Source organism: Nonomuraea sp. NPDC005650, assembly GCF_040605375.1.
Taxonomy (GTDB): Bacteria; Actinomycetota; Actinomycetes; order Streptosporangiales; family Streptosporangiaceae; genus Nonomuraea.
This window is the reverse complement of sequence record NZ_JBEXCR010000032.1, coordinates 54889-111314: the sequence shown is the minus strand read 5'-3', so window position 1 is coordinate 111314 and position 56426 is coordinate 54889. Positions and strand designations below refer to the sequence as shown.

General features: G+C 70.7%; 49 protein-coding genes and 1 pseudogene (1 of these 50 running past the window's edge). 26 read left to right on the top strand and 24 right to left on the bottom strand.

Translation table 11 applies throughout. The annotated features are described in order from the left end of the window. From ABZS69_RS43785 to ABZS69_RS43775, 3 genes are all read right to left on the bottom strand, one after another. Positions 1–342, bottom strand: the 5' portion of a protein-coding gene (locus tag ABZS69_RS43785) for a response regulator transcription factor (RefSeq protein ID WP_355383285.1). Its footprint begins 336 nt before the window's first position; the window shows 342 of its 678 coding nt (coding positions 1–342); it begins with the start codon at positions 340–342; its stop codon lies off the left edge, out of view. Beyond that, a complete protein-coding gene (locus tag ABZS69_RS43780) occupies positions 335–1468 on the bottom strand; it encodes a sensor histidine kinase (protein WP_355383283.1) in 1134 nt (377 codons plus the stop codon). Before ABZS69_RS43780 ends, ABZS69_RS43785 begins: the two co-directional genes overlap by 8 nt. A gap of 75 nt (positions 1469–1543) precedes the next feature. After that, a complete protein-coding gene (locus tag ABZS69_RS43775; protein WP_355383280.1) occupies positions 1544–1921 on the bottom strand; it encodes a Dabb family protein in 378 nt (125 codons plus the stop codon). Positions 1922–2232: 311 nt separating this feature from the next. Between ABZS69_RS43775 and ABZS69_RS43770 the strand changes: the two genes are divergently transcribed. Further along, entirely contained in the window at positions 2233–2931 is a 699-nt protein-coding gene (locus ABZS69_RS43770; protein ID WP_355383277.1) for a DUF2306 domain-containing protein, read from the top strand. Here the strand turns inward: ABZS69_RS43770 and ABZS69_RS43765 are convergent. Continuing rightward, positions 2917–3558 carry a TetR/AcrR family transcriptional regulator gene (locus ABZS69_RS43765; protein ID WP_355383274.1) on the bottom strand — a complete coding sequence of 214 codons (642 nt, stop codon included), beginning with the start codon at positions 3556–3558 and terminating at the stop codon, positions 2917–2919. The genes ABZS69_RS43770 and ABZS69_RS43765 overlap by 15 nt on opposite strands. Positions 3559–3650: 92 nt before the next feature. Between ABZS69_RS43765 and ABZS69_RS43760 the strand changes: the two genes are divergently transcribed. Beyond that, positions 3651–4568: an AraC family transcriptional regulator gene (locus ABZS69_RS43760; RefSeq protein ID WP_355383271.1), complete on the top strand. Its 918-nt coding sequence runs from the start codon at positions 3651–3653 to the stop codon at positions 4566–4568. A 32-nt stretch (positions 4569–4600) separates the two neighbouring features. Further along, entirely contained in the window at positions 4601–5635 is a 1035-nt protein-coding gene (locus tag ABZS69_RS43755; protein WP_355383268.1) for a medium chain dehydrogenase/reductase family protein, read from the top strand. Positions 5636–5650: 15 nt separating this feature from the next. On the opposite strand, the gene ABZS69_RS43750 is transcribed toward ABZS69_RS43755, so the two are convergent. The 4 genes from ABZS69_RS43750 to ABZS69_RS43735 form a co-directional block, all read right to left on the bottom strand. Beyond that, positions 5651–8362, bottom strand: coding sequence for an AAA family ATPase (locus tag ABZS69_RS43750; RefSeq protein ID WP_355383265.1), 2712 nt, complete (start codon positions 8360–8362; stop codon positions 5651–5653). Positions 8363–8436: 74 nt separating this feature from the next. Continuing rightward, a complete protein-coding gene (locus tag ABZS69_RS43745; protein ID WP_355383262.1) occupies positions 8437–9666 on the bottom strand; it encodes a DUF6596 domain-containing protein in 1230 nt (409 codons plus the stop codon). Next, positions 9663–9986, bottom strand: coding sequence for a YciI family protein (locus ABZS69_RS43740; protein WP_355383259.1), 324 nt, complete (start codon positions 9984–9986; stop codon positions 9663–9665). Before ABZS69_RS43740 ends, ABZS69_RS43745 begins: the two co-directional genes overlap by 4 nt. 53 nt (positions 9987–10039) lie before the next feature. Beyond that, positions 10040–10618, bottom strand: coding sequence for a dihydrofolate reductase family protein (locus ABZS69_RS43735; RefSeq protein WP_355383256.1), 579 nt, complete (start codon positions 10616–10618; stop codon positions 10040–10042). A 129-nt stretch (positions 10619–10747) separates the two neighbouring features. Between ABZS69_RS43735 and ABZS69_RS43730 the strand changes: the two genes are divergently transcribed. Both ABZS69_RS43730 and rph read left to right on the top strand, forming a co-directional pair. Further along, the gene (locus ABZS69_RS43730) at positions 10748–11701 is read left to right on the top strand and encodes an endonuclease/exonuclease/phosphatase family protein (RefSeq protein ID WP_355383253.1); all 954 of its coding nucleotides are present in this window, start codon (positions 10748–10750) and stop codon (positions 11699–11701) included. A 304-nt stretch (positions 11702–12005) separates the two neighbouring features. Beyond that, on the top strand, positions 12006–14606 hold the full coding sequence (gene rph / locus ABZS69_RS43725; protein WP_355383250.1) for a rifamycin-inactivating phosphotransferase: 2601 nt from the start codon (positions 12006–12008) through the stop codon (positions 14604–14606). Here rph and ABZS69_RS43720 read toward each other — a convergent pair whose 3' ends face one another. The 7 genes from ABZS69_RS43720 to ABZS69_RS43690 all read right to left on the bottom strand — a co-directional run bounded on the left by ABZS69_RS43720 (position 14607) and on the right by ABZS69_RS43690 (position 21004). Then, complete coding sequence (locus tag ABZS69_RS43720; RefSeq protein ID WP_355383247.1) at positions 14607–15488, bottom strand: ABC transporter substrate-binding protein; 882 nt, start codon at positions 15486–15488, stop codon at positions 14607–14609. It lies immediately after the preceding gene. Beyond that, positions 15485–16588, bottom strand: a complete 1104-nt coding sequence (locus tag ABZS69_RS43715; RefSeq protein WP_355383244.1) for an LLM class flavin-dependent oxidoreductase — start codon at positions 16586–16588, stop codon at positions 15485–15487. The genes ABZS69_RS43720 and ABZS69_RS43715 overlap by 4 nt, the downstream gene beginning before the upstream one ends. Then, entirely contained in the window at positions 16578–17357 is a 780-nt protein-coding gene (locus tag ABZS69_RS43710) for an LLM class flavin-dependent oxidoreductase (protein WP_355383241.1), read from the bottom strand. The genes ABZS69_RS43715 and ABZS69_RS43710 overlap by 11 nt, the downstream gene beginning before the upstream one ends. 153 nt (positions 17358–17510) lie before the next feature. Further along, positions 17511–18221: an ABC transporter ATP-binding protein gene (locus ABZS69_RS43705; RefSeq protein ID WP_355383238.1), complete on the bottom strand. Its 711-nt coding sequence runs from the start codon at positions 18219–18221 to the stop codon at positions 17511–17513. After that, positions 18218–19036, bottom strand: a complete 819-nt coding sequence (locus ABZS69_RS43700; RefSeq protein WP_355383235.1) for an ABC transporter permease subunit — start codon at positions 19034–19036, stop codon at positions 18218–18220. The genes ABZS69_RS43705 and ABZS69_RS43700 overlap by 4 nt, the downstream gene beginning before the upstream one ends. After that, entirely contained in the window at positions 19033–20037 is a 1005-nt protein-coding gene (locus tag ABZS69_RS43695) for an ABC transporter substrate-binding protein (RefSeq protein WP_355383232.1), read from the bottom strand. Before ABZS69_RS43695 ends, ABZS69_RS43700 begins: the two co-directional genes overlap by 4 nt. Further along, entirely contained in the window at positions 20030–21004 is a 975-nt protein-coding gene (locus tag ABZS69_RS43690; RefSeq protein WP_355383229.1) for an ABC transporter substrate-binding protein, read from the bottom strand. Before ABZS69_RS43690 ends, ABZS69_RS43695 begins: the two co-directional genes overlap by 8 nt. Positions 21005–21130: 126 nt before the next feature. Between ABZS69_RS43690 and ABZS69_RS43685 the strand changes: the two genes are divergently transcribed. The 4 genes from ABZS69_RS43685 (at position 21131) to ABZS69_RS43670 (ending at position 25445) form a co-directional block, all read left to right on the top strand. Continuing rightward, a complete protein-coding gene (locus ABZS69_RS43685) occupies positions 21131–21904 on the top strand; it encodes an IclR family transcriptional regulator (protein WP_355383226.1) in 774 nt (257 codons plus the stop codon). 93 nt (positions 21905–21997) lie between these two features. After that, positions 21998–23101, top strand: coding sequence for an LLM class flavin-dependent oxidoreductase (locus tag ABZS69_RS43680; protein ID WP_355383223.1), 1104 nt, complete (start codon positions 21998–22000; stop codon positions 23099–23101). Next, complete coding sequence (locus ABZS69_RS43675) at positions 23098–23823, top strand: GNAT family N-acetyltransferase (protein WP_355383220.1); 726 nt, start codon at positions 23098–23100, stop codon at positions 23821–23823. The genes ABZS69_RS43680 and ABZS69_RS43675 overlap by 4 nt, the downstream gene beginning before the upstream one ends. A gap of 332 nt (positions 23824–24155) precedes the next feature. Then, a complete protein-coding gene (locus ABZS69_RS43670; RefSeq protein ID WP_355383217.1) occupies positions 24156–25445 on the top strand; it encodes a dicarboxylate/amino acid:cation symporter in 1290 nt (429 codons plus the stop codon). Positions 25446–25518: 73 nt separating this feature from the next. Here ABZS69_RS43670 and ABZS69_RS43665 read toward each other — a convergent pair whose 3' ends face one another. Further along, positions 25519–26427 carry an oligopeptide/dipeptide ABC transporter ATP-binding protein gene (locus ABZS69_RS43665; protein ID WP_355383404.1) on the bottom strand — a complete coding sequence of 303 codons (909 nt, stop codon included), beginning with the start codon at positions 26425–26427 and terminating at the stop codon, positions 25519–25521. Positions 26428–26506: 79 nt separating this feature from the next. Beyond that, positions 26507–27508 carry an ABC transporter ATP-binding protein gene (locus ABZS69_RS43660; RefSeq protein WP_355383214.1) on the bottom strand — a complete coding sequence of 334 codons (1002 nt, stop codon included), beginning with the start codon at positions 27506–27508 and terminating at the stop codon, positions 26507–26509. 129 nt (positions 27509–27637) lie between these two features. Here ABZS69_RS43660 and ABZS69_RS43655 point away from each other — a divergent pair, with 129 nt between their 5' ends. Genes ABZS69_RS43655 through ABZS69_RS43625 form a run of 7 tightly spaced genes read left to right on the top strand, consistent with a single transcriptional unit; the run spans position 27638 to position 35303 of the window. Then, on the top strand, positions 27638–28846 hold the full coding sequence (locus ABZS69_RS43655; protein ID WP_355383211.1) for a membrane dipeptidase: 1209 nt from the start codon (positions 27638–27640) through the stop codon (positions 28844–28846). Next, on the top strand, positions 28846–30420 hold the full coding sequence (locus tag ABZS69_RS43650; RefSeq protein ID WP_355383208.1) for an ABC transporter substrate-binding protein: 1575 nt from the start codon (positions 28846–28848) through the stop codon (positions 30418–30420). The genes ABZS69_RS43655 and ABZS69_RS43650 overlap by 1 nt, the downstream gene beginning before the upstream one ends. 5 nt (positions 30421–30425) lie before the next feature. Then, complete coding sequence (locus ABZS69_RS43645; RefSeq protein ID WP_355383205.1) at positions 30426–31376, top strand: ABC transporter permease; 951 nt, start codon at positions 30426–30428, stop codon at positions 31374–31376. Positions 31377–31419: 43 nt separating this feature from the next. Next, positions 31420–32274, top strand: coding sequence for an ABC transporter permease (locus tag ABZS69_RS43640; RefSeq protein ID WP_355383202.1), 855 nt, complete (start codon positions 31420–31422; stop codon positions 32272–32274). Beyond that, positions 32271–33440 carry a Xaa-Pro peptidase family protein gene (locus ABZS69_RS43635; protein ID WP_355383199.1) on the top strand — a complete coding sequence of 390 codons (1170 nt, stop codon included), beginning with the start codon at positions 32271–32273 and terminating at the stop codon, positions 33438–33440. Before ABZS69_RS43640 ends, ABZS69_RS43635 begins: the two co-directional genes overlap by 4 nt. Positions 33441–33451: 11 nt before the next feature. Then, complete coding sequence (locus ABZS69_RS43630; protein WP_355383196.1) at positions 33452–34291, top strand: alpha/beta hydrolase; 840 nt, start codon at positions 33452–33454, stop codon at positions 34289–34291. A 19-nt stretch (positions 34292–34310) separates the two neighbouring features. After that, positions 34311–35303, top strand: coding sequence for an Lrp/AsnC family transcriptional regulator (locus ABZS69_RS43625; RefSeq protein WP_355383193.1), 993 nt, complete (start codon positions 34311–34313; stop codon positions 35301–35303). A gap of 89 nt (positions 35304–35392) precedes the next feature. On the opposite strand, the gene ABZS69_RS43620 is transcribed toward ABZS69_RS43625, so the two are convergent. Beyond that, positions 35393–35650 carry a phosphopantetheine-binding protein gene (locus ABZS69_RS43620; protein ID WP_355383190.1) on the bottom strand — a complete coding sequence of 86 codons (258 nt, stop codon included), beginning with the start codon at positions 35648–35650 and terminating at the stop codon, positions 35393–35395. Positions 35651–35706: 56 nt separating this feature from the next. Here ABZS69_RS43620 and ABZS69_RS43615 point away from each other — a divergent pair, with 56 nt between their 5' ends. The 4 genes from ABZS69_RS43615 to ABZS69_RS43600 all read left to right on the top strand — a co-directional run bounded on the left by ABZS69_RS43615 (position 35707) and on the right by ABZS69_RS43600 (position 40282). Next, positions 35707–37176, top strand: coding sequence for an amino acid adenylation domain-containing protein (locus tag ABZS69_RS43615; protein WP_355383187.1), 1470 nt, complete (start codon positions 35707–35709; stop codon positions 37174–37176). A gap of 53 nt (positions 37177–37229) precedes the next feature. Next, entirely contained in the window at positions 37230–37604 is a 375-nt protein-coding gene (locus ABZS69_RS43610) for a YciI family protein (RefSeq protein WP_355383184.1), read from the top strand. Further along, positions 37601–38878, top strand: a complete 1278-nt coding sequence (locus ABZS69_RS43605; RefSeq protein ID WP_355383181.1) for a DUF6596 domain-containing protein — start codon at positions 37601–37603, stop codon at positions 38876–38878. Before ABZS69_RS43610 ends, ABZS69_RS43605 begins: the two co-directional genes overlap by 4 nt. Before the next feature lie 99 nt (positions 38879–38977). Beyond that, entirely contained in the window at positions 38978–40282 is a 1305-nt protein-coding gene (locus ABZS69_RS43600; protein ID WP_355383178.1) for a family 43 glycosylhydrolase, read from the top strand. A gap of 162 nt (positions 40283–40444) precedes the next feature. On the opposite strand, the gene ABZS69_RS43595 is transcribed toward ABZS69_RS43600, so the two are convergent. Beyond that, entirely contained in the window at positions 40445–41410 is a 966-nt protein-coding gene (locus ABZS69_RS43595) for a GntR family transcriptional regulator (protein WP_355383175.1), read from the bottom strand. 232 nt (positions 41411–41642) lie between these two features. On the opposite strand from ABZS69_RS43595, the gene ABZS69_RS43590 reads away from it, so the two are divergent. From ABZS69_RS43590 to ABZS69_RS43580, 3 genes are all read left to right on the top strand, one after another. Continuing rightward, positions 41643–42788: a hypothetical protein gene (locus tag ABZS69_RS43590; RefSeq protein WP_355383172.1), complete on the top strand. Its 1146-nt coding sequence runs from the start codon at positions 41643–41645 to the stop codon at positions 42786–42788. Between the two features lie 430 nt (positions 42789–43218). After that, positions 43219–44412 carry an Nramp family divalent metal transporter gene (locus ABZS69_RS43585; RefSeq protein WP_355383401.1) on the top strand — a complete coding sequence of 398 codons (1194 nt, stop codon included), beginning with the start codon at positions 43219–43221 and terminating at the stop codon, positions 44410–44412. 20 nt (positions 44413–44432) lie between these two features. After that, a complete protein-coding gene (locus ABZS69_RS43580) occupies positions 44433–44678 on the top strand; it encodes a hypothetical protein (RefSeq protein ID WP_355383169.1) in 246 nt (81 codons plus the stop codon). Positions 44679–44696: 18 nt separating this feature from the next. Here ABZS69_RS43580 and ABZS69_RS43575 read toward each other — a convergent pair whose 3' ends face one another. From ABZS69_RS43575 to ABZS69_RS43565, 3 genes and pseudogenes are all read right to left on the bottom strand, one after another. Continuing rightward, the gene (locus ABZS69_RS43575) at positions 44697–45950 is read right to left on the bottom strand and encodes a cupin domain-containing protein (RefSeq protein WP_355383166.1); all 1254 of its coding nucleotides are present in this window, start codon (positions 45948–45950) and stop codon (positions 44697–44699) included. Between the two features lie 63 nt (positions 45951–46013). Next, complete coding sequence (locus tag ABZS69_RS43570; protein ID WP_355383163.1) at positions 46014–47654, bottom strand: 2Fe-2S iron-sulfur cluster-binding protein; 1641 nt, start codon at positions 47652–47654, stop codon at positions 46014–46016. 481 nt (positions 47655–48135) lie between these two features. Next, a pseudogene (locus tag ABZS69_RS43565) lies at positions 48136–48252 on the bottom strand (NAD(P)-binding protein); the annotation flags it as partial. 210 nt (positions 48253–48462) lie between these two features. Here ABZS69_RS43565 and ABZS69_RS43560 point away from each other — a divergent pair. The 3 genes from ABZS69_RS43560 (at position 48463) to ABZS69_RS43550 (ending at position 55435) form a co-directional block, all read left to right on the top strand. Continuing rightward, positions 48463–49176 carry an alpha/beta hydrolase gene (locus tag ABZS69_RS43560; RefSeq protein ID WP_355383160.1) on the top strand — a complete coding sequence of 238 codons (714 nt, stop codon included), beginning with the start codon at positions 48463–48465 and terminating at the stop codon, positions 49174–49176. 43 nt (positions 49177–49219) lie between these two features. Further along, a complete protein-coding gene (locus ABZS69_RS43555; protein WP_355383157.1) occupies positions 49220–51973 on the top strand; it encodes an AAA family ATPase in 2754 nt (917 codons plus the stop codon). A gap of 210 nt (positions 51974–52183) precedes the next feature. Then, entirely contained in the window at positions 52184–55435 is a 3252-nt protein-coding gene (locus ABZS69_RS43550) for an AAA family ATPase (protein ID WP_355383153.1), read from the top strand. A gap of 7 nt (positions 55436–55442) precedes the next feature. On the opposite strand, the gene ABZS69_RS43545 is transcribed toward ABZS69_RS43550, so the two are convergent. After that, on the bottom strand, positions 55443–56090 hold the full coding sequence (locus tag ABZS69_RS43545; protein ID WP_355383151.1) for a methyltransferase domain-containing protein: 648 nt from the start codon (positions 56088–56090) through the stop codon (positions 55443–55445). 3 nt (positions 56091–56093) lie between these two features. Beyond that, positions 56094–56300, bottom strand: coding sequence for a 2TM domain-containing protein (locus ABZS69_RS43540; protein ID WP_355383148.1), 207 nt, complete (start codon positions 56298–56300; stop codon positions 56094–56096). Between the last annotated feature and the right edge of the window lie 126 nt (positions 56301–56426).

Genomic DNA, 56426 nt, shown 5'->3' with positions numbered 1-56426 from the left:
CACGGCGTTCTTCAGCAGGAACCCCGAGGCGCCCGCGCGCAGCGCCTCGTAGACGTACTCGTCGAGGTCGAACGTCGTCAAGATGATGACTTTGGTCGCCGGTTGCCGTTCGCAGATGGCGCGGGTCGCCACCAGGCCGTCCATGACCGGCATGCGAACGTCCATGAGAACGATGTCGGGCAGCAGCCGTCCGGCCCACTCGACCGCCTCCCGCCCGTCGGACACGGCACCGGCGGCGGCCAACCCCGGGTCGCTGTCGACGAGTTCGCGCAGCGACGTCCGAAGCAGGTCGTCGTCTTCGGCGATCAGCACTTTGATACGCCCGGCCAAGCTCTCACCCATCGGCCACCACCTCTCGCGCAGGGACGGTCGCGCGCAGCTCGAATCCGCCGCCGGACCTCGGCCCCGCGGAGAAGTGGCCGCCGAGCAGCTCCACCCGCTCCCGCAGGCCGGTCAGGCCATACCCGGTTTCACCCGACGGCGTCCGCACGCCACTGCCTTCATCCGCGATGGAGACCAGGACCTGGCCGGCCCGGCCACGCACGGTCACGGCACAGCGCGCCCCGGGAGCGTGCCGGACCACGTTCGTCAGCCCTTCCTGTACGACGCGGTACACGGCCAGGCCGATGCCCGGAGACAGAGCGTCGACACCCGTGACAGCCATGCTCACCGCGACGCCCCCGGCCCTCGCGCGCTCGGCCAGGGCGGGCAGATCCCCGACGCCGCGCTGAGGGCGACGCTCGGCGCCCTCCTCGCCTGCGCGAACCGCTGCCAACGTGGTGCGCAGTTCGTCGAGCGCCTGGCGACTGGTCGCCTCGATCCGCTCCAGCCTGTCCCTCAGCCGGCCGGGGTCGTCCGCACGCACGCGTACCGCGATCCCGGCCGTCATCGCGATGGTGCCCAGCGAGTGCGAGACGATGTCATGGAGCTCCCGTACCACGCGCAGCCGCTCGGCCACCACCGACGCCTGCCGCTCCGCTCGCGACGCGTGCTCCGCCTCCAGAACCGCCCGGCGCGTCGTCCCGCCCAGTACCCACGCCCCTGCCAGCGCGAGCAGGCTCAGTACGGCGTGCCGCAACGCCCTGCCTTCGCCGTCCGCGCTGCCCAGCAGCGCGATCGCCACGACGACCAGGCCGATCGACACCTTCACGACGGACAACGATCTGGGCGTGGCGCGGGCGACCGCCACGGGGTAGAGCGTCCACGCGACGGCGACGAACGGATCGCCGGTCAATCTCAGGGCGAGGCCCACGACTGTGACCGCGGTGGCGATGCCGAACGCCACGAGCGGCCACCGCGAGGTCAGCAGCAGGCCGCCGACCAACAGCGTGACCAGCCCCCAGGACACGTGAGCCCCGAACGGACTGTCCAACGGCAGCCAGAACGCCAGCACACACACCACGGCGGCGGTGGCGTCCAGTCCGACAGAGCCCAACCCCCGGCGGGATCCGGACCGGCGCTCGATCATCCACCCACCCTAAGACTCGGAAGGGTGTAGCTCGTCCTCAGTGGTGCGACCGGGGCGTGGACCGCCTCGTGAGCACTACGGCAGCGTGCCCAGCAGCGCGGCCAGTTCGGGGTCGCTTTCGTACCGACGCCGGTGCAGGTCGGCGATCTTCGCCCCCAGCTGCGGGTCGACATCGTCGGTGATGTCGTACGACTCATACTTCTCGACCAGCGGCATACCGATCCGGTCGGTGCGCGCGTGCGCCGGATGGGTCAGGTACTCCCAGTAGCCGTCGAGGTCCTCGATGACGAACACGCCGCCCCAGTCGAAATCGCCTCCGTAGTCGCGGCCGACGACGAACGACTTCACCGCCGCGATGACCCGGCCCTGGTTGCGCATGCTCTCCAGCGCCTCCTCGACCTGCTCCTGCGTCACGCCCGTCCTGGCCTTCATGCGGATGCTGTGGTAGATCATCGTGCTCCTCTTCGTCGATGGTGAACGTATGCCGCCGGCGGTCGTGAGCTGACTATGAACTGACTGGTTTCCCGTCGCATCGGCAGGAGTTGCCTATTCGACGGCAACGGCGCGTAGGCAAAGAGCAGGCCACTCGGCCGACCGCAATTCAAGCTCGCTGTTCCGCAATCTCCCGCATCGACTTCATGGTCCGCCTGCGCCTACGGTTGCCGCTTGATCGGCATCGCTTGTGGCGAGGCGAAGGCCCGCTGCCGCCGACTTCGCGCATTGCGCCCTTTCCTTCTCGTTCCCGCGCAAGTATTGGAGTTCGCGTGTCCGCAACGACCATGTCACGGGCCGTTCGCCGCCGCTGGTGGTGGACCCTGTGGAGTCTTCTCACCACGCTGGCGATCGGCATCGCGGCGTACTTCGTTCCGCCGTACCTGGTCGGAAGCACGAACATTCCGAATCTCGACATGAGCATCCCCGGCTACTACACGAGCCTCCTGATCCATGGGGTGCCGGCCGGCCTGGCGCTCGTCATCGGGCCGTGGCAGTTCGTGCCGCGGTTGCGGGCCCGTTTCCCCCGGGCGCATCGCATAGCGGGGCGGGTGTACCTGATCTCGGTCCTGGCCGCCGCGCTGGCGGCGCTCTACTCCGCCGCGGTGACGCCGAGCGGCTTCACGCTGCAGGTCGCGTTCTTCGGGCTGGTCGTGGTGTGGTTGTACACGGCCGCCAAGGCGTATCTGGCGATCCGGCGCCGCGAGGTGCAGTTGCACCGGATCTGGATGGTCCGCAACTACGCGTTCACGTTCGCCGCTGTGACTCTGCGGCTCTACCAGCTGGCCATGCTGCCGCTGCTGGATGTCATACCGTCACTGGAGTACAGCTCTGTCTACGAGTCGGCCGCGTGGCTGTCCCTGCTGGGCAACGTGCTGGTCGCGGAGTACTTCATCGTTCAGCGCACGCTGGCACCGCTGGCGCGGCGGCAGGTATCGGAACAACCGGCCGAGGCTCTAGTGCACCAGTGAATCGACTTCGTCGGCGTACAGCAGCGCGACGTCGATGCCCATGCCGGTGAAGTGGCCGGCGAGTTCGAGGGACAGCACGCCGTGCAGCCGGGTCCAGAACGTCATGGCCTGGCGCAGGACGGCCGCCGGCGCCGTGGGATCGGGCGACCAGTGCCGGTGGCTGTCGAGGTGAGCGGCAAAGGGGGTTTCCGGCGACGGGATCTCCGTCTTGCGGTGAGCGGCGATCAGCACGGACATGATCTCCTGCGACATCGCGACGGTGTCGGCGGGCGCCTGATACCCGGGCACGGGGGTGCCGTAGATCAGCAGGTACCGGTGGGGATCGCTCAGGGCCCACGCGCGTATGACGTGAGCCAGCGCGGCGACGTCGGCGCCGGAGTCGTACGCCTCGCGAACGGCGTCGGCGAGACTGCGGTAGGCGTCCCTGATGAGCGCCGTGATCAGATCGTCGCGACTGGCGAAGTACCGGTAGAGGGCCGGACCGCTCATGCCCAGGTGCTTGGCGATCGCCTTGAGGGACAACGCCGACACGCCCGTGGTGGCGATCTGCTGCCAGGCGTGCTGCTTGATCTCGGCCTGCACCTGCGCCCGATAGCGCTCGCGCGGGCTCATCGCATCGCTGTCCATGGGGCAGCCTCTCCGGTTCTCGTACGCCACCTCGAGTTAGAGGCTATCACCATCGCAATTGACGAAAACAACGGGATAGTTATAGGGTGTAATTGAAGTTAGTCAGCGTAACGCCATGGTTGTGCGTACGCCGCCCGTCACCAGTACCGGAGAAGCTGATGCAGAGGGAATCGCGCTTCGACATGGGCGGTTACGCCGACCTGGACCTGGACAGGTCCGTCCGCCGATCGTTGTGCAGCTGGGAACGGCCCGGATGGCGCTCGCTGCTCGTCCAGAAGTTCGAGTACCTGGAGGCCGCCGGTGAAATGGTCATGCCGGCCGCGGCTGCCACGCACCTGTGGCTCATCACCGCCGGCGTCGGACAACTGCACGTCGACACCGGCGAAGGCTGGCGGACCACGCCCATCACGCCGGGCGAGGTCGGCATGGCCACACCGGGCGTACCGACCCGCCTGCGGTACGAGACCACGGCGTCGATGCAGTCGATCCACGTCCATCTCCCCGCCGGTGTGGCCGGCCGGGCGGCTACCGAGCTCGGTGGGCCGGCACTGCAGGCCCGGAATCCAGAGCTGATCGGCGCGGTGCTCAGGTCGCTGGCCGCTGCCACCGCGGCGGGTGCGGATGAGCTCTATGCCGATGCGGCCGCGCGGTTTCTGGTGGCACATCTGGCGATCCGCTCGCCGGACCGGACGAGGCGTGAGGACGTCCGAGTGCGGAAGGCCATCGCGTACATGCGTGATCGGTTGAGTGAGCCGGTGCGTCTGGCGGAACTGGCCGAGGAGGTGCGGCTGAGCCCGTATCACTTCCTGCGGGTGTTCAAGCAGGCGACGGGAGAGACCCCCGGCCGGTACCTCACCCGGCTGCGGATCGCGCACGCGACGCACCTTCTGGAGAGGGGAATGACGCTGAGCCAGGTGGCTCCGCGTTGTGGTTTCAGCAGTCCGGGGCACCTGTCGTCGGCGTTCCTGCGGGTAACCGGTGAACGGCCTTCGGCGGTGCTGGCCAAGTAGCACGTGACAGCGAATTCACTGAGGAGCTTTCGATGACCGGCACAGCCCTTGAGATCGTCATGCCCGGCAAGGTCGACCCGGACGGGTTGCAGATCCGCACCCGGCCGCTGCCGGCGCCGGCCTCCGGCAACATCCTGCTGCGGATGGAGGCGACCGGCGTCTCGTTCGCCGAGCAGCAGATGCGCCGTGGCAGGTATTACGACCAGCCGCGGTTCCCCTTCGTGCCCGGCTACGACGTGGTCGGCACGGCGGTCGCGGCCGGCCCCGGCGTGGACCCCACGATGATCGGCAGGCGGTACGCCGCCGTGACCAAGATCGGTGCCTGGGCCAGCCACGTCCAGGTGGACGCCGCCGACCTGGTACCCGTGCCGGACGGCCTGGACGCGGCCGAGGTGGAGACCGTCGTCGTCAACGGGATCACCGCCTGGCAGATGCTGCACCGGATGGCCAAGGTTCGGCGCGGCGGGACGATCGTGGTCCTCGGTGCCAACGGCGGCGTCGGCACGACGCTGGTGCAGCTGGCCCGGCACGCCGGGATCACGGTGATCGGCACCGCGTCGGCACCTCATCACGAGACGGTGCAGAGGCTGGGCGCCACCCCGGTCGACTACCGCGACCCCGGCATGTACGACCGGATCCGGCGGCTCGCCCCGGACGGCGTGGACGCGGTGTTCGACCACGTCGGCGGCACCGGGCTGCGGCAGTCGTGGCAGTTGCTGCGCCGCGGCGGAACCCTGGTGTCGTACGGGACCGCGGCCACCAAGAACGACGAGGGCAATGCCCGGCTCCCAATCCTCAAGTCGTACTTCCGGCTGATGCTCTGGAACTACCTCCCCACCGGCCGCAACGCCTGCTTCTACGACTTCTGGGCCGGGCGGCGGCACGCGGAGACCTTCCGCGCCCGCCTGCGCGACGACCTCACCGAGGTGCTGCGGCTGCTGGCCGACGGCACTCTCGCCCCGCAGATCGCCGCGACGCTCCCGCTCTCCGCCGCCGCGGCGGCGCTGGCCCTCGCCGAGTCACGAACCGTGACCGGCAAGGTCGTCCTCGTGCCCGACGCCCGATAACGGTTCACAGCAGTCTCACCGGTCGTCGGGTCTGTCCTGGACGACGAGGTCGGGGTGATCCTTGAGCTGCCTGCGTGAGTTGATGCCGAGCTTGCGGAAGATGTTGCGCAGGTGGGCGTCCACGGTGCGTTTGCTGATGTAGAGCTGGACGGCGACCTCGTTCGAGGTGGCGCCGGAGGCCACGAGGCGGGCGACGGCGACCTCGTGCATGGTCAGCTTCCCGTACGTTTGCTCTGACCAGGTCTGGACCTTCTCGCCGGTGGCGCGCAGCTCGTCGGCGGCCCGCCGGGCGAAGCCCTCCGCTCCGGCCCTGGACAGCAGCTCGTGGGCGGTGCGCAGGTGCTCGCGGCAGTCACGCCGCCGGCCTTCGCGCCGCAGCCATTCCCCGTACAGGAGCTGCGCCCGGCCCAGGTAGGGGAGCAGCGGGCCCTCGGCGAGCAGGTCGACGGCCTCCCGATAGTGATCCTCGACGCCGGTCACCAGCCCTCGTGAGTAGGCCGCGACTCCCCGGCCGGCGATGGTTCCGGCCGCCTGCGTGCGCTCGGTGAGGGAGTCCAGTGCCTGCGCCGCGGTGATGTGGTCGTCGCAGCGGACCGCGGCTTCGATCAGTTCCGGCAGAGCCGCCCCGGTGAGGAACAGATCACCGTGCTCGGTGGCCTTGCGGGCCGCGGCCAGCGCGGCCGGGTAGTCGGCCAGCCCGTTGTGGAGCATGGCGGTCGTCCAGTGCAGGTTCGTGACCTGTCCCGGCCCTCCGGTGGTCGGCGCCGCGGTGGCCGCCTCGAACAGCTCGAGAGCCTCGTCGCGGCGGCCGCGCAGCGCGGCGAGATGCAGCCGGTGGTGGAGCAGCGGCGCCGCGCCGGTCGCGTCGGCGATCGCCGCCTCCTCCGCGGTGGTGGCGATCGCCTGCCCGATGTCGCCGATCAGGATGGCCTCGACCGCCTTCTGCGCGAGGCCGAGCCTGAGCAGCAGCGGCGAGCCTGACGCGCGGCCCGCCTTCACCAGCCATGCGGCGATGGCGGCCAAGGTGTCCGGGTCCCACAGCTCGACGGCGATCATCGTGGCGAGCGCGGGACGGCGCGTCCAGAACGGCTCGCCGATGCCGTAGAGGGCGTGGCGAAGCAGCGGAACCGCGGCCTCGTACCCGTCGGCGGCCAGCACGATCAAGGCGTCAAGGGCGTCCGGCGAGCTCGGTGCCGGCGCCCCGGACCGGGCCGCGGTGAGGACCCGGTCGATGACGACACCGCCGCGGCCGACGGACAGGCTCATCTCGACGGCGTCGAGGAAACAGTCACGTGCCCGATCCGGATCCAGACTCGCCAGCCGTTGGGCGGCGCGCACCATCAGCATCGGCCCGGAGCCGTCGTCGTGCTGGGTGAAGGCGATCCGGCCCCGCAGCAAGTCGACGTCAGCATGCTGGAACTCGTCCAGCGTGACGGTCCCGAGCAGCGCGAGCAGGTCCGCCGCCCTGCCGGACGCCCCCGCGTCGAAGCCGGCCTGGGCGGCGCGCAGAGTTCGTACGATCCGGCGTTCCGGATCCAGCGACAGCGCCACGGAGCGCTCGAGAAAGGCTGCCGCGGCTGCCACGCCCCCGCGTGCCTGGGCACGCGTCGCGCACCGCTCCAGCTCGTCGGCGACGTCGTCGTCGGGGCCGGGACTGGCTTGGGCACGGTGCCAGGCCTGGCGGTCCGGCGCCATGGTCGGGTCGGTGACCGCCGCCAGCGCCTCGTGCACCGTGCGGCGTTCGCCGGCGTCGGCGGCGCGGTAGACCGCCGAACGTGCCAGCGGGTGGCAGAAGCGGACGCGGGTACCGAACTCGACCAGTCCCGTCGCGTCCGCCTCCGCGCCGGCCGAGGTCACATCGAGGTTCAGCCGGCGCGCGGCCGGCCAGAGCAGACCGGGATCGCCGGTCGGGTCGGCACTCGCCGCGATCAGCAGCAGCCGGGCCTCGGCGGACAGACCGGCCAGCCGGGCCTGGTAGCCGTACTCGATCCGGGTCGGCACCGAGGACCCGTCAGGCGGGACGAAGCCACCGGCGCGGGGCAGCTCCAGCAGCGCCAACGGGTTCCCTTGGGCCTCGGCGACGAGCCGGTCCCGGACCTGATCATCGAGGGGGAACGGGCTTCGCGTCGTCAGCAGAACCTTGGCGTCCTCGTCGCTCAGACCGCGGACGGCCAGCTGCGGCAGCTCGCCGAATCCGTTCGCCGCGTACGTCGGCCGCACCGCGAAGATCATCGCTGCGGGGTCGGCGGCGACCCGGCGGGCGAGGAAGACCATCGCCCTCGCCGACGCGGTATCGACCCACTGCGCGTCATCGATCAGGCACAACAGGGGCCGCTCCCGGGCCGCCGCCGTCACCAGTCCCAGGGCCGCCAGACCGATCTGGAACGGGTCGGGTGTGCCCTCGGCCAGCCCGAAGGCCACCCGCAGGGCGTCGCGATGCCGGTTCGGCAGCTCGACGAGGTGCTTCAGCATCGGCACACACAGTTGGTGCAGCGCGGAGTACGGCAGTTCCTGCTCGAACTCCGACCCGGACGTCCGGACCACCCGGAACCCGGGCGCCGCATTCCGGGCGTATTCCAGCAGGGCACTCTTGCCGATGCCCGCCTCGCCCTCCAGCACCAGCGCGCCGCCCTGTCCCGTACGAGCGGCGCCGGTCAGTTCGTCGACGCGTTGCTGTAACTCGTGCCTGCCGACGAGCACCTCGGTTGTGAGCGCAGGAGTCCGCATAACAGGAACCGTAGGTGATCGCCGCTTACCGGGTACGGGCTTCCCCAGGAGTGCGATCAACGTTCCAGTGGGCGTTATCGCAGTTGGTCGCGGCGGCGGGTCAGGGCGGCGGTCTCGGCGGTGTTGCCCGCCAGGTCGATGGCTTTGTCGTAGGCCGCGCGCGACTCCCGGCCGCGGCCCAGACGGCGCAGCAGGTCGGCGCGGGTGGCGTGGTAGGCGTGATAGCCGGCCAGCCTGGGCTCAAGGCGGTCGACGGCCGCCAGTGCCACCTCCGGGCCGTCGAGTTCGGCGACCGCGATGGCCCGGTTGAGGGCGATGATCGGCGAGGGGTCGAGGCGGACGAGCTGGTCGTACAGGGCGAGGATCTGCGACCAGTCGGTGTCGCGCATGTCGCGGGCGGAGGTGTGCACGGCGTTGATCGCCGCGAGGATCTGGTAGCGACCCGGAGCCACCCCGGCGGCGAGGCGCTCGCGCACCAGCCGGTGACCCTCGGCGATCAGCGCCGCGTCCCAGGCCCCGCGGTCCTGCTCGTCGAGTGCGACCAGTTCGCCGCCGGCCGAGACCCGGGCGGGGCGGCGGGCCTCGATGAGCAGCATCAGCGCCAGCAGCCCGGCCGCCTCGCCGTCGTCCGGCAGGAGGACCCGGATCAGGCGGGTGAGCCGGATCGCCTCGGCGGTCAGGCCGGGACGTACGGGATCGGTGTCGGGGCCGGTGGCCAGGTAGCCCTCGTTGAAGACGAGGAACAGGACGGCCAGGACGCCGGAGACGCGTGCCGGGAGATCCTCCGCCGAAGGCACCCGATAGGGGATGCGCGCCGCCTTGATCTTGGCCTTCGCGCGGGTGATCCGCTGCCCCATGGCGCTCTCGGCCACCAGGAAGGCGCGGGCGATCTCGGGCATGGTCAGGCCGGCGACCATGCGCAGCGTCAGCGCCACCCGGGTCTCCATCGCCAGCGCCGGGTGACAGCAGGTGAAGATCAGCCGGAGCCGGTCGTCGTCGATGGCGCCGAGAGGCTCGGGCGGGTCGTCGTAGGACATCTGAGCCTTCCTGTGCTTGTCGTCGCGCTTGTTCTCGCGCCGGATCCGGTCGATGGCCTGGCGGTTGGCGGTGGTGGTCAGCCAGGCACCCGGGTTGGGGGGCACGCCGTCGGCCGGCCACCGCTGGACGGCGGTCGCGAACGCCTCGGCCGCCGCCTCCTCGGCGATGTCGAGGTCACCGAAGCGCCTGGTCAGGGAGGCGACCACCCGGGCCCACTCCTCATGGTGGGCCTGGGTGATCGCCTCACGGACGTCGATCCCGTTCACAGGAACGGCCGCACCTCGATCTTCCGGTTGCAGGCCCTCGACCCTTCGGTGGCGAGCCTGAGCGCCACGTCGAGGTCGGCTGCCTCGATGATCCAGAAGCCGGCGAGGTACTCCTTGGACTCCAGAAAGGGCCCGTCGGTGACCATCGCCTCCCCACCCCGGTTGTCGATGACGGTGGCCGTGTCGGGCGAGGCGAGGCCGCCGGCGAAGACCCAGTGGCCATCGGCCTGGAGCCGGTCGTTGAACACGTCGATCGCCGCGTCCTCGTCGGGGGTGGCGAGGCCGGGCTGGTCGTGGATCACGGAAATCAGATACTGCATCTGAGGATCATCTCCTGTGGTGTCAAGACAGTGTGGCGTGCCGGTCGGGGACTTCAGGTCGTCGCGTACTGCGGGCGCCCGGCCGGCCGGTAGACCTGGATCGACACGCCCTTGGCGTCGACGCGCGACTCGACCAGGTCGAGCGCGAGATCCGGGCCGGCGTCCGGGAACAACCGCGCGCCCTGGCCGAGGATCACCGGGATCACGATCAAGGTCAGCTCGTCGACCAGATCGTTCTCCAGCAGCCACCGGGTCAGGGTGCCACTGCCGTGCACCTGCAGCTCACCCCCTGGCTTGGCCTTCAGGTCCGCGATGGCCCTCGCAAGGTCGTCGGACAGGACGGTGGTGCCCGGCCACGCCGGATCGGCGAGTGTGGTCGATGCCACGTACTTGGGCCGGGTGTTCAGCGCCCGCAGGACGGGCTCCCAGTCAGGGACATCCTGGACCGTCCAGGACCCCCACGAGCCGGCGAACAGCTCGTAGGTACGCCGGCCGAGCAGGAACGCGTCGGCGCGGTGGTAGGTCTGCTTGATGAACGTCATGGTCTCGTCGTCGCCCTTCCCCAGGGCCCATCCGCCGCGCTCGAATCCGTTCCTGCGGTCCTCATCCGACGCGCCGCCGTTTCCCTGCATCACTCCATGAACTTTCCGGGACGCCCAACAACCCGACCCCAGCGCGGACGAGCTCTTGGAGCAGGTCGATCACGAAGATCCCTTGGATGACAGATGCCGCGACAGGAGAGATGGTGCACATTTGCTCACATGAAGATTGTTTTGTGGCGAGGCGCCTCGCGACGGCTTTGGGCGGTCATGGCGACGGCCGTCACCATCGCCGTGACGACGATGACGCCGTCCCACGCCCAGCTGAGCACGGCCACGACGTACCAGATCTGGCACTGGAACATGGCCGGCCACAGCCAGCATCTCGGCTCTACGACCAACGGCATCATCCAGGCGATCGGCGGCTCGATCAGCGGTCGCAACCCCGACTTCGTGTCGGTCAACGAGATGTGCCACAACCAGTACGGCGCGTTGATCGACTACCTGCAGGGGATCGGCTGGCCGCAGAATCCGCTGAACTTCGCCCGTTACGAGCGGATGACCCCGGCCGACGACGCAAGATACTGCGCCGGTACCGGCTACGGTGTCGCGATCTTCAGCCGCTTCGCCCTCGGCCCCACCGAGCGGTTCACACTTCCGCAGGCCGCCGAGGACAAGCAGCGCAAGCTGCTGTGCGCGCCCGTCGCGGCCCGGCCGCACCTGCGGTTCTGCACCACCCACCTCACCTACGTCGAGGACTCCCAGGCGGCGCAGCTCGGCTATGTGCACGACGTCATCGAGCGATACCGCGCCCAGGGCGACACGGTGCTGATCGCCGGGGACTTCAACCTCCAGCCGCACAGCCCCCTGCTCGACAGCTGGTACTCGTCCACGGCCAACACGGTGAACAACGCCGGTAACCACGGCCGGTATCGCGAGCTAGACGATGAGGACCCGATCTGCCCCGGCTGGGGAGAGCAGACCACGGAGAGCAACACCCCGGGCGCGTGCGGTCAGCCGGGCAAGGTGGACCTCGTGTTCGCCGAGGCCGGCAAGCTCACCGGCTACCGGGAGGACTCCCAGCCGATCGGGCACATCTGCGGCGCCAACCGCGACAAAGCCTGCTCCGACCACCGAATCGTCAACGCTTTCGCCTCGGTGACGGTGACGGAATAGCTCGCAAGCGGAGGAACCGGAGCGCGTTTCGCGCGGAGACCCAAGGAAAGGCGAGAAGATCCCTCTCCTCTCCTAACCTATAGCGCACCGGGGGGCTTGCGGCAAGACCCGGGTCGTAGCGCAGAATCGTCCGCCGAAGCCACAACCTGCGGGGGTGGGCACCGCGTGACTGGCCGGAGGGGCCGGGCGACGCGTCAGGGGGAAGGCGACGAGGGATGAGGACGTGCTCGACAAGTGTCTCGACAGAGCTGGAGGCGCCGGTGATTCGACCGGCCAGTGCCGTACGACGGAGCAAGGTGTCGCGATGATCGAGCAGTATGTGCTGGGCCTCCAAGAGGTCGACGAGACGCAGGTCGCGGCCGTTGGGGGCAAGGGCGCGCACCTGGGCGGGCTGTCGCGGATCGAAGGCGTCCGCGTGCCGGCCGGCTTCTGTGTGACGACGGACGCCTTCCGGCGGATCCTGGCGGAAGCGTCGTCGATCGGCGATCGGCTCGATCAGCTGTCGCGCCTGAACCCGGATGACCGGGAGGCGATCCGCACGCTCAGCGCGGAGATCCGGCGGACCATCGAGGAGATCGCCATCCCGGATGAGCTGGCGGCGGCGATCACCGGCGCGCTCGCCCAGCTCGGCGAGCAGGCCGCCTACGCCGTGCGATCCAGCGCGACGGCAGAGGACCTGCCGACGGCCTCCTTCGCCGGCCAGCAGGACACGTACCTGAACGTCGTGGGGCCGGCGGCGATCCTCCAGCACGTCAGCCGGTGCTGGGCCTCGCTGTTCACCGAGCGGGCCGTGACCTATCGCCGGCGCAACGGCTTCGACCACCGGAAGGTCCACATGGCCGTGGTCGTGCAGCAGATGGTCTTCCCGGATGCGGCCGGCATCGTGTTCACCGCCGACCCCGTCACGGGCAACCGGAAGGTCGCCACCGTGGACGCCGGCTTCGGCCTCGGCGAGGCCCTGGTCTCCGGCCTGGTGAACCCGGACGTCTACAAGGTGCGAGACGGCGAGGTCGTCAGCAAGGCGGTCGCCGCCAAGAAGCGGGCCGTCCACGCCGAGCCGGGAGGCGGGACGCGGGTACTGCCGATCGACCCGCGGCGGCAGGAGCTGCCGGCGCTGACGGATACGCAGGTCGTGCGGCTCGTGCGGCTCGGGCGGCGGATCGAGGCGCACTACGGCCGCCCGCAGGACATCGAATGGTGCCTGGTGGATGATGGCTTCCAGATCGTGCAGAGCCGGCCGATCACCACGCTGTTCCCCATCCCCGCGGCCCGCGACCGGGACAACCACGTCTACCTCTCCGTCGGCCATCAGCAGATGATGACCGACGCCATGAAGCCGCTGGGGCTCTCCACGTGGCAGCTGACGGCCATGGCACCGATGCACGAGGCCGGCGGGAGGCTGTTCGTGGACGCCACCCGGCGCCTGACCTCGCCCGCGAGCCGCGCCGCCTTCCTGGAGCTGGCGGGGAGGTCCGACCCGCTGATGAGGGACGCGCTGGAGACGCTCCTCGACCGCGGCGACTTCGTCCCGTCGCTCCCGGACGAGGGTCCCGCAGGGCCGCCGGTCGGCGGCGCGTCCGCCCCGATCGAGACCGATCCGGCCATCGTCACCGGGCTGATCGAGCGCAGCCAGGACTCCCTCGCCGCCCTGCGGCGCGACATCCGGGCGAAGACCGGGCCGGCGCTGTTCGACTTCCTGCTGGAGGCCTTCCAGGAGCACAAGCGGGTCCTCAGCGATCCGCTGAGCATTCAGGCGATCATGGCGGGGATGGAGGCCACCTGGTGGCTCAACGACCGGCTGCGCGAGTGGCTGGGCGAGAAGAACGCGGCCGACACCCTCACGTTGTCCGCCCCCGGGAACGTCACGTCGGAGATGGGACTGGCGCTGCTCGACGTCGCCGACGTGATCCGCCCGCATCCGGAGGTGGTGGCGTTCCTGCAGGGCGTCGAGGACGACGGCTTCCTGGACGAGCTGCCGAAGCTCGCGGGCGGGGCCGAAGCGCGCGACGCCATCGAGGTCTACCTCGACCGGTACGGCATGCGCTGCGTCGGCGAGATCGACATCACCAGGCCGCGCTGGCGCGAACGCCCCACCACGCTGGTGCCCGTGATCCTCGACAACGTCAGGAACTTCGAGCCGGGCGCCGCCAGGCGGCGCTTCGAGCAAGGACGGCAGGAGGCGGAGAAGAAGGCGCAGGAGGTGCTCGAACGCCTGCGGGCCCTGCCGGACGGGGAGCACAAGGCCGGCGAGACCAAGCGGATGATCGACCGGGTCCGGACCTTCATCGGCTACCGGGAATATCCGAAATATGGCATCATCAGCCGCTATTTCGTCTACAAGCAGGCCCTGCTGGAGGAGGCCGAGCGCCTCGTGCGGGTCGGCGTGCTTCCTGAGAAGGAGGACAGCTTCTACCTCACGTTCCAGGAGCTCCACGACGCCGCGCGCACCAACCGGGTGGATGACCGGCTCATCCGGCAGCGCAAGGACGCGTTCCGGTCGTACCAGGCGCTCACGCCACCGCGGGTGCTCACGTCGGACGGCGAGGCCATCACCGGGGCGTACCGGCGCGACGACGTGCCGGCCGGTGCCCTCGTCGGCCTGCCGGTCTCCGCCGGGACCGTCGAGGGGAGGGCCCGCGTCATCCTCGACATGGCGGAGGCCGACCTGGAGGCGGGCGACATCCTGGTCACGGCCTACACCGACCCCAGCTGGTCGCCCCTGTTCGTCGCGATCGCGGGCCTGGTGACGGAGGTGGGCGGCCTGATGACCCACGGCGCGGTGATCGCCCGGGAGTACGGCTTGCCGGCCGTCGTGGGCGTGGAGCGGGCCACCCGGCTGATCCGGGACGGGCAGCGGATCCGCGTGCACGGAACCGACGGGTACGTCGAGATCCTCAGCGGCTGATCAATCGGTCCGCAGGACGATTTCCCCGATCTCGGGAAGTACGGCGTCCGCCACGGTGATCTTCCGCTGGATCAGCCCGTTGGCGTGGAACAGGTCGGCGGCGTGCTGTTGCTCGGCGACGAACTCCTCGCTCACCGGGTGCAGCCCCCACGGCCGGGTGCGCAGGGCGTGCTCCCACGCGTCGAGGTCGCCGTCGAACAGGGCGGCCGCCTCGCGCGGGTGCTCCTCGGTCCACCGGTCGGCCCGCCGCAGCGCGGCGACGATCCTGGCCAGTTCCTCGGGTTGCTCCCGCGCGAAGTCGCGGCGGGTGAACCACAGCGAGCGGTGGCTGAACAGCCCGTCCGTCTCCACGAGGGTCCTGGTGCGCGACTCGACCGGCGTCAGGTGCGGATAGGAGCCCACCCAGGCGTCCACGTCGCCGTTGACCAGCAGTTCGGCCGCGTTGCCGTAGGCGTCGACGGGGACGATGTCACCCCAGCCGAGCCCGGCCCGCTCCAGCGCCAGCAACAGCAAGGTGGTCTGCCACGAGCCGTGGCCGAGCGCGACCCTCTTGCCCTTCAGCTCCTCCACCGAGCCGATCGGCGAGTCTTCCAGGACCACCAGGCGGCCGTTCTCCACGCGGGGCCCGGAGATCGCCACGTACACGATGTCGTGCCCCTTGGCCTGGGCGGTGACCGGGGGAGTGGAGCCGGTGCCGATGAAGTCGTACCCGCCGTCGAACAGGTGGTCGCCGTGCGCGGACGGCAGGGCCCTGGTGGGATCGACCCGTTCGCCCCGGCCCAGGGAGTTCAGGTCCACCCATTCCACGCCGGGCAGCAGGTCGCGGTGGCGGGCCACCCACAGCGTGTTGTTCTGAGGGAAGAAGCCGACTCGGGTGGTCATGAGGTACGTCCTTTCAGCAGCGGCAATACGTGGCGGCCCACGCGGCGGGCCTCTTCGAGATGGGGGACCCCGGCCAGGATGAAGGCGTCCACGCCGAGGTCGAGGAGCTGGTCGAGGCGTTCGGCGACCTGGTGGTAGTCGCCGACCAGGCCGAAGGCGGGCCCGTCGCGCAACTGGTCGAACCCGCCCCACACGTTGGGTGCGACCTCCAGGGCGCGGTGGTCGTCGCCGGCCCCGGCGAGGAAGGAGCGGCTGCGCCGCACGCCGACCGAGTCGCCCCGCCCGCTGCCGCCGTCCCCGGCGGCGCGGGCCTGCCAGCCCTGCCGGATCTCCTCCCACGCCTCCTCCTCGCTCTCGCGGGCGAGCAGGTCCACGCGTACGGCGAACCGGGGCGGGGTGTCGCTGTGCGCGCGCACGGCGCCGAACTTCTCCGCCAGCGCCTCGAACGGCTCCAGCCACGACAGGTAGTAGTCGGCGTGCCGCCCGGCGGCGGCGATGGCGGCGGGGGAGGAGCCGGAGAAGAAGATCTCCGGGAACGGCTGCCCGGCCAGCTCCTCCGGCAGTCCCGCGTCCTCCACCTGGTAGAAGCGGCCGTGATGGGTGTGCCCGCCCTGCCAGACGCCCTTGAGCACGTCGAGGAACTCCGAGGTTCGCGCGTAGCGGTCGTCGTGGTCCACCTTGTCGCCCCACCAGAGCTGCGCGGGACCGCCGCCGCCGGAGATGACGTTGTAGACGATCCGGCCGCCGGTCGCCCGCTGGAGCGTGGCCGTCATCCGGGCCGCCTGCACCGGGTGCAGGAAGCCGGGCTGGAAGGCCACCATGAAGCGGTACGACGTGGTCTCGCGGGCCAGCGTCGCGGCGGCGGCCCACGGGTCGTCGGTGTGCGGGAAGTTCGGCAGCAGCCCGCCGACGAAGCCGGACTCCTCGGCCGCCCGCGCGACCTCGGCCATGTAGTCGGCGTGCGTGTAGCCGTCGTCCCGGCCGTCCCTGGTGCCGGGGGCGGTGCCGCCGGGCGCGAAACCGCCCCGGCTGCGAACCCTGCGACGCAGCGAGGGCTGGTCGCCCTCCATGTGGATGCGCCAGTAGATGTCAACCGGCATGAGCCCGCTCCTTCACGTGCTCGCCGAGGCGGTAGACGTCCTCGGTCTGGAGGAAGAACTCGGTGACGCCCCGCGCGGCGTACTCGTCCACCTGATGGAGTGAGGTCAGGTGGACGCCGTAGCGCACGCCGGGCAGTTCGGGGACGAGGGCGTCCAGGTCGTCGCCCGCGGCGAAGACGTGCACGTCCGCGTGCCGCCGCGACAGGGCGAGGGCCTCGGGGGAGGTGCCGGACAGGTGCACCTCGGGGAAGGGCGGCGCCGACAGCGGCGGGCCGAAGCCGCCCCCGGCGACCTCGTAGAAGTCGCCGCGGAAGTCGAACGAGCCACCCCAGACGCCCTTGGCGACGGTCAGGAACTCCTCTGCGCGGGCGTGGCGGCCGGCGCCGGTCAGGAAGTCGCCCTGCGCCCTGGCCACGGCCGGGTCCAGGTCGATCGCGAGCCGCCAGCTCAGCCGGCCGGCGGCGAAGCGCTGCAGTGAGGCCGAGAGCTTGGCCGCGTAGACAGGCGTGGCGACGGCGGCGTGGAACTCGGCGACCACGCGCAGGTGGCGGGTGCGGCGCAGGACGCCGGCGGCGACGGTCAGGGATTCCTGCCCGCCGGGGTCGAACGGCACCAGCGCCCCCGCCAGCCCGGCCAGGTCCGCCGCCACGGCGGCCCGCCCGGCCTGGTCGGCCAGGGCGGGCCGCACGTCGGTGACGAACGCGGGCAGCTCCGGCGCCGCGGTGCTCCTGGTGGGGAGGACGACGTGGAACCGGGCCTGGGTCACCATGCCACCGCCGAAGGACTGCCGGAGCTGAACAGTACGGTCATGTCAGATCTTTCCTAGGAGTGTCGACCAGCGTGACGGCAGCCGAGGCCAGGTAACGGGCGGCGGCCAGGAGCCCGGTCAGCGCGGGGGCGTTGTCGTCGATCCACCCGGTCGTCATGGCGTGACCCCGGCGTGCGTGTCCACGCCCAGGTCGGCGAGGAGCCTGCGGCGCAGCTCGACGAAGTCCCGGTCGGTGCGGTCGCGCGGGCGGTCCAGGCGTACGGCCAGGTCGGTGACGAACCGGCCTTCGCGTAGCACCGCGATCCGGTCGGCGAGCAGGATCGCCTCCTCGACGTCATGCGTGACCAGCACCACGGCAGGGCGGTGCCGGGCGCACAGCTCGGCGATCAGGTCCTGCATGTGCAGCCGGGTCAGCGCGTCGAGGGCGGCGAACGGCTCGTCGAGCAGGAGCAGCTCCGGCTCGCGTACCAGGGCCCTGGCCAGCGCCACCCGCTGGGCCTCACCCCCTGACAGCGTCGCGGGCCAGGCGTCGGCGTGTCCGCTCAGCCCCACCTCGGCGAGCGCCGCCAGCCCTTTGGCCCGGGCGGCGCGGCCCTGCCCGATGATCACGTTGGCGAGGGCACGCTTGGAGGGGACGAGCCGCGGCTCCTGGAACACCACCGTGCGCACCGGCGGCACCAGCACGCTTCCGCCGGTGGCGGCGTCCAGACCGGCGAGAATGCGCAACAGCGTGGTCTTGCCGGTGCCGCTCGCGCCGAGCAGCGCCAGGAACTCCCCGCGCCGCACCTCCAGGTCCACCCCGTCCAGCACGGCGCGGTCGCCGAAGACCTTGCGCAGCCCTGTCGTCCGTACGGCCAGGCTCATCGCAGCGTCACCGCCTTGCGCCAGGGCATCGTCACCCGTTCGGCCAGCCGCAGCGCCAGGTCGGCCAGCAGCCCGATCACGGCGTACAACAGCACGCACAGCGCCAGGATGTCGGTGCGCAGGTAGTCGGTGGCCCTGGCCATGAGGTAGCCGAGCCCGGCCGTCACGTTGATCTCCTCGGCGGCGATCAGCGCGATCACGCTCAGCGTGGTGGACAGGCGCAGCCCGGCGAAGATCGACGGCAGCGCGCCGGGCAGCACCACCTCGCGGGCGATCGCCAGGCGGCCGAGTCCGAACGAGCGGGCCGCCTCGACGACCTTGCGGTCCACGTTGCGCACGCCGCTGGAGACGTTGACGTACATGGGGAACGTGCAGGCCACCCCGATCAGCAGGATCTTGGACGCCTCCTCGATCCCGAACCAGACGACGAACAGCGAGGTCAGCGCCAGGAACGGGATGGCGCGCAGAGCCTGCATCGAGGAGTCCACCAGCTCCTCGCCCAGCCTGGTGAACCCGGAGACGACACCGAGCAGCAGCCCGGTGGACGCGCCCAGCACCAGGCCGAGGCCCGCCCTGGTGACCGACACGCGCAACGCCTCCTGGAGCTGGCCGTCCGCCCACAGCTCGCCGAAGGTCACGACGACGTCCCGAGGGCCGGCGAGCACGTCCTTGGTGAGCGCGCCCGACGCGGTGGCCGCGTACCAGGCCGCGAGCAACACCACGGGACCGATGGCCCGCAGCGCGAACGTCAGCGCGGGCGGGCGCCCGGCGGTGCGGGGCGGGTTCGGGGCGACCAGCCCTTCGATCGCGGTCATGGCTTGGCGTCCCCGAGTGGCTTGGCGTCCCCGAGCTTGGTCACGTCCACGACGTGCTGGGAGACGTCCAGCGGCGCGGTGAGCACCTTCTGGTCGAGAAAGAACTTCGCCACGTCCTGATATTTCGCGATCTCGGTGGCGGTGACCGCCTGAGCGGGCTTGCCCTTCTTCTGGATGTCCACCACCAGGTCCTTCTGCGCGCCCTGTACGGCCTGCGGGCCCGCCTGGGTGAAGACGTTCAGGTACGGGGCCGGATCGGCGATCTCCTTGGCGCTTCCCTCGCGGATGAACGCGAACAGGGCTTTGACGACCTCCGGGTGTTCGTCGAGGAGCTTGTTCGCGGCCACGTAGATCACGTAGTTGTCGGACTTGATCGCCTCGCCGTCGGCCAGGATCCGGGCGTCCAGATCAGTGACGGCGGGGATGAGGAACGTCGAGAACGTCGACCACGCGTCCACCTGGCCCGAGCCGAACACCGGCGCGGTCTGCGGCGGCGCGAGGTAGACGCGCTTGACCTCGTCCACCGGGACGTCGAAGGTCTGCAGCGCCTTGAGCAGCAGGTACTCGCTGGTGCCGCCGTGGCCGACGGCCACGCTCCGCCCGGCCAGGTCGGCGACCGACTTGATCGGCGAGCCCGTCTTGACCACGATCCCCTCGCCGGCCAGGTCGGGCGGCACCGTGGCGAAGATCTTGAAGCTGGGTTTGACGGCCAGCGCGGTGACCCCGGCGGTGATCGAGCCGGTGGCGACGTCGAGCGAGCCGGCGTTGATCGCCTGGGCGGCAGGGGCGAACACGGAGAAGTCCCCGGCCCACTTGACCTTCGCCTTGACCTTGGCCAGGGCGGCGTCCAGGCTGCCGTCCTTCTTCGCGACGGCCAGGAAGCCGCTGTTGCCGGGGTCCGCCATCCTGACGACGACCGGCTCCGGCGCGCCGGTGGCGGTCGTGCCGCCGCAGGCCGCTGCCAGCAGGACCAGGGGGAGGGCGAGCAGCAGCTTACGCATCGGTGACTCCTTGCAAAGGGGTGTGGTCGGCCCAGGCCGCGACGTCCACGGGTGATTCGAGGAAGCCGTGGCCGCGCAGGAAGCGCTCCTGCTCGGCCAGCAGGTCGAGCCGTTCGGGGGAGAGGTCGAGGTGGAGCGAGGCGCCGGGGACGTAGGCGGCGGCCACACCGGCCGCGCCCGCGCCCGTCTCGGCGCCGAGGATCCTGGCCACCTCGGCCGGATGTTCCGTGGCCCAGTCGGCGGCGCGCAGCAGGACGCCCAGGAAACGGGCGACCACGTCGGGGTGCTCGTCCAGGAGCCGCTGGTGCACGGTGATCGGACGGGGGGTGCCGTTGTTGATCCTCGCCCGGCGGTCCGGTACGGCGTCCAGGTCGATTCCCACCTCCGCGCCATGGCGCAGGGCGGCCTCGACGGCGAGCGCGCCCTTGACGTAGACCGCGTCCACGTCGCCGGCGGCCAGCGCGGCCAGTTCGGACTCCCACTGGCCGTCGCCCGGCTCGGCCTCGACGTCGGTCGGCTTCGCGTCGCCCAGGCCGAGCCCGGCCAGTGACAGCGCGCCGTGGAAGCCGTGCAGCGCCATGGCCCGCCAGAAGTCGATCGCGATGCGGTGCCGGGGCACGGCCAGACGCAGACCCTTGAGCTGCTCGGGGCGCTCCAGACCCGTGCCGGCGCGTACCAGGATGGCCTGCCGTTCCTCGATCCAGGTGAGCCCGATGAGCCGGGTGGCCTCGCCGCGGGAGCGCGCCCACAGCGCGGGCACGTTGCCGCCCTCGCGGAACAGGCCGGTCAGCGCGTGGGTGTAGTGCGTCTCACGGGGGACGCCGGGCGCGTCGTCCTGCAGGGACCTGACCTCGATCCCGTCGGCGGCGAACTCCCCGGCCAGCCAGCCCTGGTCGGCCGCGATGCCGGTCGCGGTCGGCACGGGACAGCGGGTGAACCAGAGGGTGTCGAGTCCGGTTGTGGTCATGCGAGAGAGTTTGCTAGTAATTTGGTAGGAAATGCAAAGAATATCCCGCGATGCGGGAAGATCTTTTTGCCGAAACGGCTCTCACCTGGGTTCGGCTCTCCCTACTCGGAACTCGGAGATTCCCGCATGGCAGCAGAAGGCGGCGTTCAGGCCGTAGAGAGGGCGATCGGCATGCTCGATTGCTTCGGCGGCGGGGATCCCTCGCTGAGTCTGTCGGACCTGTCGCGCAGGATGGGGCTGCCCACCTCCACCGCGCACCGCCTGGCCAGGACCCTGACCGGCGCGGGCTTCCTCGAACAGGAGGCGCGGACCGGCCGCTACCGCCTCGGGCCGTCGATCACCGAGCTGGGGCAGCTCTCCTTCCACCGCCGCGGCCTGCACAGGATCGCGCCCGAACTCGCCGAGCTGACCCGTGTCACCTCCGCGACCGTGGACCTCGCCGTACGCAACGACCGGCATGCGGTCATCCTGAGCGGCGGCTCGCTCGACCCCGACAGCGGCGCCGGCCTGCGCCGTCCCCTGCACTCCACGGCGCTGGGCAAGGTGCTGCTGGCTTGGGCGCCGGAAGGCAGGGCGGACCTGGAGGCGCTCGGGCCGCTGCGGGCGCTGACCGGTCGCACGATCGTGGACCACGCCGAGCTGCGCGCCGAGCTGCGCAAGGTTCGCGAAGCCGGCTACGCGCTCAACGACGGGGAGTCCTACGACGGGATCCGGACGGTCGCGGTGCCGGTGCTCGACCGGCTCGATCACGTCCGCTACGCGCTCGCGGTGCGCTCCACCCCGCGCGTGATGAGCGACGCGCGGATCGGCTGGTTCGTCGCGCACGCGCGGGCCTGCGCCAGGGCGCTGGAGGTGCTGCTGCTCCCGCCCGCCGAACGCAGGCCGAACGCGTCCGAGTGAACAGGAACCCTACTAAACAAGTAGGGCTTGACGGTTTTAGGGTGGGCGTGTTGAGCTGAGGTTCGCTGGCGACCATCAGAAAGGCCTCGGCTCATGCCTGTGGAGTTCCTCGGGATCGGCGGGTCCAACGACGGCTCGGAGACCTCTCCGCGCTCCGGCCCCTCCTTTGACAAGCAGTACACGCTGCGGCTGGCGCGCGCCCACCAGGAGTACGGCTGGGATCGGGTGCTGTTCGCCTACGGCTCGGGCTCGCCCGACCCGGCGCAGGTGGCGGCCTACGTGGCGACCAGGGTCGAGGACCTGCAGATCCTTCTGGCGCACCGGCCGAACGTCTCCTATCCGACGTACGCGCTCAAGACCTTCGCCACCCTCGACCAGATCAGCGACGGGCGGCTGACGGTGCACTTCATCACCGGCGGCAACGACCAGGAGCAGGGCAGAGAGGGCGACGTCCTGACCAAGGACGAGCGCTACTCCAGGACCCGGGAGTACATCCAGATCGTCAAAAGGGGCTGGACGTCGAGGGAGCCGTTCGACCACGAGGGCGAGCACTACTCGTTCAATGACTTCGTCTCGGACGTGTTCCCGGTGCAGCAGCCGCGGCCCAGCGTGTCCTTCGGCGGCTCGTCGGAGGCCGCCTACGCGGCGGGCGGGGCGGAGGCCGACATCTACTGCCTGTGGGGGGAGCCGCTGGCCGAGACGGCACAGCAGATCGACTCGGTCAAGCAGGCGGCGGTGCGGGCGGGGCGCGGTGACGTGCCCAAGTTCCAGGTGGCGTTCCGGCCGATCATCGCGCCGACCGAGGAACTGGCGTGGGAGAAGGCGCGGCGCATCCTGGGCGATCTGCGCCGGGTGGGGGCGAACCGGCGCCGGTTGTCCGGCCCGCCGCAGAACGCCGGCTCGCAGCGGCTGCTCGACGTCGCCGCCAAGGGCGAACGGCACGACCGCGCGTTGTGGACGCCGACCGCCGCGGCGACGGGAGGGGCGGGCAACTCGACGGCCCTCGTCGGCACCCCCGAGACCGTCGCCGAGGCCCTGCTGGACTACTACGACCTGGGCGTCGAGATCCTCTCGGCCCGGGGCTACGACCTCCTGGACGACGCCATCGACTTCGGGCGGTATGTGATCCCGCTGGTCCGCGAGGGGGTCGCCGAACGGGACCGGGAGCGGGCGGAGCGGATCCCGGTCGCGCCATGACCACGATCCTGTCCGTCCTGGACGACCCGGTACGCGCCTCGCTGCTCGGCTCGCACGCCCATCTCGCCGAGCGGCGCGGCCGCGTGCTGCGTTATCCCCCGGATGTCGCGCCGTTCCTGTCGATGCCGCCGGATCCCGGCCCGGCCGACTGGGACGATGTCGCCGCGCTGGCGGGGCCGGGCGGGCACGTGTCCCTGCCCGGCGCGGTGTCGCCGCCCCTGGCCGGCTGGGCGGAGACGGCGAACGTTCCGGGGGTCCAGCTCGCCGGTGAGCAGGTCGCCGGTCTGTACGACGCCGACGTGGTCCGGCTGGACTCGGCGGACGTGCCGGAGATGCTGGAGCTCGTCGGGCGGACGAAGCCGGGCCCGTTCCTGCCGCGTACCGTCGAACTCGGCGTCTACCTCGGCATCCGGTCCGGCGGTGTGCTGGTGGCGATGGCCGGCGAGCGCCTGCACCCGCCGGGCTGGACCGAGATCAGCGCCGTCTGCACCGACCCCGCCCATCGAGGCCGCGGACTGGCGACCCGGCTGGTGCTCGCCGTCGCCGCGGGCATCCGCGATCGGGGCGAGACGCCGTTCCTGCACGCGTCCGCCGCCAATGCCGGCGCGATCCGCCTGTACGAGCGGCTCGGCTTCCGCCTGCGCCGCACCACGAACTTCCGCACCGTACGCGTCCCGGAGAGGGCCCCTGGGACGGCGCTGCCGACCATGGGAGCCGCGTGACGCGGAGAAGAGGGCTGGTGGACGCGGCCCTGGGCCGCCGTTGCCGTCATCCTCGCCGCCGGAGCGCGACATGCGTCACGATCGCCGACTTCGCCCGTTCTCGGCGATCTGGCGGCCGAGGTTCGGGCCCCAGATTCCGACCGGGAAAGTCTTGATTTGCGGTGGAGATCAATCTTAGAGTCGGGGTAACGGCCCATTCGTACGACTTACTCCCCTTTCCTGCCTGTGTGGTGTGTTGAGCGGCTGCACGCCCACCTCTGACACAGCGGTCGATCCCCACCCCCTCCTCGCATGCCCTCCCAGGTATGCCTCCTTTCGGAGCCTTCCTCATCGTGAAGAGATTCTCTTTCTCCCTGCAGTTGCTGCTGGGCCTGGTCCTGGGAGTCGCCCTCGGCTTCGCGGCCCGCGTCTGGGACCTCGCCTGGCTGGCCACGACCCTCACCGAAGTCGGAGCGATCTTCGTCCAGCTGCTCAAGCTGGCAGTGCCGCCGCTGGTGTTCACCGCGGTGGTGGTCAGCGTCGCCAACCTCCGCAACGTCAACGGCGCGGCCAGACTGGCGGGCAAGACGCTGTTCTGGTTCCTGGCCACCGCGCTGATCGCCGTCATCGTCGGCATCGGCCTCGGCCTGATCATCAATCCCGGCCAGGGCGTCACCCTGAGCACGGCGGGCGCGAAGGCGCCCGAGCACGTCGGATCCTGGGTCGACTTCCTCACCGGCATCGTCCCGACGAACATCGTCACGGCGTTCACCGAACTCAACGTCCTCCAGATCGTCTTCCTGGGGATCGTCCTCGGCGCGGCGGCCATCGCGATCGGTGAGAAGGCCGAGCCGTTCCTCAACTTCAGCCGCTCGATCCTCGAACTGGTCCAGAAGGCGCTGTGGTGGGTCATCCGCCTGGCCCCCATCGGGACCGCCGGCCTGATCGGCAAGTCGGTCGCCACGTACGGGTGGGACCTGCTCGCGCCGCTGGCCAAGCTCAGCCTCGGCGTCTACATCGGCTGCTTCATCGTCCTGCTGGCCGTCTACCCGGCGCTGCTCGCGCTGGTCGGCAAGGTCAACCCGATCACGTTCTTCCGTAATGCGTGGCCCGCGATCGAGCTGGCCTTCGTCTCCCGCTCCTCGGTCGGCACGCTGCCGCTGACGCAGAAGGTCACGATCGAGCGTCTGGGAGTCGACCGCGACTACGCCTCCTTCGCCGTGCCGTTCGGCGCGACCACCAAGATGGACGGCTGCGCCTCGATCTACCCGGCGCTGGCGGCGATCTTCGTGGCGCAGGTGTTCAACGTCCCTCTGGGCGTCGGCGAGTACCTGCTCATCGCGTTCGTCTCCGTGGTCGGCTCGGCCGCGACGGCCGGTCTGACCGGCGCGATCGTCATGCTCACGCTGACTCTGAGCACGCTGGGCCTGCCGCTCGAGGGCGTCGGCCTCCTGCTCGCCATCGACCCGATCCTCGACATGATCCGCACCGCCACCAACGTCGCGGGACAAATCGTGGTGCCGGTCCTCGTCGCCCGCGGCGAGGGACGTATCGACGAGGCGGTGCTCAACGCTCCTCCGCAGCCGCTCGACGAGGCTCCGGCGAGCGCGCCGCGCCCCTCCGGCGAACCGGCGATCGCATAACCTGCCTGCTGCCGGAAACCGGCGCCCGGTCGTCGCGCAGCGCGTGGATCCGTCCGGGCGCGGGTTCAGCCAGTCAGCGTTCGGCGTGGTGGCAGGCGGCATAGTGGTCGCCGACCGCCTCCAGCACGGGCTCGACCTCGGCGCACCGCTCGGTCGCCTTCCAGCAGCGCGTGTGGAAGCGGCATCCGGGCGGCGGCGCGACGGGGCTCGGCGGGTCGCCGGCCAGCATGATCCGCGATCGGCCGCGCGAGCGCGGATTCGGCACGGGCGCGGCCGACAGCAACGCCATTGTGTACGGATGGGCCGGCGTCCCGTACACCCCGGCCGCGGACCCGACCTCGGCCAGCCGCCCGAGGTACATCACCCCGACCCGGTGTGACACGTGCCGCACCACGGCCAGGTCGTGGGCGATGAACACCAGCGCCACCCCGAGCGTGCGCTGCAGCTCGGCGAAGAGGTTGACCACCTGGGCCTGCACCGACATGTCCAGCGCCGAGACCGGCTCGTCGCAGACGATGACGTCGGGTTCGGTGGCCAGGGCGCGGGCGATGCCGATCCGCTGCCGCTGCCCGCCGGAGAACTCGTGCGGGAACCGGTTCATCCGGTCGGGGGACAGGCCCACCAGCTCCAGCAGCTCGCCCACCCGCTCCCGCATGGCGCGCGCGTCGGGGCACAGCCGGTGCACCCGCAGCGGCTCGGCGACGATGTCGTGCACCGTCATGCGGGGGTTCAGGGAGGTCAGCGGGTCCTGGAAGACCATCTGGACGCGTCGCCTGACGTCGCGCGGCACGCCGCCACGGGCGAAGAACGGCCGGCCCCGGAAGGTGACCTCGCCCTGGTCGGGGCGTTCGAGGCCGACGAGCATGCGGGCCAGCGTGGACTTGCCGCAGCCGGACTCGCCCACGATGCCCAGGGTCTCGCCGGCCCGCAACTCCAGGTCCACGCCCGCGACCGCGCGCACGGCCCCGCCCCTGGACAACATCCCGCCGCGATAGGTCTTGTGCAGCCCGACGGCCTGCAACACAGGCTGGTCAGACGCGGGCTGGTCAGACACGGGCTGGTCAGACACGGGCGGCATCGAGCATCTCCTCCGAGTGGTGGCAGGCGGCGTACCGGCCGGTGCCGGTCGGCAACAACGTCAGCGCCGGGCGCGTGGTCGAGCACACCTCGCTCGCCCGCGCGCAGCGCGGCGCGAACGAGCACCCCGGCGGCACGCTCGCGGGGCTCGGCGGCGTCCCGGGGATGGCGCGCAGCGACGCGGCCGGGCTGTCCAGATCGGGGATCGCCGCCAGCAGCGCGTCGGTGTAAGGGTGAGCCGGCAGGTCGTACAGCTCGCCGACCTCGCCGCTCTCCACGATCCGCCCGGCGTACATCACCGCCACCCGGTCGCCGACCTCGGCCGCCACCCCCAGGTCGTGGGTGATCAGCAGCACCGCAGTGCCCAGCTCGCGCCGCAGGCGGTCGATGAGCGCCAGGATCTGCGCCTGTACGGTCACGTCCAGCGCCGTCGTCGGCTCGTCGGCGATGATCAGCTCGGGTTCGAGCGCCACGGCCATGGCCACGAGGATGCGCTGCCGCATCCCGCCGGAGAACTGGTGCGGATAGTCGTCGACGCGACTCGCGGCGGCGGGGATGCCCACCAGGTCGAGCAGCTCGATCGCGCGGGCCCTGGCCTGCTTGCGCGAGGCGCCCCTGTGCACCCGGAACAGCTCCCCGACCTGGTCGCCGACACTGAGCACCGGGTTGAGAGCCGACAGGGCGTCCTGGAAGACGAGTGTCATCGCGCTGCCGCGCAGGGCGCGACGCTCCTCGGCGGACATCGCCGTCAGGTCACGGCCGCCGAGGCGCGCCGCCGCCGAGCGCACCTGGACGTTCGGGCCGTCGAGCAGCCCCATGACGGCCTTGGCGGTGACGGATTTGCCCGACCCCGACTCGCCCAGCAGCACCAGCGTCTGGCCGCGTTCGATGGTCAGGTCCACGCCTCGCACCGCTGGGAGCTCGCGTCCCTGGGTGGTGAAGGTGACGTGGAGGTCGCGGATGTCCAGGACGGCTGCCTCGCTCACCGCACCCCTTTCTCGGATGTGACGAAACCTGGCGCCGAGTCGGCTCAGGTTGCCGAAAAACAACTCATATATTGCCTTTCACGCCTGATCCTGGCAAGCTTCCACGAAATTGGACGAGAGGGATTGCAAGTGCTGGAAGCCGCAAAGAGCTACAAGGGGTACCGTTCCTACGAGTACCTGGAAGCAGGCGTCGACTACCGCGAGTTCGACCTGGCGCCCGAGCTCGGCCGGGTTCCGGCCTACCAGGGGCCCGAGCTCACCACCGAGCAGACCGAGCGCGTACGCCGGCTGCTCACCGACAGCCTGGTCGTCTCGCTGCACGACCATCCGTCGATCTTCCCCGACGACATCGGCCAGACCGTCGACTACAACCGCACCGCCCGCCACCACACCGGCTACGCGGGCCTGGCCCGCTCCGGCATGACGGTCGTCTTCGACAACCTCATGGACGGCACCTGCTGCATCACCAGCCAGGCGGGCTGGAAGTGGAACGACGTGATCGCCGACATCGGCATGCGCCTGTCAGACCTGGCCCACCAGGATTTCCTGATCAAGGTCGAGCGCCTGGCCGACGTGCGCGAGGCGCAGGCCAGCGGCCGCATCGGCCTGGTGCTCGCCCTGGAGGCGGCCACGATGATCGAGAACGAGGTCGACAGGATCGACATGCTGTACGGCTTCGGCGTCCGCCAGATGGGCATCGCCTACAGCGAGGCCAACACCCTGGGCAGCGGCCTGAAGGAGCGCGGTGACGGCGGCCTGACCCTGTTCGGCGAGAAGGCCGTGCGCCGCATGAACAAGCTCGGCATCGCCATCGACGTCTCCCACTCGGGCGACCAGACCTCGCTCGACACGATCCGCCACTCCGACAAGCCGATCCTCATCACCCACGCCGGCGCCCGGTCGGTCTGGCCGACGAACCGCATGAAGCCGGACTCCGTCATCAAGGCGGCGGCCGAGCGCGGCGGCGTGATCGGGCTGGAGGCGGCCCCGCACACCACGCTCTCGCCCGACCACCCCCGCCACAGCCTGGAGTCGGTCATGGACCACTTCACCTACTGCGTGGACTTGGTCGGCATCGACCACGTCGCCTTCGGCCCCGACACGCTGTTCGGCGACCACGTGGGGCTGCACGACACCTTCGCCGAGCACCTGTCGCTCAACGAGGCGCACGCGGGCACCTCGTACGAGAAGGTCGCCTACGTGGACGGCCTGGAGAACCCGGCCGAGTGCTTCTGGAACATCATCTCCTGGCTCGTCGCCCACGACTACTCCGACGACGAGATCACCAAGGTCATCGGCGGCAACGTCATGCGTGTGCTGGAAGAGGTCTGGTTCTGATGAGACGCGCCATTCTCGTCTTCGCCGCGCTGGCCATCGCGACGGCGGCCTGCGCCCCGAGCGTGCCGGGGCAGTCGTCGTCATCGTCCCAGAGCGCGCCGACGGCGAACGCCGACAGACTGACCATCGGCACGACCGCCGACGTGGTCAACTACAACCCCCTGGTCGGCAACAGCCGTACGGACTCGTGGGTCACCAACCTCATGTACCCGCACCTGACCCAGATGGACGAGTCGGGCAAGCGCGTCCCGTACCTGGCCACCGAGTGGTCCTACTCCGACGACGGCAAGACCGCCACGGTGAAGCTGCGCGACGACATGAAGTGGTCCGACGGCAAGCCGGTCACCGCCGACGACGTGGTGTTCTCGGTGACGACGGTGCAGAAGGAGAAGTTCGGCGTGGTCGCCGGGCTCATCACCGCGCTGGACAAGGCCGAAGCCGTCTCGCCGACCGAGGTCAAGTTCGCCCTCAAGCGGCCCGACGGCACGTTCCTGGACAACGTGGGCTTCTGGCTGCCGGTCGTGCCCAAGCACGTCTTCGAGAAGGCGCCCAGCGTGCAGAAGTTCGCCAACGACGCCGACTGGGTGAGCGCGGGGCCGTTCAAGCTCACCAAGGTCGAGCGCGGCCAGCGCTACATCATGCAGCGCGTGGACGACTTCGGCCCCGGCATGCCTGCTGTCAAGGAGATCGTCTTCCGGGTCTTCCCCGACGTGAACACCGAGGTCCTCGCGCTGCGCAACGGCGAGATCGACCTGATCGGCAACGTCCTGCCGCCCGCCACCGCGACCGAGCTCAAGAACGACCCCAAGGTCAAGCTGCAGCAGATCCCGTCGCTGGGCTGGGCGCACCTGCAGTACAACACCAAGCGCAAGCCGCTCGACGACGTCCGCGTCCGCCAGGCGCTCGCGCACGCCGTCGACTACGAGGCCATCAGGAACATCGCGCTCAAGGGCTTTGCCAAGTCCTCCAACTCCAGCGTGCTCACCCCGTCGCTGCCCGACTATGTGGACCCCTCCTCGAAGGAGTACGCCTTCGACCCGGAGCAGTCCAAGAAGCTGCTGGCCGAGGCCGGGGTCGCGAACCTCAGCCTGAGCATGATCTACGACCAGGCCGACCCGAACATCGCCCGCTGGGCCCCCATGGTCCGCGACTCGGCGAAGAAGGCCGGGATCACGATCAAGCTGCAGGGCCTGGAGCGCAACACGTATGTGGACAAGGCGCTCAAGCGCGACTTCGACATCTACGCCGGCTCGTGGGCCGTCATGGACAACCCGCCCGCGAACCTCGGATTGGCCTTCAAGACCGGCGGGTTCATCAACTACGCCCAGGTCAGCGACCCCAAGCTGGACGACCTGATCGACCAGGCGCAGCGGGCGCTCAGCGCCGCCGACGCCAAGGCGCCGATCCAGGAGGCCGCGCGGATCATCCACGACCAGGTCTATGACAACGTCCTGTACGTGGAGACGTTCAACATCGCGTACTCCACGAAGTGGACCGGGTTCAAGCCGATGCCCAGCGAACTGCTGTCCATCCTGAACCCGCTCTCCCTCGCCGCGGCCAAGCCGGCGGGCTGATCGTCATGCGGTTCATCGGCCTGCGGCTGGCCCGCGGTCTGCTCACCCTGTGGTTCGCGGTCACGGTCACGTTCTTCCTGGTCCGACTGCTGCCCGGCGACCCGGTGCTGGCCGTGGCCGACCCGAACATGACCGAGGAACTGCGTCAGAAGCTCCTGGCCGACTTCGGCCTGGACAAGTCGCTCGGCGCGCAGTACGTCGAGTACCTCGGCCAGCTCCTGCAAGGCAACCTCGGCATGTCGTTCCGTCAGTCGATTCCCGTCACGACCGTGCTGATGGAGCGGCTGCCGTGGACGCTGATCCTGACGATCTCGGCCATGGTGGTGACGATCGCGCTGGGCATCCCGCTCGGCGTGCTCGCCGCCACCAAGGCCAAGGGCTGGCTGGACCGCCTGATCCAGGTCGTCGGCGTCACCGCGCAGTCGCTGTTCGTGCCGAGCGTCGGGATCTTCCTCATGTACGTCCTGGGGGTCTGGCTCGGCTGGTTCCCCATCGGCGGCGCGGTCGACCTCGACGCCACCGGCTTCGGCGCCACGCTCAGCATGCTGCACCACCTGGCGCTGCCGTGCCTGTCGCTGGTCCTCATCCAGCTGGGCGGCTACGTGCTCACCATGCGCACCACGCTCATCGACGCGCTCGGCGAGGACTACGTCGCGCTGGCCAAGGCCAAGGGCGTCCGGCCGGGGAAGGTCGTGTGGAAGCACGCCCTGCGGAACGCGCTGCTGCCGACCACCACGATCGCCGGGCTCCAGCTCGGCACTCTGGTCGGCGGCGCGGTGCTGACCGAGACGATCTACGCCTACCCGGGTATCGGCCGCGCCATCTACGAGGCGGTCGGCCAGCTCGACTTCCCCGTCCTGCAGGGCGCGTTCGTGCTGCTCGCGGCGGCCGTCGTGGCCGCCAACCTGATCACCGACGTGGCCTACGGAATTCTCGACCCCAGGGTGCGCACCTAGTGACCGAGCATGTCGAGGTCATGAGACCGACGAAGGAGGGCTCATGACCGCAGCCGCCATAGAGCTCACGCCCAGGCAGCGGACCTGGAGCGAGTTCCGCCGCAACCCGCTCGGCCTGGCCAGCGGCGCCCTGCTGGCGCTGCTGGCGCTGGTCGCGGTCTTCGCGCCGTTGATCGCGCCCTTCCCGGAGGGGTACGGCGCCGACACCTTCCAGCCGCCCTCGGCCGCCCACTGGTTCGGCACCGACGACATCGGGCAGGACGTGTTCGCCCAGGTCGTGTGGGGCACCCGGGTCAGCATGGCGGTCGGCGTCAGCGCTTCCGTGCTGGCCATCGTGATCGGCCTGCTCATCGGGGTCAGCGCCGCCTACTTCCGCCGGCTTGACACGCCGCTCGGCATGCTGGTCGACCTGTCGCTGTCGCTGCCCGTGCTGCCGCTGATGATCCTGGTGGCGGCGCTGGCCGGGCCGAGCGTGCGCACGCTCGCCGTGGTCATCGCGCTGTTCAGCTGGCCCGAGGTGGCCCGTGTGGTCCGCTCGCAGGCGCTGGCGATCGTGCCCATGCCGTTCGTGTCGGCGGCCAAGGTCGTCGGCGGCTCGTCGCTCTGGATCGTCCGCAAGCACCTGCTGCCCGGCGTCGTCCCCGTCGTCGGCGTGTCGGTCGTGCTGACCACCTCCCGCGCTGTGCTCGCCGAAGCCGGGCTGTCCTTCCTCGGGCTGGGCGACCCGAGCAGCTGGTCGTGGGGGACGATCCTGCACAAGGCGCAGCAGTCCGGCTCGCTCGCCTCCGCCTGGTGGACCACGCTCTTCCCGTCGCTGGCCATCCTGCTGCTCGTCCTGTCCACGACGCTGCTCTCCGTGGCCTACAACGACGCCCGCAACCACAGGAACGACTCATGACCTTCACCCAGCGGCTCCCCGACGCCTTCTACGCCGGCGCGCTCGACCGCGTGCGCGCGGAGATGGCCGCCGAGCACCTGTCGGCGCTGCTCCTCGACGACCCGCTCGACGTCGCCTACCTCACCGGATTCCACCACTTCCCGAACGAGCGCCCGGTCGCCTGCTGGCTGCCGCTCGACGAACCGCCGGTGCTGCTCGTGCCGGACCTCGAACGGGAATACGCCCAGGACCAGCGGGCCCACGCCGAGATCGTGACCTACCCCGAGTTCCCCGGCCGCCGCTCGCCGTTCGCGGTGCTCGCCGACCACGTACGCCGGCCCGCGACCGCCGCGTACGCCCCCTCCACCGGCGTCGCCCGCGCCCAGGCCCTGGCCGAGGCGTTCTCCGGCACCCGCTGGAGCACGTCGGAGGCCGTCGGCCGCGTCCGGCTGCGCAAGACGCCCGAGGAGATCACGCTGCACGAGGAGGCGGCGCGCATCGCCGACGCCATGCTGGAGGCCGGCGTCGAGCTCGTCAGGGCGGCCGTCGGAAGCGGTGGCGAGCTGCCTGCGGAAACGGAGCTGGCCTCCCACGTCATCGCCCACGGCGCCCGCCTCATGTACGCCAGGCACCGGGACGTCGTCGTGGTTCCCATGCTCACCGGCGGTCTCGTCTACGGCGGCCCCAACTCGGCCCAGCCGCACCGGCTGCCCGGTGGCGACCGGCTGCGGGCGGGGGAGACGTTCATGCTCTCGCTCGGCTGCGCGGTCGGCGGCCGGTTCGTCGAGAGCGAGCGCACGTTCGTCATCGGTGAACCCACCCCGCGGCAGGCCCGCTACTACGAGACCGTCCGCGAAGCCCAGGAGATCGGCACCGAGGCCCTGGTCGCGGGCCTGAGCTGCGAGGAGGCCAACCGGCGCTGCCTGGCGGTGATCGAGGAGGCCGGGCTGGGCGCGCACATCCGCCACCGTCAGGGGCACGGAATCGGGCTCGGCTTCCACGAGCCGCCGTGGTTGTCCGAGGGCGACGCCACCGAGCTGGCCCCCGGCATGATCCTGTCCAGCGAGCCCGGCGTGTACGTGCCGGGACACGCCGGATACCGCATCTCCGACACAGTCCTGGTCACGGAGTCGGGCCCGCGCCGGCTCACGGCGTACCCGCGCGAGCTCACCGACGTCATCATCTGAAAGGCAGGCACGTGTTCATCGACATCAACGGAAACCCTCTGAACGTGGAGGTCCTCGGCGACGGAGAGGAGACGATCATCGCCCATCACGGCGCCCCGGGGCTCGGCTCGCTCGCCGAGCCCAAGGCCAGCTTCGGCCGGCTCGCCGACGCCTACCGGGTGGTCGTCTTCGACGCCAGGGGATCGGGCGCCAGCGGTCAGAACGGGCCGTTCACGCACGAGCAGTGGGTCGCCGACGTCGAGGGCCTGCGCGAGTGGCTCGGCGCCGAGCGGGTCGTGATCGCCGGCGGGTCGTACGGCGGCTTCATCGCCATGGAGTACGCCGCCCGTCATCCTGAGCGCGTGAGCGCCGTCGTGCTCCGCGACACCTCGGCCGACAACGCCAACCAGGAGCTGGCCACCCGCAACGCCGCCGCCTCGTCCCGGGTGCGGATCGATCCGGCCAAACTGGACCGGATCATGTCCGGCACCGTTCGCGACGACGCGGACCTGCGGGACTGCTGGCGGGAGATCCTGCCGCTCTACGACCACGACTACGACCCGGCCAAGGTCGAGCAGCGCGTGGCCGCCACCCCGTACCACTACCGCACCCACAACCACGCCTTCGCCGTGAACCAGCCCAACTACGACATCAAGCACCTGCTGCCCGGCATCACGGCCCCCGCCCTCGTGACCGTCGGACGGCACGATTGGATCACGCCGGTCGAGTGCAGCGAGACCATCGCCCGCCTCATCCCTCGGGCTGAGCTGCGCGTTTTCGAGAAATCCGGCCATTCGCCGCAGGTCGAGGAGGCCGAGCTGTGGGAGGCGACCGTCCGCGACTTCCTCGGCAAGGTGCGCGAGCGGGGCTGAACACGCGATGATGCCCCCGATGGAAGATCTTGACGACCTCGACAGGAAGATCCTCGCCGCGCTCCACGTGAACGGCAGGGCGAGCTGGACCGACATCGCCCAGTTGCTCGGCATCTCCACCACCACGGTGGCGCGGCGGGCCCAGCACCTGTTCGGCGCGGGCCTGGTCCGCGTGGCGGTGCTGCCGCACCTGGAGCACGACGGGCCGGTGCACGTGTTCATCGTGCGGCTGGCCTGCGCGCCCGGCAGCCAGCTCAGGGTCGCCGGGCTGCTGGCCAGGAACCCCGACGTCCGGTACGTCTCCATCGTCACCGGCGGCTACGACATCGTCTTCGAGCTGGTCGCGCCCAAGGAGCGCGACCTGTACTCGATGCTGGTCGACTTCGTGCACACCATCCCCGGCACCCAGCAGAGCGTCGCCGACCTGGTGCTGCACACCTACAAGCAAAGTTACGACTGGAGCGTCGCCATCGTGGGGGAGCAGGCGGTGCCGTTCGCGCTGCAGCCACCCCTGCACACGTGCGAGCGCGGGCACCTCGACGACGTCGACCGTGCCGTGCTGGCGGCGATGCGCGAGGACGCGCGGGCCAGCTTCGGGTCGGTCGGCAAACGGCTGGGCATCAGCGAGAGCACGGCCAGGCGGCGCTTCGAGGCCATGGTGGAGCGCGGCTGCGCCATTGTGGCCACGTTCATCCCGGCCGCCGCGCTCGGCTATGAGGCCGAGCTGCTGTTCTGGCTGTCGGTCGAGCCCAGCATGCAGGACGGCGTCGCCGAACGGCTGGCGAACGAGCGCGGCGTCCGGATGATCGCCTCCCTGCTGGGCCAGACGTCGTTGATCTGCGAGGTGATCGTGCCGACCACGGCCGACATCCACCACTTCACCTCGCGCACGCTGGCCTCCGTACCCGGCATCCGGTCATGGACGGCGGGCGTGCAGGTGCTGACGGTCAAACGCGGCTTCCTCATGGTGCCCTGGGCGGAGGACCGGATCGCCGCGGCGCTGTCCGGCTGACACGTGCGGCGGTCCGGAATTCTCGGGCTTACCAGGCGGCGGCCAGGATGGTGATGACGGCGGCGTAGCCGGCCCCGCGTCCGGGCCGCTCAGGCGGGTTTCTCGATGAGCTGGGCCATTTCGGCGACCGTGGGATGGTCGAGGATGAGCCGCACCGGCACCTTCAGGCCCATGGTGTCGCGCAGGCGGGAGGCCATCCGGATCGCGAGCAGTGAGTGACCGCCGAGGTCGTAGAAGTCGTCGTGCCGCCCGATCCGCTCCAGGTCGAACACGTCGCACCAGATGGCGGCGACCAGCTCCTCGGCCGCTCCACGGGGCCGGGCGTCGTCCGCGTCGAGCTCATTCATGATCGGCTCCAGTGAGCGTAGAGGCCGGCCGCGGCTCCAGCTTCCAGGGAGACTCCATGACATATCGCGAGCTCTGGAGCCGATCGGAGCTCATGGCCCACCGGCTCGCAGAGTTCGGGGCGGGCGTCGGCACCAGGGTCGGGATCCACCTTGACCGATCGATCGACCTGGTGGTGGCCCTCATCGGCGTCATGCGGGCCGGCGGCGTGGCCGTACCTCTCGACCCGACCTATCCCGCGGACCGGTTGCGGTACATGTGCGCGGACGCCGACGCCGACCTGGTGATCGGGCACGCGGGCCCGCTCGAACGGCTGGGCGGCCTCCGGCCGCTCGCCACGGACGGCCCGCTGGTCTACGCCACCCGGCGGACCGAGCACCCCCCGTCGCGGACCGCGGGCCCGCTCCCGCCCGTCTCAGGTGAAGATCTCGCCTACATCATGTACACCTCCGGCTCCACCGGACGGCCCAAGGGCGTCCTGTTCGAGCACCGGAACCTGGCCAACCTCATCGCCTGGCAGATCGCCGAGAGCGGCTGCGCCGGGGGAGACCGGACGTTGCAGTTCTCCCCGGCCGCCTTCGACGTCATCTACCAGGAGGTTCTCACCACGCTCGGGGAGGGCGGCACCGTCGTGTGCTGCACCGAGGACGAGCGGCACGACCCGCAGTTCCTGTGGGAACTGATCGCCCGCGAGCGGGTCAACCGGCTGTTCGTGCCCTTCGCCATGCTCCGGTCCCTCGCCCTCTTCGCCGGCGACGCCAATTCCGAGGCCCACCCGCTTCGCGAGATCTATTCGACGGGCGAGCAGATGCAGTGCGGCGGCAGGCTCCGCGCCATGTTCGCCAGACTGCCCGGCTGCCGCCTGGCCAACCAGTGGGGAACGACGGAGACCCACGTCGCGACCTGCCAGTGGTTGCCCGAGGACGTGGCGGAGTGGCCGTCGCTCCCGTCGATCGGGAAACCGATCCGCGGCACGCGCGTCCACGTGTGCGACGAGGACGGCTGGCCGCTGCCCGAGGGGCGGACCGGGGAGCTGTGGATCGCCGGCGAGTGCGTCGGGCCGGGGTTCGTGAACCTGCCGGACCGCACCGCGCGGAGCTACGTGCCCGACCCCCTGGACCTGGCCGTCCGCGCGTACCGTACGGGAGATCTCGGGCGGGTGGGCGAGAGCGGGGAGCTCGAGTTCCTCGGCCGGCGCGACAGTCAGGTCAAATTGCGCGGCTTCCGGGTCGAGCTGGGGGAGATCGAGACCCTGCTCAACTCGATGCCCTCCGTCGCCGAGGCGGTGGTCGCGGTGGTGGGGGAGGAGGCGGAGGACCGGAGCCTGCGCGCGTTCGTGGTGGCCACGTCCGCGTCCTTCGACCGGGGCGAGGTGCTGGCGATGCTGCGCGACAAGCTGCCGGCGCACATGGTGCCGGCGCGGATCGACGTGGTCCCGTCGCTGCCCAGAACCGCGAGCGGCAAGCTGGACCGGCTCGCCGTCGCCACGAAACCGGCGAACCAGGGCACCATCGCATCGAACCCGTGACCCGCCTGCCGCTGTCGATACCGGCCCTTCTCGTTCGTCGGGTGATAGAGAGGATGACCGTTGAGAATGAGGAGGGCCTGATGCCCCAGTACGGAGTCTTTGTCTACATGCCGGCGCCGGGCGACCCGATGACCATCTCGCCCGAGTACGAAGCCGCGCTCGAACGCTACCCGGCCCAGGTCGAGGAGCTGGGCGGGCACGGTGTCGCGGGATACGCGCTGCAGCCCAGCTCCACGGCCACGTCCGTGCGCGGCGGCGACATCGTCACCGACGGGCCGTTCATCGAGGCAAAGGAGGTCGTCGCCGGGTTCTTCGTCCTGGAGGCGCCCGACCTGGACGTCGCCCTGAAGATCGCCAAGCTCAACCCGGTCTATCTGGACGGCGGCGGCGTGGAGGTCCGGCCGCTGTTCGCGCCGCCGGCGGAGTGAGCGACGGCACCAGGGCCGCGGTCGAACGCGCCGTGGCGGACGCGCACCGTCGCGAGTGGGCCTTCGTGCTCGCTGCGACGGCGCGCGTCGCCGGCGACCTCGATCTGGCCGAGGAGTGCGTCCAGGACGCCTACCTCGCCGCGCTGGAGGTCTGGGGCCGCGACGGCGTGCCCCGCAAGCCGGGCGCCTGGCTCACCACCACCGCCAAGCGCAAAGCGCTGGACGTTCTTCGCCGGGACCGGGTGTTCCGGGCGAAAATGCCGCTGCTCGCAGAACCGGACGAGGCCGACATGGATGAGCCCGACGACGAGGGGATCCCCGATGACCGGCTGCGCCTGATCTTCACCTGCTGCCACCCGGCGCTGGCCCGGGAGGCCCAGGTGGCGCTGACCCTGCGCCTGGTGTGCGGGGTCGGCACCGGGGACATCGCCAAGGCGTTCCTCGTCTCCGAGCCGACCATGGCGGCGCGGGTCACCCGGGCCAAGAAGAAGATCTCCGCGGCGGCGATCCCGTACCGGGTGCCGGACATGGGCGAGCTGCCCGAGCGGCTGGACGCGGTGCTGGCCGTCATCCACCTGCTCTACACCACCGGGCACACCGCCGCCACGGGCGCCGAGCTGGTCCGCGCCGATCTGGTGGAGCGCGCGCTGGGCCTGGCCCGCATGCTCATGGCCCTGATGCCCGACGAGGCGGAGGTCCGCGGGCTGCTGGCGCTGCTGCTGCTCACCGACGCCCGCCGGGCTGCCCGTACCGACGCCCGGGGCCGGTTGCTGCTGCTGGAGGAGCAGGACCGCGCCGCCTGGGACCGGGCCGCCATCGACGAGGGACGCCGGCTGGTCGAGGCCACGTTCCGGATCGGCCGGGCCGGCCGGTACGCGCTGCAGGCCGGCATCGCCTGCCTGCACGCCACCCCCGCGAGCTACGCCGCGACCGACTGGCGCCAGATCCTGTGGCTCTACAACGAGTTGCTGAAGGTGTGGCCCTCGCCGGTCGTCGCGCTCAACCGCGCGGTGGCGACCTCGATGGTGTACGGTCCCGAGGCCGCCCTCGAGGAGATCGACGCACTGGAACGGGACGGCCGGCTCGCCGCCTACCACTACCTTCCCGCCATCCGGGCCGACCTGCTGCGCCGTCTCGGCCGCCACCGCGAGGCCGCCGTCGCCTACCGCGCGGCCTTGGACCTCGCCGACAACGAGGCCGAACGGGAGTTCCTCGCCGCCCGCCTCGCCGAGGCCGCCGATTCCGAGGTAAAGGGTCTTGAGCCGCCGATCTGACAGCGGCGATCAGAATCTCCTGACTGAAATGCCAAGAAATCTCTTCCTCGCGACTCCGGAATGGCCTATACCCGTGAGTACGGATGATCGGAGGTCCCCATGCGGCTGCTCGGCCGGCTCTTCCTCGTGTTCACCGCGACCGCGGTCTGCCTGCCCGCGGCCGGTGCGGAGCCGGCGGCGGCCGCCGTGGCCCCGACGGCCCTGATCCACGCCGACTTCCCCGATCCGGACGTCATCCAGGTCGGCTCCACCTTCTACGCCTACTCCACCAGCAGCGGGGCCGGGCGCATCCAGGTCGCCAGCGCCCCGTCCGCCACCGGCCCGTGGACCGTACGCGGGGACGCGCTGCCCGCCAAACCGTCCTGGGCGGGGAACGGCGGGTTCTGGGCACCCGACGTCTCCCTGCTCCCCGACGGCCGCTACCTGATGTACTTCACCGGCCCCAGCACCGCCACCGGGCGCATGTGCATCGGCGCCGCGACCTCGGCGAACCCCCTCGGCCCCTTCCAGCCGACCGGCGCCGCACCGCTCGTCTGCAACGCGGGCGAGGGCGGCGACATCGACCCGTCGAGCTTCGTCGACACCGACGGCAAGCGGTATCTGCTCTACAAGAACGACGGCAACGCCGTCGGCCGCCCCACCGTCCTGTGGCTGCAGCAGGTCGGTTCGGACGGCGTCACCTTCGTCGGCGGCCGCACCGAGCTCATCCGCAACGACCGGCCCGAGGAGGCCGGGGTGATCGAGGCTCCTGTGCTCGTCAAGCGGTCCTCCCAGTACGTGCTCTTCTACTCGGCCGGCTCCTACGCGGGCAACAGCTACTTCACCAGCTACGCCGTGTCCCCGGCTCTCACCGGGCCCTACACCAAGGCGTACCGGCCGCTGATGACGACGGCCACCTTCGACGGCGCCGTTCAGGGCCCCGGCGGGACCGACGTGCTCGGGAGCCGCGTCTTCTTCCACGGCTGGGTGGGCAACGCACGCCACATGTACACCGCGGAGCTGGGCTGGGCCAACGACTACCCGGTCGTCCGCGGCAGCCGGGTGCGGTACGAGGCCGAGGGCGGCACGCTCAACCACGCCGAGGTCCGTACCGGCGCGGCCGGAGCATCACAGGGGGCCGTCGCAGCCAAGATCGACTATGCGGACAGCTGGGTCGACGTCCGGGTGTTCGCGCCGGTCGCCGGGGCCTACACCGCGTACGTGGCCTACGCCGCCGGGTACGGCGACGCGCAGCACCTGGTGACGGTGAACGGGGGCACGCGGTTCACGCTGAGCTATCCCGACCGCGGCTGGGACAACTGGACGCAGGCGCCGGCCCAGCTCACGTTGAACGCCGGGTGGAACACCCTGCGCTTCCAGTACCAGACGCGTTGGGCGGAGCTGGACTACATCGAGCTCGCCTGATCCCTGGGCCTGCCGCGAGCCGATGACGACAGTCGAAACCGGCACACCGATCGGGAACTCAATGGGGCCCGTCGTCCCAGCCGCCGTAGGCCACCAGGCCGTCGACGAGGCCCTCCGCCTGGAGCGCCCCGACCCGGTCGGAGGGGTGCACTCGGGGAGCCGTCAGCTGCGGTCGAACCCCCGTTCCACCATGGCGGCGAACCCGTCGAGATGGCGTGCCAAGATGTAGTCGAACATCCCGTCCAGGTCCGACACCGTCTCCTCGGGGACCAGGGCCAGGAGTGGAAATCGTCCACTGCTGAGGAGCTCGTCGGCGCGCTTGCGCTGGATCAGCCGCCAGCCGTCGAGCGTCATACCGGTCTCCTGGGCGGCTTCGGCCTCCTGCGCCATGGACAGTGCCACGGTGCTGACCAGCGCGGGCAGCGTGAGCGCTTCGCGGGTCCGGATCTGCGCGGGTAGCCCGAGCCCGTCGAGCGCGCGCAGGGTCCACTCGGTGTGGGCCATCATGTTGGGCACCAGCAAAGGGCGGGTGAAGGAGACGGCTTCGGGCAGCCAGAAGTGTCGCCGGCACAGCTCCCATTGCCGGCGGGAGACCAGCTCGAGCTTGGCCCGCCATCCCTCCGGCCCGGGGTCGGGCAGCTCCGTTTCGCCGAACACCTCGTCGGCCATCTGCGTCACCAGTTCGTCCTTGCCGGTCACGTGCCGATACAGCGACATCGGGCCCGTCCCGAGCTCGGCCGCGAGCCGCCGCATGGACACGGCGTCGAGCCCTTCGGCGTCGGCGATCGCGATGGCGGCGTGCAGGACGTACCTGCGGTTCAGCGAGCCTTTGGGGACACCGGCTTGCCGTGGTTTCGGCGGCCCGGATGGGCCTGAGGGCCGCTCGGTTCGGCCTGCGCGGACGCTGACCACCGTACCGGCGCCGACCTTCGTCTCGACCAGACCCTCCTCGCGCAGAGCCGCCACCACCTTGGTCGCGGTGGCGACCGCGACCCCCCATCGCTGGGCGATCTGCCGGATGGACGGCACACGATCGCCGGGCCGCAGGTCGCCGGCCAGAATCCGAGTGCGGAACTCCGCCACGATGCGCCGGTAGGGCGGATCTGGACGGTGTGTGGCCGAGGTCATCGGCGCCCTCCGATTTCCTTCATGGAGTGTACTAGTTCACCTACTAGTACAGTAGAGCACTTTGCGGGGGCAATTGAGCGCTTGTAAGCGAGGTTTTCCGAAGGGTTCCCTACGATGTACGCATGACAGTGAGTACATCGTACGCACGCGTTCGTCGGGCGTGCGGCACAACCGGGCGAGGAACGTGCGGCGTCGCACACAACGGCAGGGACCGCGCGGGATCGGAAGCGGCATGAACCGGTTGGGAGACCAGTTGTCCGACGTCCGGTTGTGGCACCGGCCGCTTATGATCATGACGGCGGCCATGTCCGCCCTCGTCGTCGTCGCCAGCGTCGGCCTCTTCGTCGACGGCCGTGAGCTCATGCACCAGTCGGTGTGGGCCAAGCCGCTGAAGTTCGGGGTGTCGTTCGTCATGTACGGCGCGACACTCGCCTGGCTCATACCGAAACTGCGCCGGGCACGGCGCACGATGCGGGCCGTCGGAACGGTCTTCGCCGTCGCCGGGCTGATCGACGTCGGGTTCATCGCCGTGCAGGCCGCCCGCGGCACCTACAGCCACTTCAACGCCAGTACCGACCCGTTCGACCGGATCGGGCAGCAGATCTTCTCGACCGGCGTGTTCGGCCTGTTCGGGGCGAGCCTTGTCGTCGCCGTCATGCTGCTGTTCCAGCGCGTCGGCGACGCGGCGCTCACCTGGTCCCTGCGTGCCGGGCTCGGGCTGGCCGTCCTCGGGATGGCCCTGGCGTCCTTCATCACCGGGTGGACCTCATCGGCCGGATCCCGCACGGTCGAGGACGCCTACGGCAACCCGGTCCCACTGGTCGGCGGACACGGTGTCGGGACACCGGACGGCGGCGGCATGCCGATCACGAACTGGAGCACCACAGGCGGCGACCTGCGCGTTCCGCACTTCATCGGCCTGCACTCCATCCAGCTGTTCGTACTCACGGTGCTGGCGCTCACCTTTTTCGCGGCCAGGATCGGCTGGCTGCGCCATGAACGCGTACGCGCCCAATTGGCCGGAGTCGTCATCCTGGGCTGCAGCTCCCTGTTCGCCATCACCGCCTGGCAGGCTCTGCGCGGCCAGTCGCTGATCCACCCCGACGCGGCCACGTGGACCGCACTCGCGGTGGCGGCCGTCATGACCGCGCTGACGGCGGGCCTGGTCGTCATGGTGGCCCACCGCAACCAACTGGCCCTCCGCGCCGAGGCGACACGCCGTAGCGAACGGGTCCGCCGTAACAGGGCAGCGCGCCACGATGACCGCGCACCCGGCAGCGAGACGGCACCCACCGGTGACGGGCACGCGCCTGTCGGCTCCCGTCAAGCGGTCCCACATCACCGCCCAGCGAGCACGCCGCCCCGCCCTTCCGCCTGAACGGCAACCTGAGCCGGCAGGCCCGCCGGTCACCCCGACCCGGCGCGGCCCCGGCCGCCAAGAGGCTGTGCCGGCTGCTACCCCTTCCTCTTGCGGTCCGACCCATCGAACTCTCCGGAGCGGTCGTGGGGATTGTAGACCGCAATCGCCGGCGGGCGCTCATGCGCTACACCCAGATCACCTAGATTTGCCGGGAAACCTGAAGATAGAGCTCTTCGAATGGATTGATGGCAATTTAGCCCTCCCGTGATATCGATCCGATCCTTTCGTGAAATGGTCGTGTTTCACGACCCTCTTCGCATGGGTACCTCTGACTCGGCGCGCCGATTCTGGTGACACGGAAGAATGCCAAATACATCATCATTAGGGAAGCTCGGTGATTGCTCGCCTCAAGCCGACGAATTCGAGCAGAGTCACCCAGGTGGCCCCCATGCTGGGGCCCGCCTTCGTCGCGGCGATCGCGTACGTCGACCCGGGGAACGTGGCCACCAACCTCACCGCGGGCGCGACACTGGGCTACACCCTGGTATGGGTCGTCGTGGTGGCCAGTCTCGTCGCGATCCTCGTGCAGTTCCAGGCGGCGAAACTCGGCATGGCGACCGGGCGGAGCCTGCCGCAGTTGTGCCGGCAGCGGTTCACCCGGGCGGGCAGCCTCATGCTGTGGTTGCAGGCCGAAGTCGTCGTGCTCGCGACCGACCTCGCGGAGTTCGTGGGCGCGGCGATCGGGATGCAGCTGCTGTTCGGCATGCCGGTGGGGGTGTCGGCGGTGTCAACGGCGGTGGTGTCACTCGCACTGCTGGAACTGCGGCGCAAGGGCCGGACCCGCCCGTTCGAACTCATGAGCGCCGCGGCTCTGCTGTTCGTCGGCGCGGGCGTCGGGTACGACATCATCGTCACGGGAAACCAGTCCGCGGGCGGACTCGCCGCCGGGCTGATCCCGGGCCTCGGAGGTGAGGGAGCGCTGCTCCTGGCCATGGGCATTGTCGGCGCCACGGTCATGCCCCACGCGGTCTACCTGCACTCGGCGCTGGTGCAGGGCCACGGCATGACGACCGCCGCCGCCCGCGCGCAGCCGGACCTCATCCGCCGGATCCTGCGCCTGGACTGCTCACTGGCCTTGGGCGTCGCCACGGTCATCAATGTGTCGATGATCGCCCTCGGCGCCGGGCTCGGTGCCAAGACCGGCGGTGCGTGGACCGGCGACCTGCCGGCCGCCCATGTGGAACTGGGCGCCCGGATAGGCGGAGCCGCCGCCCTCGCCTTCGCCATCGCGCTCCTGTCGTCCGGGATCTCCTCCTCCGGGATCGGAACGCTCGCAGGCGACATCGTGATGCAGGGTTTCCTGGGCCGGCGGGTGCCCGTGCACGTGCGCCGGATCGTGACCATGACGCCGGCCGTCCTCGCGCTGTTCTCCGGCGTGTCGCTGACCGACCTGCTGATTCTCAGTCAGGTGGTCATCTCGCTCGGCGTGCCCGTGGTGCTGTTCCTGCTCGTCCGTTTCTGCCGCGATCGGTCGCTGATGGGTCCACTCGTCAACGCCCCGCACACGACCTGGATCGCGGGCGCCGCCGCGGCGATCGTCGCTCTTCTCGGCTGTTCGCTGCCGGTTCTCCTGCTGTTCTGACCTGTGAACGGGGTCTTTCGATGCACGACCACACCGGGTTCGGCGAGGACGGCACCTCGCCCGAGATAGTGATTCCGATTTCCCTGGCCAGAATTCGGGTCAAGTTCTTCGTCTTCGCCGGACTGGCCGTCGGCTGCGCGATTTTCGGTACGACCCCATGGCTCACCCTCACGCTGCTGCTCACGTGTGCCGGGATTCTGCTGGCGGTGGCGATCATAGGAGGGAAGGAGCTCATCCGTTCCCTGTTCTTCATGTCGCCGAAGTGAGACTCGCGATAAGAGCCGTCATTGCCGGACGGGATCGCTGGGGTTGGTCCGGGCGACGATGAGCGGATCGATCGGGGTGAAGGGGAATTGCGGAAGCTCGCGCTCGGGAATGCGGAAACTCGCGGCGAGGACTTCGCGGGAGAACGCCGACGCGGTGGCCCGATAGCCGATGTCGCCGGGCGTGGGCTGATCGAAGAAGATGAGGAAGTGGATGTCCTCGTCGCCGATGACCTCGATATGGTGCGGGAAGGCTCGTGGCACGAAGTACACGTCGCCGGGGCTGAGCAGATACTCGTCGAGGGTGTTGTCGGGGTCCAGGACGCGCATGCGGGCGTGGCCTTTCTCGACGTATCCCATCTCGGCGGTGATCGGATGCCAGTGCGGTTCGCGCATCCCGCTCTCCCTGATGCGCAGGGAGTACATGGAGATGTCCTCCAGGGCGGCCCAATACTGCTTACGGGCCAGGCGAGCGTTGCCGTAGGCGTACGACAGCGGCGCGTGCTGGCCTTCCGCGTCGAACAGGTGAGCATTGGGCAGCCCGGCCGTGGACGGGACGTCGGCGGTGCCGGTCCGGCGGACGATCTGCTGGGCCGGAGACCGGTTGAAGGCGTCGAACGCCGATGAGGGGAGGTCATAGGTGTTGCCGAGCACCGCGTCGGTCATGGCGGTGAAGCTGTCGTGCAGCGAGAAATGTTGCGGGCGCTCGCTGCGCAGGGCGAGGAGGAATTCGGCGCGCTCGGCACCGATGTTCTCGATGTGGTAAATAGCGCCGGACTCGACGTGATACATCTGACCGGCGCTGACGATGAACGAGGAGAAAGCGTCGGCGTTGCCGAGGATCGACACCAGGACCGTGCCGGAAAGGCAGTAGCCGAGCTGGTTGGCGTTGACATTCCACTGCGGCTCGCGGATCGCGCCGGGTTCGAGGACGACGCGCTTGAGCGAGAGCCGGTTGAGGATCGGCAGCACGCCGGCGTCGACCATGGTGACCGAGCCGAGCTCGTTCTCGAATGCGGGTGACACGGTCGCCAAGGAGGTGATGTGCGGCGAGACGTACGTCATGGGTTTCCCTTCGTTGCCGCAACCCGCACGCTCAAGGTGGAATGCGTGCCGCCGCGAAATGTCGTCCGGGTCGCATGGCGCGTCCACGCCGGTGGTCCATGAGTTGGCCTTCGCGTGCTCCCGTTTTCCAAGGTTAAGCATTAAGTGTCCGCTGCAGCGGATTGTGGTGCAGCGTGTTGCCTCATCGGGGCTTTCGCGAACTTTGTCCACGAGCCGATCGGCAGCGGCAGGAGTGGGCCGGGGCGCAGCCGTGACCGTAGAAGAAGTCCGGTCCTAGGGGGCGATCATCAGGTCCTCGGTGGGCAGGGTCTGGCAGGCCAGCCGCCAGCCCGCGGTCAGCTCGTCGTTGGAGAACATCCCCCTGGTGTCGGTCTCATAGGCGCCGGAGACGACCCGTACGCGGCAGGTGCCGCAAGCGCCTTCGCCGCACGACTGGGGCAGCGGGACGTCGGCGGCGTTGGCGGCGTCGAGGACCGACTGCCCGGGGTGGCAGGAAAACGCCGGATCGCCGCCGGTCATGCCGATCGTGAACTCGGTGACGCCGGCCGCCGCGGCGGCCAGGGCGATGGCGTGCGCCTTCTCCCGGCGGGTCTCGTTGCTGCGGCCGGACACGAACGCCTCGGTGTGGATGGCCTCGCGCGGCACCCGCAGTTCCGTCAGGTGACCGATCAGGTCCTGCATCATCGATGCCGGTCCGCACAGGTGGACCCGGTGGGCGTCTTCGGTGTACGCGCGGAGCACGTCTACGCCGATCCGGCCTTTCCGCCCGGTCACAAAGATCGATACCTCGAGCCCGGACAGGCGTTCCCGCAGCGCCTCGATCTCCGGCCGGAAGGCGACCTCGTCCTCGGCCCTGAAGCTGGCCAGCAACACGATCCGCCCGGTGTGACCGGCGTCGGCGGCCGCGGCCAGCACGCTCATCAGCGGCGTGATCCCCACGCCCCCGGCGATCAGCAACAGCGTTCCGGCCGTGAGGTCGTGTGCGGGATCGCAGGTGAACTCGCCGTGCGGGCCGCTCACCCGCAACGCCTGGCCGACCGCCAGCTCTTCGTGCAGGAAGGTCGAGCCGAGCCCGTCGGGCTCGTGCTTGACCGCGATCTCGGCGAAGCCGTTCTCCCCTGGGCCGCTGCAGATCGAGTACGAGCGCTCGATCGGCTCGACGGCGACGGGCAGGTCGACCTTCAGGTACTGCCCGGCGGTGAAGGAGAACGGCATCGCGCCGGCGTCCAGGGGTTCGAGGCGGATCCGGCGTACGGTCGGGGTCAGCGTCTCGATCGCGGCCACCCGCAGGTATCCGTGCCAGGGCGCGGCCGGGTCCGGGGCCACCCCGCCGGAGCGGATGGCTCGCCACATGGTCCCGAGCTGCCGCGGCCTGAGCACCGCGTTCGCGGCCATCAGCCCGCCCGCCAGCGCCCCGACCACGCCGGGGCCCCAGGCGTCCTGGCCGGCCACGAAGAGACCCTTGACGGGCGTGCGGCATCCCGCCCGCGATGACCGCAGCCGCTGGGGAGTCGCTGCGAGGCCGTAGAAGGAGCCGAGAACGCTGTGCTGATAGGTCTCGAACGACAGCGGCGTCGCGAGCTCGGCGAACGCGATCGCCTCCCGGAAGCCGGGCCATTGTGCCTCCAGGCGGGCGATCAGCCGCCCGGCCAGGTCGTCCTTGAGCGCGCGGTAGCTCTCCGGCCGCTCTTCCTCGGGCGTCCCGCGCCACCGGTCGACCACGCCGGGATCGACGAGTTCCACCACCTCCACCGTGTGGAACCGGGCGGCCGGGTTGTTGAGCGAGGCGAACGAGACGTACAGCGTGCCTTCCCCTGGTGCGCCGTGGAAGCCGTCGAGGTCCGGCATGAACCAGTGGTTCTCGCCGCGCACCCCGAACGCGGCCGGCGACCGGTCCATCCCGAGAAACAGCATGACCGCCGACGGTTCCGCGGGCAGGTCCGCCAGTTCCCGGCCCCTCCCGATCAGGGCGTAGGTGTTGCGTACTCCGGCCGCCGAGACGAACGGCCCGCAGCCGCGGGTCGCGGAAGCTGCGGGAGACCTGGTCCCGCAACGATCGGTACGTCGAGGGGAAGAGCCGCTCGAGGATGGGCGAACTCATTTTCCGGACGCCGGCGGGGAAGGACGCGAAGACATTGCGCACCACGAGCCCGACCATGGCCCGGCGCGTGGTTCGCAAGAAGCCGTCGATGGCGCCGGCCTCGGCCGGGAACCGTTCCGCGAGACGCTCCCGGAACCGCTCCTTCGTGGCGGGGACGGCGAACTCGAACCCCGGGAAGTGCAGGACGTCGTAGTCGTCCGGCAGCGGCGAGAGCTGCACCCGCCCGTCCGTCATGAACTCGAGGAACGGGCCGGCGTTCGCGCTGATGTAGTGCAGCCCGGTGCCGAACTGGTATCGCCCGGCGCGGGAGAACTCGTGCGTCATCCCGCCGAGCGTGTAGTGCTGCTCGAGAACAAGAACCCGTTTCCCGCCGAACTGCGCGATCGTACGGGCCGCGGCGAGACCGCCCATGCCCGAACCGATCACGACGACGTCGGCTTCCTCGTACGCGACCATCCACGCCCCTCGGCTTGTCCGTCCTCCGGGATCAGATTGGCGGAGCCGACTTGACGCCGACGGAACGATCCGGGAATCCCGCCGCAGAACAGCGCTCGTTCACATCCAGTCTCCGTTCAGTGCGCCGCCGTAGCTTTCCGTCATCACGTCATGAGAGGTGGGGCAATGGAACACAAGAGGCCGACGATCGTGCTCGTACACGGAGCCTTTGCGGACGGCAGCGGCCTCACCGCGATCGTCAAGCGGCTCGTCGCCGACGGCTATCCGGTCGTCGCCGCGCCGAACCCGCTTCGCGGGCTCTCCTCCGACGCGGAGCAGGTCAAGGCGCTGCTGAACAGCATCGAGGGACCGATCGTGCTGGTCGGCCACTCATACGGGGGCGCCGTCATCTCCGGCGCCGCCACCGGGAACCCAGAGGTGAAGGCGCTGGTCTACCTGGCGGCGTTCGTGCCGGAGACGGGCGAGAGCGCGCAGGAGCTGGTCGAGAAGTTCCCGGGCAGCACCGTGGGCGAGTCGCTCAAACCCGTGCCGCTGCCCGGGGGGCAGGTCGACCTCTACATCGACCCGCGAGTGTTTCATGCAAATTTCGCCGGGGATGTGCCCGCCGAGGAAGCCGCGCTCTACGCGATCGCGCAGCGCCCGGCCACCGGCGCCGCCCTCGGTGAGCCCGCCGCCGGCCCGCAGGCCTGGCACACGATCCCGAGCTACAACCTGATCAGCGGCGCCGACCGGATCATCCCGCCGGCGGCGCAGGAGTTCATGGCCCGGCGCTCCGGCGCGCAGGTCCAGGTGGTGGAGGGCGCCTCGCACCTGGTGTTCGTCTCACGGCCGGGCCCGACCGTGGCCCTCATCGAAAAGGCGGCGAACGAAAACGCATAAAAGCGTCAGTCCCTGCCGAATCTTCGCCGGATAGGGTTCCTGCGTGCGCCAGGGTCAGCTCGTCGGACGGGATGAGGAAAGTTCGCGGCTTGCGGCGCTGCTCGGAGACGCGGCCAGCCCGGTCCTGGTGCTCTGGGGTGAGGCCGGCCTCGGCAAGACGGCGTTGCTCGACGGGCTGGCCGCGGCGGTGGCCGGCTTCCGCGTGCTACACGGTGCCGGGGCGGAGGCGGCCGGCTTCCGGGTGTTACGCGGTGCCGGGGCGGCGGCGGCCGGTTTCCGGGTGCTGCGCGGTGCCGGGGCGGAGGCGGAGCGGGACCTGGCCTACGCCGGGCTGCACCAGCTGATCTCCCCGCTGCTGCCGGACTCGGCCGGCCTCGATCCGGCGCACCGGGCGGCGATCGACGCGGCGTTCACCGGCACCACCGGTGCGGCCCCGCAGGTGATGACGCTCGGCATCGCCGTGCTCGACCTGCTCACCCTCGTGTCGGCGGCCACGCCGCTGCTGCTGGTCGTCGATGACGGGCAGTGGCTGGACGCGCCGAGCGCGCAGGTGCTCGCGTTCACCGCGCGGCGCCTCGCGGGTACGGCGGTGCGCATGGCGATCGCGGTGCGCGCCGAGGTGTCGTCACCGTTCGACGGGGCCGGGCTGCCGGAGCTGGTCCTGGATCCGCTGAGCGAGCGCGCTTCGGCCGTGTTGCTGGATTCGCAGCGAGCCGGGCTCAGTCCGTACCGCCGGAAGCTGATCCTGCGGACCGCGGCCGGGAACCCGCTGGCGCTGATCGAGCTGCCCCGGTCCAAGCTGCTGGACTCCGGGGCGATGGCGTTGTCGCGGCGGCTGGAGCAGGTCTACGGCGGGCGGCTGCGCGAGCTGCCCGAGCAGGAGCGCGGCGAACTCCTGCGGGCGGCGCTGGACGGCGCCGGCGCCGGAGCGGCCCGCAGGGTCGGTGCGGTCCGGTACCGGATGCGCGACGTCGGACGGGCGGTCGAGGCGGGCCTGCTGGCCCCGGACCCGGACAGCGGGGAGCCGGTGTTCCGGCACCCCCTCGTCCGGTCGGCCGTCGTGCAGGCCGCGACGCCGGACGAGCGCCGCGCAGCCCACGCCGACCTCGCCGAGCTGCACCGCGACAGCCAGGAACGCCGGGCCGTGCACCTGGCCGCCGCTGCCGTCGACCCGGACGAGGACGTCGCCGCGGCCCTCGAAGCGGCGGCCGTCTCCGCGACCAGGCGCGGCGGCGCCGCGATCGCGGTCACCTGGCTGACCCGTGCCGCGGAGCTGAGCCGCCGCTCCGCCGACCGGTCCCGGCGGCTGGCCGACGCCGCGTTCCTCGCCGGGCAGGCCGGCTTGCTCGACATGGCGCAGGGCCTGGTCGAGGACGCCACGGTGGACGGCCCGGCGGAGGTGATCACCGCCGGGTTCGTGGCGCTGTATCGCGACGGCGATGTCGCCGCGAATCACCGGCGGATCTCGGCGCTGCTCGAATCCGGGGTCGGCGACGCCCGGCTGACCGAACGCGCGCTGAGCCTGCTGCTGGCGATCAGCCAGTTCGACGCCGATCCGGCCCGCTGGGCGCGCACCGACGCGCTGTTCGACCGGTTCGGTGACGGGGTGGGCCCGTCGACGGCGATCGCGCGGGACGCGTGGGGGGACCTGGTGCGCCGTGGCCACGGTGTGCCGGAGCGGATCGCCGAGGCGCTCGCCGGGCCGGGCGCACTCGCGCCGTGGGATGCGATGCGGCTGATGGTCTCCGCGTTCTACGTGGGCGTGCTGGGCGATCATCGGCCGCTCCTGCGGCGCATGGTCGACAGGGAGGTGGAGTCCGGCGCGGTCACCAGCGTGATGACCCTGCTCCAGATGGTGATGCTCGACCAGATCGGCACCGGTGCGTGGGCGGAGGCCGAGCAGACCGGCCGCCGGGGCCTGGCGCTCACCACCGAGCACGGGTACGGGCTGTTCGCCCAGGCGTTCCGGGCATACCTCGGGCTGCTGGCGGCCTACCGCGGCGACCAGGCCCGGGCCCGCGAGCTGCAGGCGGCCGTGGACACCTGGGGACGGCCGCGCGGGGTGGGGTTCCTGACCGAGTACGCGGAGGCGATCGGCGCGGCCGCCGCGCTGAGCGAAGGCGAGTACGAGACCGCGTACGCCTACGCCGCCGGGATCACCGCCCCTGGCGGGTTCACCCGCTACTCGCAGCAGGCCACCCGTACCCTGCTCGACCTGGTCGAGGCCGCCACGCACACGGGCAGGCACGACGCCGCCCGCGCGCACGCCGAAGCCGCGCGGGACGCGGGCCTGCCGGCGCTCTCCCCTCGTCTGGCGCTGCTCACCGCCGGGGCGCTGGCGATCACCGCGCCGCAGGAGGAGGCCGGTGTGCTGTTCGCCGCCGCGGTCGCGCACCCCGCGGGCGCGGCGTTCCCGTTCGAGCTGGCCCGCATCCGGCTGGCATACGGCGCGTGGCTGCGGCGCGCCCGCGAGCCGGCCCTGGCCCGTCAGGCGCTGGCCGAGGCGCTCGGCGCGTTCGACCGGCTCGGCGCCGCGACCTGGGCCGAACGGGCGCGCACCGAGCTGCGCGCGGCCGGCAGACCCATCCGCGCCGACCGCGACGCGGTGGCCACGCTGACCCCGCACGAACGGCAGATCGCCGAGCTGGCCGCCGGCGGTCTGAGCAACCGGGAGATCGGGGCCCGGCTGTTCCTGTCGCCGCGCACGGTCGGCGCGCACCTGTACAAGATCTTCCCGAAGCTCGGCATCACCTCCCGCGCCTCTCTGCGTGACGCGCTGCGGACGGACACGACGTAGGTCATCTGACTGATCAGCGGGCACCGACTGTCCGGCGATACTGAGCGGCGGCTCGTCCGTGATCACCGACCTCAGGCACTCGCTCACCGTGGACAGCGGGTGGCGCCAGGTCGCGGACCACGTCCCGGAACGGCCGGCCCGGCGGCCGATCGCGCCCGGCCGGTGACCGGGATCGGCAATCTGATCAACAGTTCGGGAGTAGGAACAGACATGGCCACATGGTCGCCTTCCGGCAATGCGGGCGGCGCGGCACGGTCATCCTCCGGCGGACGCCTGCGGCTGCAGATTCTCGGTCCGTTGCGGCTGTGGCGGGACGGCGTCGAGCTGGACGCCGGGCCGCGGCAACAGGCCTACCTGCTCGCTCTGCTCCTTGCCCGCGCGGGCAAGCCGATCAGCACGAGCGAGTTGATCGACCTGATCTGGGGCGACGACGCCCCGGCCTCGGGCGTCAACATCCTCCAGAAGTACGTGGGCTCGCTCCGGCGGTTACTCGAGCCGGCGCTGCGGGCCCGCACCAACGGCTCGTACCTGCAGCGCCGCGGTAACAGCTACCTGTTCACGGCCGGCGGCGACCTGCTGGACGTCCTCTCCTTCAGAGAGCTCGTCGGGGCGGCCAGGACCGCCCTCGTGGCGCAGCGCCCCGATGTGGCGCTCGACTGTTACGTGCGGGCGCTGGGGCTCTGGCACGGCTCGGCAGGGGACGGCTTCTCCCACGGTCCGGCCGCAATGTCGATCTTCGCCGCGCTGGACGGCGAGTTCTTCGACGCGTGCGTGGCGGCGGCCCGGCTGGCGATGTCCCGTGGCCGTCCTGAGCAGGTGCTCCAGCCCCTGTACCTGGCCGCCTGGATGGCGCCGTTGCACGAAATGGTGCAAGCCAGTCTCGTCACCGTCTTGGGCGCCGCCGGTCAGCAGGCGGAAGCGCTGTTGGTTCTCCGGACAGTTCGCGCACGGCTCGCCGAGGAGCTCGGCATCGAACCTGGCCCGGCGTTGCTGGCCGCGTACCGGCAGGTAATGGATCAGCCCACGATCGCCGGCCGCGCCGGGGAGGCGCCCACCGAGCGGCAGCCGCCCCCCGCCTCCGGGACGCCGCCCACCGGCGGTCTGGTCGGCCGGGTCGAGGAGCTCGCGGTGCTGCGGCACACGGTGGAGTCGGCCCTTGCCGGAGGCACGGGGCTCATCCTCGTCGAGGGCGAGCCGGGGGCGGGCAAGACCCGCCTGCTGGAAGAGATCAGCGCCCAGGCGGACCGGCGCGGCGCGCTGGTCGTGTGGGGCCACTGTCTCGAGGGAGCCGGCACGCCGTCGATGTGGCCGTGGGTGCAGACCGTCGGCGCGGTCCTCGAGAGGCTGCCGGCCGCGGCGCGGGAGGAGTGGCAGGCGGGCGAGCTCGGCCGGCTCGTGGAGCCGCGCGGCGGCGCTCCCGGCACGCCGGTGCTGCCGGACAGCGGCGCCCAGTTCCGGCTGTTCGAGCAGGCTGTCGCCCTTGTCGGCCAGGTCTCGGCGCTGCAGCCGGTGGTGCTCGTCGTCGACGACCTCCAGTGGGCCGACATCGCCTCGCTGTACCTGTTCGGGCACCTGGCGGCCCGGCTACCGGGCGGCACGGCGGTCATCGGCGCGCTCCGCGATCGCGCGCCCGTGCCCGGCCCGGAGCTGGCGCGGATGCTCGCAGTGGCGAGCCGGCTGCCCCAGCATCGCCGGGTCCGGCTCGGCCCACTCGGTCCGGCCGAGGTGGCGGAGCTGGTCCGCCGCGAGACCGGCCGGTCCCCCGGCGCCGGCACCGCTCGCGGCATCCATCTCCGCACCGCCGGTAACCCGTTCTTCGTGCGGGAGTTGTCCCGATTCCTCGCCGACGGGGGTGAGCTCACCAAGGAGGCCGCCGCGCGGGCCGGGATGCCGTCCACCGTGCGGGACGTCGTTCGGGGCCGGATGGCCGACCTCGACGAGGATGCCAGAGCCCTGTCGCAGCTCGCCGCTCTCATCGGGCGGGAGGTCGATCTCGCTCTGCTCGCCCGCGCCGTCGGCCTCGACGTACAGACCTGTCTCGACCGCCTTGAGCCGTTGGAGGCCCTCGGTCTGCTCGAACCCCAGCCCGGCGATCCGTTCTCCTTCCGCTTCCCGCACGACCTGGTCCGCGAGTCGGTCGTAGGCACCACGCCGCCGCGGCGCGCGCCCCGGCTGCACCTGCGCGTCGCGGACGCCCTGGAGCGCACCGCCCCCGACGACGAGTCCGTCGCCGAACGCCTTGCCCATCACCTGTGGGCGGCCGGCCCGCTGGCGGATCCGGACAGGACCGCGGGCGCGCTGATGCGCGCGGGCCGCTGCGCGGCGGGCAAGTCGGCGCTGGAGGCCGCCGCGCCGCGGCTGACCTCGGCCGCGCAGGTCGCCAGGACGGCGGGGCTGGCGGAACTGGAGCTGTCCGCCCTGTCGCAGCTCATCGCGGTGAACGGGATGCGGTCGGGGTACGTCGGCTCCGCGCTCGACCTGCACGAGCGGGCCGAGCACCTGGCGCGTGGCCTCGGGCGGGAACGGGAGGCCGCCGACCTGCTCTTCTCCCGCTGGGCCGCCTACTCCCAAGGCATCCAGCTCGACCGCGGCGACCGGCTGGCGCGACGGCTGCTCAAGCAGGGGGAGGCGTCCGCCGACCCGGTCGTGCGCGCGTACGGTCTGCACGCCTGGGGCATCCACCAGTGGGACCTCGGCAACATCGGCGAGGCGTTCAGATACCTGAGCCAGCCCGACTCGACCATGCGCGACGACCTGGCCCAGCGTGAGAAGGACCCGCTGCGGCACGATCTGCAGTTGCTCTCACCCGTGATGCTCGCGCTGACGACCGCGCTGCACGGTGACGCCGACGCGTCGCGGAAGCTGCTCGACACGATCGAGGCAGCCGCGGGCGACGATCCCTATGTGGTCACGGTCTGGGCCGCGTTCGCCGTCACGGTCGCGGCGCTGGCCGGCGACCCGGCCTGGGCGCTGCGCGCGGCGGAGCGGGGGATCGCCGTGGACCCCGAGCACTCGTTCGTCTTCCTCGGCAGCTACCAGCGGCTGGCCCGCTGCTGGGCACTCGCCGTCACCGGTGAGGACCCGGCCGGTGCGGCGGCGCAGGCTCAAGGTCTCATCGCCGCGGCGCTGCTCGACCCGCCGCGTTCGGGCCTGGCCACCTGGTGCGGGCTGCTCGCCGAAATGTGGCTGGCGGCCGGGCGGTTGGACGAGGCCGCCGCGGCTCTCGACCGGGCCGACGCGTTCCTCGACGCCCACGGCCAGCGATCCGCCGAGGGCCTGCTGCTCCTGCTGCGGGCCCGGCTGCTGCTGGCCCGCGGCGAGCCGGTCGCGGACGTCCGGACCGTCGCCGAGCGCGCCCAGGCGCTGTCCGTCGAACGTGAGGCCCATCTGTTCGCCCACCGCGCCGAGGAACTGCTGGCCGGGCTCAGCGGTGGCGTCGATCGGGCTCAGCGGCGGCGTTGACCCGGGTTCAGGAGTGGCGTGACGGCGTCGCGCCGGTCGTGCCGGTCGCGTCTGTTGCGTCGGTCGTGCCGGTCGCGCCGGCCTCCGCCGGGCGACGGCAGTAGTAGACCAGCGCGGGCGGGAGATTCGCCCACACCGTCCGGCTGATGACCACCTCGTCGAACTGCGACCGCATGGAGCGCAGCAGTCGCCGGGCCGGTGGGGCCCACCGAGCGTGCACGTAGGCGAAGGTGGTGAACACGCCGTGCGGCGACAGGGTCGCCACCACCGCGGACAACACGTCGCGCTGCTGCTCCTCGCTGAATGCCGCCCACGGAAGGCCGCTGACCACGACATCGGTCTGGCGCAACCCATGCTGCGCCAGCACCGTGACCAGGTCGGTCGCGTCCGCGTGCACGACGTCGAGCGCCGGATGGAGTGCGGCGAGCCTGTCCGCGAACCGCGGATTGACCTCCACCGCTATGTGCCGGCCGCGTCCGGCGAGGCGCTGCTGGATGGCTTCGGTGAACGAGCCGGTACCCGGACCGAGCTCCACGACGACCGGAGAGCCGGTTCTGGGCACAACCGCGGTCGCCACCCTGGCCAGTGCCGGGCTGCTCGGCGCGATCGCGCCGACCGTCATGGGATCGCGTACGAACTCGAGGAAGAACGACACCGCTCAGTCCCGCCGGGAGGGCGAGGAGGCCGCCCGGATGTGGAACGCCAGCCCGATGCCCCAGACGACCAGCGAATACAGCGGCCAGAAGAAGCGCTGCGGAGTGAAGAGCCACCACACCACGACCTGGACCAGATTGACCACGACATAGCAAATGACGTGGATCTGCAGGCCTCGTTTCAATTGTTGACCGCTTTTTCTCGATCTCATTTCTCGACCTGTTTCTCAGAGGCCCGACCTGCATGACGGAGCCAGGCTAGATCGGTCCACTTGATGACGAGGGAACTGTTCGTGGATCCAGCCGTGCAGTGATCGTCAAGTGCCCGGACCTACGCT

What these genes read in the sequence shown, in the direction of transcription:
- ABZS69_RS43780 (WP_355383283.1), bottom strand. Translation starts at nt 1,468, where the DNA reads ATGATCGAGCGCCGGTCCGGATCCCGCCGGGGGTTGGGCTCTGTCGGA.
- ABZS69_RS43775 (WP_355383280.1), bottom strand. Translation starts at nt 1,921, where the DNA reads ATGATCTACCACAGCATCCGCATGAAGGCCAGGACGGGCGTGACGCAG.
- ABZS69_RS43765 (WP_355383274.1), bottom strand. Translation starts at nt 3,558, where the DNA reads ATGGACAGCGATGCGATGAGCCCGCGCGAGCGCTATCGGGCGCAGGTG.
- ABZS69_RS43755 (WP_355383268.1), top strand. Translation starts at nt 4,601, where the DNA reads ATGACCGGCACAGCCCTTGAGATCGTCATGCCCGGCAAGGTCGACCCG.
- ABZS69_RS43750 (WP_355383265.1), bottom strand. Translation starts at nt 8,362, where the DNA reads ATGCGGACTCCTGCGCTCACAACCGAGGTGCTCGTCGGCAGGCACGAG.
- ABZS69_RS43740 (WP_355383259.1), bottom strand. Translation starts at nt 9,986, where the DNA reads ATGCAGTATCTGATTTCCGTGATCCACGACCAGCCCGGCCTCGCCACC.
- ABZS69_RS43735 (WP_355383256.1), bottom strand. Translation starts at nt 10,618, where the DNA reads ATGCAGGGAAACGGCGGCGCGTCGGATGAGGACCGCAGGAACGGATTC.
- ABZS69_RS43730 (WP_355383253.1), top strand. Translation starts at nt 10,748, where the DNA reads ATGAAGATTGTTTTGTGGCGAGGCGCCTCGCGACGGCTTTGGGCGGTC.
- rph (WP_355383250.1), top strand. Translation starts at nt 12,006, where the DNA reads ATGATCGAGCAGTATGTGCTGGGCCTCCAAGAGGTCGACGAGACGCAG.
- ABZS69_RS43720 (WP_355383247.1), bottom strand. Translation starts at nt 15,488, where the DNA reads ATGACCACCCGAGTCGGCTTCTTCCCTCAGAACAACACGCTGTGGGTG.
- ABZS69_RS43715 (WP_355383244.1), bottom strand. Translation starts at nt 16,588, where the DNA reads ATGCCGGTTGACATCTACTGGCGCATCCACATGGAGGGCGACCAGCCC.
- ABZS69_RS43710 (WP_355383241.1), bottom strand. Translation starts at nt 17,357, where the DNA reads ATGGTGACCCAGGCCCGGTTCCACGTCGTCCTCCCCACCAGGAGCACC.
- ABZS69_RS43705 (WP_355383238.1), bottom strand. Translation starts at nt 18,221, where the DNA reads ATGAGCCTGGCCGTACGGACGACAGGGCTGCGCAAGGTCTTCGGCGAC.
- ABZS69_RS43700 (WP_355383235.1), bottom strand. Translation starts at nt 19,036, where the DNA reads ATGACCGCGATCGAAGGGCTGGTCGCCCCGAACCCGCCCCGCACCGCC.
- ABZS69_RS43695 (WP_355383232.1), bottom strand. Translation starts at nt 20,037, where the DNA reads ATGCGTAAGCTGCTGCTCGCCCTCCCCCTGGTCCTGCTGGCAGCGGCC.
- ABZS69_RS43690 (WP_355383229.1), bottom strand. Translation starts at nt 21,004, where the DNA reads ATGACCACAACCGGACTCGACACCCTCTGGTTCACCCGCTGTCCCGTG.
- ABZS69_RS43685 (WP_355383226.1), top strand. Translation starts at nt 21,131, where the DNA reads ATGGCAGCAGAAGGCGGCGTTCAGGCCGTAGAGAGGGCGATCGGCATG.
- ABZS69_RS43680 (WP_355383223.1), top strand. Translation starts at nt 21,998, where the DNA reads ATGCCTGTGGAGTTCCTCGGGATCGGCGGGTCCAACGACGGCTCGGAG.
- ABZS69_RS43675 (WP_355383220.1), top strand. Translation starts at nt 23,098, where the DNA reads ATGACCACGATCCTGTCCGTCCTGGACGACCCGGTACGCGCCTCGCTG.
- ABZS69_RS43665 (WP_355383404.1), bottom strand. Translation starts at nt 26,427, where the DNA reads ATGTTGTCCAGGGGCGGGGCCGTGCGCGCGGTCGCGGGCGTGGACCTG.
- ABZS69_RS43650 (WP_355383208.1), top strand. Translation starts at nt 28,846, where the DNA reads ATGAGACGCGCCATTCTCGTCTTCGCCGCGCTGGCCATCGCGACGGCG.
- ABZS69_RS43645 (WP_355383205.1), top strand. Translation starts at nt 30,426, where the DNA reads ATGCGGTTCATCGGCCTGCGGCTGGCCCGCGGTCTGCTCACCCTGTGG.
- ABZS69_RS43640 (WP_355383202.1), top strand. Translation starts at nt 31,420, where the DNA reads ATGACCGCAGCCGCCATAGAGCTCACGCCCAGGCAGCGGACCTGGAGC.
- ABZS69_RS43635 (WP_355383199.1), top strand. Translation starts at nt 32,271, where the DNA reads ATGACCTTCACCCAGCGGCTCCCCGACGCCTTCTACGCCGGCGCGCTC.
- ABZS69_RS43625 (WP_355383193.1), top strand. Translation starts at nt 34,311, where the DNA reads ATGGAAGATCTTGACGACCTCGACAGGAAGATCCTCGCCGCGCTCCAC.
- ABZS69_RS43620 (WP_355383190.1), bottom strand. Translation starts at nt 35,650, where the DNA reads ATGAATGAGCTCGACGCGGACGACGCCCGGCCCCGTGGAGCGGCCGAG.
- ABZS69_RS43615 (WP_355383187.1), top strand. Translation starts at nt 35,707, where the DNA reads ATGACATATCGCGAGCTCTGGAGCCGATCGGAGCTCATGGCCCACCGG.
- ABZS69_RS43610 (WP_355383184.1), top strand. Translation starts at nt 37,230, where the DNA reads ATGACCGTTGAGAATGAGGAGGGCCTGATGCCCCAGTACGGAGTCTTT.
- ABZS69_RS43600 (WP_355383178.1), top strand. Translation starts at nt 38,978, where the DNA reads ATGCGGCTGCTCGGCCGGCTCTTCCTCGTGTTCACCGCGACCGCGGTC.
- ABZS69_RS43595 (WP_355383175.1), bottom strand. Translation starts at nt 41,410, where the DNA reads ATGACCTCGGCCACACACCGTCCAGATCCGCCCTACCGGCGCATCGTG.
- ABZS69_RS43590 (WP_355383172.1), top strand. Translation starts at nt 41,643, where the DNA reads ATGAACCGGTTGGGAGACCAGTTGTCCGACGTCCGGTTGTGGCACCGG.
- ABZS69_RS43585 (WP_355383401.1), top strand. Translation starts at nt 43,219, where the DNA reads ATGCTGGGGCCCGCCTTCGTCGCGGCGATCGCGTACGTCGACCCGGGG.
- ABZS69_RS43580 (WP_355383169.1), top strand. Translation starts at nt 44,433, where the DNA reads ATGCACGACCACACCGGGTTCGGCGAGGACGGCACCTCGCCCGAGATA.
- ABZS69_RS43570 (WP_355383163.1), bottom strand. Translation starts at nt 47,654, where the DNA reads ATGCTGTTTCTCGGGATGGACCGGTCGCCGGCCGCGTTCGGGGTGCGC.
- ABZS69_RS43560 (WP_355383160.1), top strand. Translation starts at nt 48,463, where the DNA reads ATGGAACACAAGAGGCCGACGATCGTGCTCGTACACGGAGCCTTTGCG.
- ABZS69_RS43550 (WP_355383153.1), top strand. Translation starts at nt 52,184, where the DNA reads ATGGCCACATGGTCGCCTTCCGGCAATGCGGGCGGCGCGGCACGGTCA.
- ABZS69_RS43540 (WP_355383148.1), bottom strand. Translation starts at nt 56,300, where the DNA reads ATGAGATCGAGAAAAAGCGGTCAACAATTGAAACGAGGCCTGCAGATC.